This is a genomic window from Bilophila sp. 4_1_30 (genome assembly GCF_000224655.1).
Lineage (GTDB): Bacteria > Desulfobacterota > Desulfovibrionia > Desulfovibrionales > Desulfovibrionaceae > Bilophila > Bilophila wadsworthia.
The window spans coordinates 8,738-64,064 of the sequence record NZ_JH114234.1; the positions used below are offsets into that span (position 1 = coordinate 8,738).

The 55,327-nt window shown below is 55.7% G+C and carries 58 protein-coding genes and 2 tRNA genes (1 of these 60 only partly in view); 44 read left to right on the forward strand and 16 right to left on the reverse strand.

All coding sequences use genetic code 11. From position 1 onward, the window contains the following. Window positions 1-39: 39 nt before the first annotated feature. The 7 genes from trmD (at window position 40) to HMPREF0178_RS16230 (ending at window position 4,647) form a co-directional block, all read left to right on the forward strand. Window positions 40-1,341 carry a tRNA (guanosine(37)-N1)-methyltransferase TrmD gene (gene trmD, locus HMPREF0178_RS16200; protein WP_039959301.1) on the forward strand — a complete coding sequence of 434 codons (1,302 nt, stop codon included), beginning with the start codon at window positions 40-42 and terminating at the stop codon, window positions 1,339-1,341. A 176-nt stretch (window positions 1,342-1,517) separates the two neighbouring features. Continuing rightward, window positions 1,518-1,865 carry a 50S ribosomal protein L19 gene (rplS, locus tag HMPREF0178_RS16205; RefSeq protein ID WP_005029482.1) on the forward strand — a complete coding sequence of 116 codons (348 nt, stop codon included), beginning with the start codon at window positions 1,518-1,520 and terminating at the stop codon, window positions 1,863-1,865. A gap of 132 nt (window positions 1,866-1,997) precedes the next feature. Then, the gene (locus tag HMPREF0178_RS16210) at window positions 1,998-2,711 is read left to right on the forward strand and encodes a ribonuclease HII (RefSeq protein WP_009368875.1); all 714 of its coding nucleotides are present in this window, start codon (window positions 1,998-2,000) and stop codon (window positions 2,709-2,711) included. Then, complete coding sequence (locus HMPREF0178_RS16215; RefSeq protein WP_009368876.1) at window positions 2,708-3,109, forward strand: YraN family protein; 402 nt, start codon at window positions 2,708-2,710, stop codon at window positions 3,107-3,109. The genes HMPREF0178_RS16210 and HMPREF0178_RS16215 overlap by 4 nt, the downstream gene beginning before the upstream one ends. Then, window positions 3,051-3,884 (forward strand): 16S rRNA (cytidine(1402)-2'-O)-methyltransferase, encoded by an 834-nt coding sequence (gene rsmI / locus HMPREF0178_RS16220; protein WP_009368877.1) that lies wholly within the window; start codon window positions 3,051-3,053, stop codon window positions 3,882-3,884. The genes HMPREF0178_RS16215 and rsmI overlap by 59 nt, the downstream gene beginning before the upstream one ends. 3 nt (window positions 3,885-3,887) lie before the next feature. After that, window positions 3,888-4,349, forward strand: a complete 462-nt coding sequence (smpB, locus tag HMPREF0178_RS16225; protein ID WP_009368878.1) for an SsrA-binding protein SmpB — start codon at window positions 3,888-3,890, stop codon at window positions 4,347-4,349. Window positions 4,350-4,571: 222 nt separating this feature from the next. Further along, window positions 4,572-4,647, forward strand: a tRNA-Ala gene (locus tag HMPREF0178_RS16230). Between the two features lie 88 nt (window positions 4,648-4,735). On the opposite strand, the gene HMPREF0178_RS16235 is transcribed toward HMPREF0178_RS16230, so the two are convergent. Further along, the gene (locus HMPREF0178_RS16235) at window positions 4,736-5,962 is read right to left on the reverse strand and encodes an MFS transporter (protein ID WP_009368879.1); all 1,227 of its coding nucleotides are present in this window, start codon (window positions 5,960-5,962) and stop codon (window positions 4,736-4,738) included. 162 nt (window positions 5,963-6,124) lie between these two features. Between HMPREF0178_RS16235 and HMPREF0178_RS16240 the strand changes: the two genes are divergently transcribed. Beyond that, window positions 6,125-6,583, forward strand: coding sequence for a MarR family winged helix-turn-helix transcriptional regulator (locus HMPREF0178_RS16240; protein WP_009368880.1), 459 nt, complete (start codon window positions 6,125-6,127; stop codon window positions 6,581-6,583). A 262-nt stretch (window positions 6,584-6,845) separates the two neighbouring features. On the opposite strand, the gene HMPREF0178_RS16245 is transcribed toward HMPREF0178_RS16240, so the two are convergent. Together HMPREF0178_RS16245 and HMPREF0178_RS22125 are read right to left on the reverse strand one after the other, a co-directional pair. Continuing rightward, a complete protein-coding gene (locus tag HMPREF0178_RS16245; RefSeq protein ID WP_009368881.1) occupies window positions 6,846-9,320 on the reverse strand; it encodes a diguanylate cyclase in 2,475 nt (824 codons plus the stop codon). 259 nt (window positions 9,321-9,579) lie between these two features. Further along, the gene (locus tag HMPREF0178_RS22125) at window positions 9,580-9,750 is read right to left on the reverse strand and encodes a hypothetical protein (protein ID WP_009368882.1); all 171 of its coding nucleotides are present in this window, start codon (window positions 9,748-9,750) and stop codon (window positions 9,580-9,582) included. A gap of 234 nt (window positions 9,751-9,984) precedes the next feature. Between HMPREF0178_RS22125 and HMPREF0178_RS16250 the strand changes: the two genes are divergently transcribed. Continuing rightward, complete coding sequence (locus HMPREF0178_RS16250; protein ID WP_009368883.1) at window positions 9,985-10,434, forward strand: universal stress protein; 450 nt, start codon at window positions 9,985-9,987, stop codon at window positions 10,432-10,434. Window positions 10,435-10,495: 61 nt separating this feature from the next. Here the strand turns inward: HMPREF0178_RS16250 and HMPREF0178_RS16255 are convergent, their stop codons facing one another. Continuing rightward, window positions 10,496-11,245: a potassium channel family protein gene (locus HMPREF0178_RS16255; protein ID WP_009368884.1), complete on the reverse strand. Its 750-nt coding sequence runs from the start codon at window positions 11,243-11,245 to the stop codon at window positions 10,496-10,498. Window positions 11,246-11,627: 382 nt separating this feature from the next. Between HMPREF0178_RS16255 and HMPREF0178_RS16260 the strand changes: the two genes are divergently transcribed. The 15 genes from HMPREF0178_RS16260 (at window position 11,628) to HMPREF0178_RS16330 (ending at window position 27,247) form a co-directional block, all read left to right on the forward strand. After that, window positions 11,628-14,252 (forward strand): diguanylate cyclase domain-containing protein, encoded by a 2,625-nt coding sequence (locus HMPREF0178_RS16260; protein WP_232281310.1) that lies wholly within the window; start codon window positions 11,628-11,630, stop codon window positions 14,250-14,252. A gap of 133 nt (window positions 14,253-14,385) precedes the next feature. Further along, window positions 14,386-14,805, forward strand: a complete 420-nt coding sequence (locus HMPREF0178_RS16265; RefSeq protein WP_009368886.1) for a PaaI family thioesterase — start codon at window positions 14,386-14,388, stop codon at window positions 14,803-14,805. Window positions 14,806-14,868: 63 nt separating this feature from the next. After that, entirely contained in the window at window positions 14,869-15,342 is a 474-nt protein-coding gene (locus HMPREF0178_RS16270) for an NfeD family protein (protein WP_009368887.1), read from the forward strand. A 24-nt stretch (window positions 15,343-15,366) separates the two neighbouring features. After that, complete coding sequence (locus HMPREF0178_RS16275; protein WP_005029508.1) at window positions 15,367-16,299, forward strand: SPFH domain-containing protein; 933 nt, start codon at window positions 15,367-15,369, stop codon at window positions 16,297-16,299. 225 nt (window positions 16,300-16,524) lie between these two features. Continuing rightward, entirely contained in the window at window positions 16,525-17,196 is a 672-nt protein-coding gene (gene ric / locus HMPREF0178_RS16280) for an iron-sulfur cluster repair di-iron protein (RefSeq protein ID WP_009368888.1), read from the forward strand. A gap of 217 nt (window positions 17,197-17,413) precedes the next feature. Then, window positions 17,414-17,500: transfer RNA gene (locus HMPREF0178_RS16285), tRNA-Leu, on the forward strand. Window positions 17,501-18,098: 598 nt separating this feature from the next. After that, the gene (locus HMPREF0178_RS16290) at window positions 18,099-19,295 is read left to right on the forward strand and encodes a helix-turn-helix domain-containing protein (RefSeq protein WP_009368889.1); all 1,197 of its coding nucleotides are present in this window, start codon (window positions 18,099-18,101) and stop codon (window positions 19,293-19,295) included. 22 nt (window positions 19,296-19,317) lie between these two features. After that, the gene (locus HMPREF0178_RS16295) at window positions 19,318-20,373 is read left to right on the forward strand and encodes a DotH/IcmK family type IV secretion protein (RefSeq protein ID WP_009368890.1); all 1,056 of its coding nucleotides are present in this window, start codon (window positions 19,318-19,320) and stop codon (window positions 20,371-20,373) included. Continuing rightward, window positions 20,370-21,473 (forward strand): DotG/IcmE/VirB10 family protein, encoded by a 1,104-nt coding sequence (locus HMPREF0178_RS16300; RefSeq protein WP_009368891.1) that lies wholly within the window; start codon window positions 20,370-20,372, stop codon window positions 21,471-21,473. The genes HMPREF0178_RS16295 and HMPREF0178_RS16300 overlap by 4 nt, the downstream gene beginning before the upstream one ends. A 5-nt stretch (window positions 21,474-21,478) precedes the next feature. Beyond that, window positions 21,479-21,985 carry a hypothetical protein gene (locus HMPREF0178_RS16305; protein ID WP_009368892.1) on the forward strand — a complete coding sequence of 169 codons (507 nt, stop codon included), beginning with the start codon at window positions 21,479-21,481 and terminating at the stop codon, window positions 21,983-21,985. Window positions 21,986-22,053: 68 nt separating this feature from the next. Beyond that, on the forward strand, window positions 22,054-22,452 hold the full coding sequence (locus HMPREF0178_RS16310) for a hypothetical protein (RefSeq protein ID WP_009368893.1): 399 nt from the start codon (window positions 22,054-22,056) through the stop codon (window positions 22,450-22,452). A gap of 9 nt (window positions 22,453-22,461) precedes the next feature. Beyond that, window positions 22,462-23,211, forward strand: coding sequence for a DotI/IcmL/TraM family protein (locus HMPREF0178_RS16315; protein ID WP_009368894.1), 750 nt, complete (start codon window positions 22,462-22,464; stop codon window positions 23,209-23,211). Next, the gene (locus tag HMPREF0178_RS16320; RefSeq protein ID WP_009368895.1) at window positions 23,211-25,646 is read left to right on the forward strand and encodes a hypothetical protein; all 2,436 of its coding nucleotides are present in this window, start codon (window positions 23,211-23,213) and stop codon (window positions 25,644-25,646) included. The genes HMPREF0178_RS16315 and HMPREF0178_RS16320 overlap by 1 nt, the downstream gene beginning before the upstream one ends. A 53-nt stretch (window positions 25,647-25,699) precedes the next feature. Then, on the forward strand, window positions 25,700-26,971 hold the full coding sequence (locus HMPREF0178_RS16325; RefSeq protein WP_369737572.1) for a tyrosine-type recombinase/integrase: 1,272 nt from the start codon (window positions 25,700-25,702) through the stop codon (window positions 26,969-26,971). A gap of 42 nt (window positions 26,972-27,013) precedes the next feature. Continuing rightward, window positions 27,014-27,247, forward strand: a complete 234-nt coding sequence (locus HMPREF0178_RS16330) for an AlpA family transcriptional regulator (protein ID WP_009368897.1) — start codon at window positions 27,014-27,016, stop codon at window positions 27,245-27,247. 353 nt (window positions 27,248-27,600) lie between these two features. Here HMPREF0178_RS16330 and HMPREF0178_RS16340 read toward each other — a convergent pair whose 3' ends face one another. Continuing rightward, window positions 27,601-28,053, reverse strand: coding sequence for a hypothetical protein (locus HMPREF0178_RS16340; protein ID WP_029434644.1), 453 nt, complete (start codon window positions 28,051-28,053; stop codon window positions 27,601-27,603). Window positions 28,054-28,345: 292 nt separating this feature from the next. Here HMPREF0178_RS16340 and HMPREF0178_RS16345 point away from each other — a divergent pair, with 292 nt between their 5' ends. After that, entirely contained in the window at window positions 28,346-28,669 is a 324-nt protein-coding gene (locus HMPREF0178_RS16345; protein ID WP_009368899.1) for a hypothetical protein, read from the forward strand. Beyond that, window positions 28,669-30,321, forward strand: coding sequence for a relaxase/mobilization nuclease domain-containing protein (locus tag HMPREF0178_RS16350; protein WP_009368900.1), 1,653 nt, complete (start codon window positions 28,669-28,671; stop codon window positions 30,319-30,321). The genes HMPREF0178_RS16345 and HMPREF0178_RS16350 overlap by 1 nt, the downstream gene beginning before the upstream one ends. 79 nt (window positions 30,322-30,400) lie before the next feature. Here the strand turns inward: HMPREF0178_RS16350 and msrA are convergent, their stop codons facing one another. From msrA to HMPREF0178_RS21160, 6 genes are all read right to left on the reverse strand, one after another. Beyond that, a complete protein-coding gene (msrA, locus tag HMPREF0178_RS16355) occupies window positions 30,401-31,441 on the reverse strand; it encodes a peptide-methionine (S)-S-oxide reductase MsrA (RefSeq protein ID WP_009368901.1) in 1,041 nt (346 codons plus the stop codon). A 4-nt stretch (window positions 31,442-31,445) separates the two neighbouring features. After that, the gene (locus tag HMPREF0178_RS21155; protein WP_009368902.1) at window positions 31,446-32,582 is read right to left on the reverse strand and encodes a cytochrome c biogenesis protein/redoxin; all 1,137 of its coding nucleotides are present in this window, start codon (window positions 32,580-32,582) and stop codon (window positions 31,446-31,448) included. A 35-nt stretch (window positions 32,583-32,617) separates the two neighbouring features. Then, window positions 32,618-33,946 carry a HAMP domain-containing sensor histidine kinase gene (locus HMPREF0178_RS16365; RefSeq protein ID WP_009368903.1) on the reverse strand — a complete coding sequence of 443 codons (1,329 nt, stop codon included), beginning with the start codon at window positions 33,944-33,946 and terminating at the stop codon, window positions 32,618-32,620. Then, window positions 33,939-34,613: a response regulator transcription factor gene (locus HMPREF0178_RS16370; RefSeq protein ID WP_009368904.1), complete on the reverse strand. Its 675-nt coding sequence runs from the start codon at window positions 34,611-34,613 to the stop codon at window positions 33,939-33,941. The genes HMPREF0178_RS16365 and HMPREF0178_RS16370 overlap by 8 nt, the downstream gene beginning before the upstream one ends. 164 nt (window positions 34,614-34,777) lie before the next feature. Next, window positions 34,778-35,041 carry a hypothetical protein gene (locus HMPREF0178_RS16375; RefSeq protein ID WP_009368905.1) on the reverse strand — a complete coding sequence of 88 codons (264 nt, stop codon included), beginning with the start codon at window positions 35,039-35,041 and terminating at the stop codon, window positions 34,778-34,780. A gap of 197 nt (window positions 35,042-35,238) precedes the next feature. Continuing rightward, window positions 35,239-35,892: an IS1595 family transposase gene (locus tag HMPREF0178_RS21160; RefSeq protein ID WP_081847458.1), complete on the reverse strand. Its 654-nt coding sequence runs from the start codon at window positions 35,890-35,892 to the stop codon at window positions 35,239-35,241. 150 nt (window positions 35,893-36,042) lie between these two features. Between HMPREF0178_RS21160 and HMPREF0178_RS16385 the strand changes: the two genes are divergently transcribed. The 5 genes from HMPREF0178_RS16385 (at window position 36,043) to HMPREF0178_RS21635 (ending at window position 41,622) form a co-directional block, all read left to right on the forward strand. Further along, window positions 36,043-36,960: an IS481 family transposase gene (locus HMPREF0178_RS16385; RefSeq protein ID WP_009368907.1), complete on the forward strand. Its 918-nt coding sequence runs from the start codon at window positions 36,043-36,045 to the stop codon at window positions 36,958-36,960. A gap of 445 nt (window positions 36,961-37,405) precedes the next feature. Further along, a complete protein-coding gene (locus tag HMPREF0178_RS16390; RefSeq protein WP_009368908.1) occupies window positions 37,406-37,954 on the forward strand; it encodes a hypothetical protein in 549 nt (182 codons plus the stop codon). Beyond that, window positions 37,935-39,062 carry a hypothetical protein gene (locus tag HMPREF0178_RS16395; protein WP_157134962.1) on the forward strand — a complete coding sequence of 376 codons (1,128 nt, stop codon included), beginning with the start codon at window positions 37,935-37,937 and terminating at the stop codon, window positions 39,060-39,062. Before HMPREF0178_RS16390 ends, HMPREF0178_RS16395 begins: the two co-directional genes overlap by 20 nt. Window positions 39,063-39,111: 49 nt before the next feature. Next, window positions 39,112-41,169 (forward strand): DotA/TraY family protein, encoded by a 2,058-nt coding sequence (locus tag HMPREF0178_RS16400; protein ID WP_009368910.1) that lies wholly within the window; start codon window positions 39,112-39,114, stop codon window positions 41,167-41,169. 3 nt (window positions 41,170-41,172) lie between these two features. Next, on the forward strand, window positions 41,173-41,622 hold the full coding sequence (locus tag HMPREF0178_RS21635; RefSeq protein WP_009368911.1) for a hypothetical protein: 450 nt from the start codon (window positions 41,173-41,175) through the stop codon (window positions 41,620-41,622). Here the strand turns inward: HMPREF0178_RS21635 and HMPREF0178_RS16410 are convergent. Beyond that, on the reverse strand, window positions 41,581-41,895 hold the full coding sequence (locus HMPREF0178_RS16410; RefSeq protein WP_009368912.1) for a hypothetical protein: 315 nt from the start codon (window positions 41,893-41,895) through the stop codon (window positions 41,581-41,583). The genes HMPREF0178_RS21635 and HMPREF0178_RS16410 overlap by 42 nt on opposite strands. Further along, on the reverse strand, window positions 41,885-42,667 hold the full coding sequence (locus HMPREF0178_RS16415) for a ParA family protein (protein WP_009368913.1): 783 nt from the start codon (window positions 42,665-42,667) through the stop codon (window positions 41,885-41,887). Before HMPREF0178_RS16415 ends, HMPREF0178_RS16410 begins: the two co-directional genes overlap by 11 nt. A 126-nt stretch (window positions 42,668-42,793) precedes the next feature. On the opposite strand from HMPREF0178_RS16415, the gene HMPREF0178_RS16420 reads away from it, so the two are divergent. From HMPREF0178_RS16420 to HMPREF0178_RS16470, 11 genes are all read left to right on the forward strand, one after another. Continuing rightward, window positions 42,794-43,264, forward strand: coding sequence for a DotD/TraH family lipoprotein (locus tag HMPREF0178_RS16420; RefSeq protein ID WP_009368914.1), 471 nt, complete (start codon window positions 42,794-42,796; stop codon window positions 43,262-43,264). Between the two features lie 47 nt (window positions 43,265-43,311). Further along, on the forward strand, window positions 43,312-44,205 hold the full coding sequence (locus HMPREF0178_RS16425) for a type IV secretory system conjugative DNA transfer family protein (RefSeq protein WP_198135005.1): 894 nt from the start codon (window positions 43,312-43,314) through the stop codon (window positions 44,203-44,205). 3 nt (window positions 44,206-44,208) lie between these two features. After that, window positions 44,209-45,381 carry a type IV pilus twitching motility protein PilT gene (locus HMPREF0178_RS16430; RefSeq protein WP_009368916.1) on the forward strand — a complete coding sequence of 391 codons (1,173 nt, stop codon included), beginning with the start codon at window positions 44,209-44,211 and terminating at the stop codon, window positions 45,379-45,381. Beyond that, a complete protein-coding gene (gene icmT / locus HMPREF0178_RS16435) occupies window positions 45,353-45,631 on the forward strand; it encodes an IcmT/TraK family protein (RefSeq protein ID WP_009368917.1) in 279 nt (92 codons plus the stop codon). Before HMPREF0178_RS16430 ends, icmT begins: the two co-directional genes overlap by 29 nt. Window positions 45,632-45,692: 61 nt before the next feature. Next, window positions 45,693-45,905, forward strand: coding sequence for a hypothetical protein (locus HMPREF0178_RS16440; protein WP_009368918.1), 213 nt, complete (start codon window positions 45,693-45,695; stop codon window positions 45,903-45,905). Next, complete coding sequence (locus HMPREF0178_RS16445; protein WP_009368919.1) at window positions 45,902-47,314, forward strand: zincin-like metallopeptidase domain-containing protein; 1,413 nt, start codon at window positions 45,902-45,904, stop codon at window positions 47,312-47,314. The genes HMPREF0178_RS16440 and HMPREF0178_RS16445 overlap by 4 nt, the downstream gene beginning before the upstream one ends. A 2-nt stretch (window positions 47,315-47,316) precedes the next feature. Further along, entirely contained in the window at window positions 47,317-49,338 is a 2,022-nt protein-coding gene (topA, locus tag HMPREF0178_RS16450; RefSeq protein ID WP_009368920.1) for a type I DNA topoisomerase, read from the forward strand. After that, a complete protein-coding gene (locus HMPREF0178_RS16455) occupies window positions 49,335-49,751 on the forward strand; it encodes a hypothetical protein (protein ID WP_009368921.1) in 417 nt (138 codons plus the stop codon). Before topA ends, HMPREF0178_RS16455 begins: the two co-directional genes overlap by 4 nt. After that, complete coding sequence (locus HMPREF0178_RS16460) at window positions 49,748-50,332, forward strand: lytic transglycosylase domain-containing protein (protein WP_157134963.1); 585 nt, start codon at window positions 49,748-49,750, stop codon at window positions 50,330-50,332. Before HMPREF0178_RS16455 ends, HMPREF0178_RS16460 begins: the two co-directional genes overlap by 4 nt. Next, a complete protein-coding gene (locus HMPREF0178_RS16465; protein ID WP_009368923.1) occupies window positions 50,329-51,624 on the forward strand; it encodes a hypothetical protein in 1,296 nt (431 codons plus the stop codon). Before HMPREF0178_RS16460 ends, HMPREF0178_RS16465 begins: the two co-directional genes overlap by 4 nt. A gap of 8 nt (window positions 51,625-51,632) precedes the next feature. Beyond that, window positions 51,633-53,411, forward strand: a complete 1,779-nt coding sequence (locus HMPREF0178_RS16470; RefSeq protein ID WP_009368924.1) for a type IV secretory system conjugative DNA transfer family protein — start codon at window positions 51,633-51,635, stop codon at window positions 53,409-53,411. 3 nt (window positions 53,412-53,414) lie between these two features. Here the strand turns inward: HMPREF0178_RS16470 and HMPREF0178_RS16475 are convergent, their stop codons facing one another. The 3 genes from HMPREF0178_RS16475 to HMPREF0178_RS16485 are packed head-to-tail and all read right to left on the reverse strand — an operon-like array spanning window position 53,415 to window position 54,275. Then, window positions 53,415-53,672 carry a helix-turn-helix transcriptional regulator gene (locus HMPREF0178_RS16475; protein ID WP_009368925.1) on the reverse strand — a complete coding sequence of 86 codons (258 nt, stop codon included), beginning with the start codon at window positions 53,670-53,672 and terminating at the stop codon, window positions 53,415-53,417. A gap of 13 nt (window positions 53,673-53,685) precedes the next feature. Further along, a complete protein-coding gene (locus HMPREF0178_RS16480) occupies window positions 53,686-54,018 on the reverse strand; it encodes a type II toxin-antitoxin system PemK/MazF family toxin (RefSeq protein ID WP_009368926.1) in 333 nt (110 codons plus the stop codon). Then, window positions 54,018-54,275: an antitoxin gene (locus HMPREF0178_RS16485; RefSeq protein WP_009368927.1), complete on the reverse strand. Its 258-nt coding sequence runs from the start codon at window positions 54,273-54,275 to the stop codon at window positions 54,018-54,020. The genes HMPREF0178_RS16480 and HMPREF0178_RS16485 overlap by 1 nt, the downstream gene beginning before the upstream one ends. Window positions 54,276-54,346: 71 nt before the next feature. Between HMPREF0178_RS16485 and HMPREF0178_RS21640 the strand changes: the two genes are divergently transcribed. Next, window positions 54,347-55,108 carry a hypothetical protein gene (locus HMPREF0178_RS21640; RefSeq protein ID WP_009368928.1) on the forward strand — a complete coding sequence of 254 codons (762 nt, stop codon included), beginning with the start codon at window positions 54,347-54,349 and terminating at the stop codon, window positions 55,106-55,108. 83 nt (window positions 55,109-55,191) lie between these two features. Continuing rightward, window positions 55,192-55,327 carry the 5' portion of an AbrB/MazE/SpoVT family DNA-binding domain-containing protein gene (locus HMPREF0178_RS16495; RefSeq protein WP_009368929.1) on the forward strand. The gene runs 62 nt beyond the window's last position, so 136 of the gene's 198 nt are visible here — the first part of the coding sequence; the start codon lies at window positions 55,192-55,194; the stop codon falls past the right edge of the window.

Here is a 55,327-nt window from a genome sequence, read left to right on the forward strand (position 1 = left end):
TCTCCCCCCTTCCCCAATCTGTATCTCCACACGACAACTATGAGAATCAACATACTGACTCTGTTTCCTGAATGGTTTGAGTCCCCGCTGGATACGGCGCTGCTCGGCAAGGCGCGTGAGGCGGGGCTTGTCGAATTCGATATCCTGAACCCCCGCGACAGGACGGAAGACCGCCACCATATTGTGGATGACCGTCCTTACGGCGGCGGGCCCGGCATGGTCATGATGCTGGAACCGCTGGTAAAGACCTTGCGGGAACTGGAAACGGAGAGGGGCGGAGCGGGGCGGATCATCATGCTCGCCGCCGCCGGTAAGCCGCTCACGCAGTCGCTGGCCCGCGAACTGGCGCGGGAAGAGACGTTGACGCTGGTGTGCGGCCGGTATGAAGGCATCGACGCCCGGCTCATGGACATTCTGCCGGTCGAGCAGGTCAGCGTGGGCGAGGCCGTGCTCAACGGGGGGGAGGCCGCCGCCATGATGCTGGTGGAGGCCGCGACCCGGCTCATCCCCGGTTTCATGGGGAAAGAGGAATCCGGCGACGACGAAAGTTTTTCGGCGGGTTTGCTGGAGTATCCGCACTTCACGCGGCCCGAGGTCTTTGAGGATGTGCCCGTGCCGGATGTGCTGCGTTCGGGCGATCATGGCCGTATTGCCAAGTGGCGGCGCGAGCAGTCGCTGCGGACGACGCTGCGGGTCCGGCCCGACATGCTGGACGGGGCGCCGCTGACGTCGGATGATATGGAGTACCTGCGGGAAACGGTGGAGGCCGCTGGACGGCTCCGCCTTGGCCGCAACCTCCATTGTGCGCTGGTGCATTATCCCGTTTTCCTTGGTGATCGCAAAACCGGCGCAACCTCTTTGACAAACCTCGACGTTCACGATATAGCACGGTGTTCTCGCACATATGGACTGGGGAGTTTCACGGTTGTAACCCCCTTGAAGGATCAGCAGACCATTCTGGAAACGCTGGTCCGCCATTGGACGGAAGGGCCCGGCGGCGTCTCCAATCCGGATCGCGCCGAAGCGTTCAGCCTCGTCCGTATGGCTTCCGATGTGCAGGGAGCCATTGATCTTGTGGAAGCACGCACGGGACAGCGCCCGGTTCTGCTGGGAACCAGCGCGCGGGACAACGGCGTCATGACGCCTCAGGCTGTGCGGGATCTGCTTGTGGACCGTCCGGTTCTGCTCCTTTTCGGGACAGGGCACGGGATGGCCCCGGAGATTCTGGATGTCTGCGACGGCGTACTGAGGCCGCTGCGGTGGATGGATGCGTACAACCATCTCCCGGTGCGTGGGGCGGTCGCTATCACCCTTGATCGGGTGCTCGGCGACTGCTGTTAGAGCCTCTTCACGGCCGCGCCTTTGCGGTACGGTGCAATGCTCTGTGTTGATACCTCCCCCGGCGACGGGGTGAGAGAGCGCAAGCGACAGCCCGTTTCGGGAGTCACCGACAAACGAAGCGACATAACTTCAGGTTGCCCGTCAGACGGGGCAACGACTTCTTTGAGGAGAAGGACATGACCATCATCGAAAAGATCGAACGCGAACAGATGCGCCTTGATATTCCCGCTTTCAAGCCCGGCGACGCCGTGAAAGTGCACTTCCGTATCGTCGAAGGTGAAAAGGAACGTATCCAGGTGTTCCAGGGCAACGTGATCCGTATGCACCGCGGCACCGTGGGCGCTACCGTGACCGTTCGCAAGGTCTCCGACGGCGTGGGCGTGGAACGTATCTTCCCCCTGCACTCCCCCTTCATCGACCACATCGAGCTGGTGACCGAAGGTTCCGTGCGCCGCAGCCGTCTGTACTACCTCCGCGATCTCAAGGGTAAGGCTGCCCGTATCAAGCCCAAGAAGCGCTACTAGTTCCCCATCAGGGAAGAGGGGAGTTTTCCCCGCAGTGAGGCGTTTCCCGCCCGGCGACGGGTGTTCTGGAAAAAGGGATCTTTCCTGCAAAGATCCCTTTTTCCCTTTTTCGTCTTTTGTTACGGAGAGTGTATGGCTGGCCGCAAAAAATCCGTATCCGTGCAGGAAGAGCTGCTTCTGTGCCCTTCCGCGAAGCCGGGCGACTGGTTCCCCGGCATACCCGTTTCGGCGGTTGCCGGGATCGATGAAGCCGGGCGGGGCTGCCTTGCCGGTCCCGTGGTTGCGGCGGCGGTGATTTTGCCCGAAGGCGCGGTTATTCCCGGCCTTGCGGACTCCAAGGTGTTGTCGCCTACCCGCCGGGACGGTCTGGCCGCCGAGATCGGGGCCGTGGCGCTGGCTTGGGGGCTTGGCGTCGTCTGGCCTCCCGAAATCGATCGCATCAATATTTTGCAGGCGACGCTCAAGGCCATGTGCCACGCCGCCAGCGTGTTGAAAGTCCGGCCCAAAGGGTTGCTCATCGACGGCAACCAGACGATCCCCGAGCCGCTGTTCCGGCAGCGTGCGGCGTGCTGGCCATCGTCCCCGCGCCAGAAATCCATTGTGGACGGCGACGCGCTGGTCCCGGTCATTTCAGCGGCGTCCATCATCGCCAAGACGTTCCGGGACATGCTTATGGACAAGCTCGACAACCGCTATCCCGGCTATGGTTTCGCCAAGCATAAGGGCTACGGTTCCAAAGAGCATTTTGCCGCTTTGCGTGAGCTTGGGCCGTGCCCCATGCACAGGAAGACGTTCCGGGGCGTTTTGCCCGAACAGCAGACGGCGCGACAGGGTTCGCTTTTGTGACCTTGCGGCAGGAAAAAGGGCGCGCCGGAGAGGATGCCGCCGCGGACTGGCTGGAAAAGGCCGGGATGCAGATACTCGCTCGCAATTGGCGCAGCGGTTCGTATGAACTGGATCTTGTCTGCCGGGACGGGGACGAACTGGTTTTCGTCGAAGTCCGTCTGCGCGGCAAGGGGAGCCTTGCTTCGCCCGAGGCGAGTATGACGCCCGCCAAATGCCGCAACGTGGTCAAAGCCGCCCGAGCCTACTTGTCCGCAAGCGGGGAATGGGATGTTCCCTGCCGATTCGATCTTGTCTGCGTCCGTGACGCGGGCGCAACCTTCGAACTGGATTATTACCGCCATGTCTTTGACATCTCCGAAATTATGGGTAGTGGCGACGCCGCTTGGCAACCCTGGTGATCTTTCTCCCCGTGCGCGGGAAGTGCTGGAAGGCGCGGATATGGTCCTTGCGGAAGATACCCGCCGGGCGGGGCTGCTGTGCCAGCGCTGTGGGGTGAAAGCCAAGCGGTTCATGAGCTTTCATGACCATAACGAAGAGAGCAAGCTGGACGAAGTGCTGGGCCTGTTGAACGAAGGCCGGACGCTTGCGCTTATTTCCGACGCCGGGCTGCCGTTGGTGGCCGACCCCGGCTACCGGCTGGTACGGGCCTGCCGCGCGGCGGGGATTCCCGTATCGGTGGTTCCGGGGCCGAGTGCGCCCGTGACGGCGCTCGCCGGGAGCGGCATCGCGCCGCAGCCGTTCGCGTTTTTGGGGTTCCTCCCCCGCAGCCGCTCGGATCAGGAAAAGACGCTGGCGCCCTTTGCCAATCTGGCATTGACGCTTATCTTCTTTGAACGTAAGGACCGATTGAGCGAAACGCTCTCTGCGGCCCATGCCGTGCTCGGTCCGCGGGAACTTTGTATTGCCCGCGAACTGACTAAAACGCATGAGGAATACCTTCTCGGGCGGTTGGAGGACGGCGTCCCGGCGGGCGTTGAGTTGCTTGGCGAGATCACGGTGGTGGTCGGACCGGCGGAGGCCGGAGGCGTGACGGACAGGGAAGAGGTGCTTCGCCTCATCGCCGAGGAGCGGGAACTGGGCGGTTCGCCCCGGGACGTTGCGCGCCGGGTGCAGACCCGGACGGCCGGATGGACGGTCAAGAGCATTTACGCGCTGCTGTCCGCAAGGAGGTAAGCTATGAGCGCCAAGAAATCGGGCGGCCCCCTTATTGGGGACAACCGTAAAGCCCGTCATATTTATGAATATTTGGAAACCATCGAAGCGGGTATTTCCCTGACCGGGCCCGAGGTGAAAAGCCTTCGTGCCGGGCAGGTGAACTTCACGGACAGCTATGTGGAGTTCAGGCGCGGCGAAGCGTGGCTGATCGGCCTGCACATTGCCCCGTATACGAATGCCGGGTACGTGGAGCAAAACGCGGACAGGCCCCGCAAGCTGCTGATGCACGCACAGGAAATCGCATCGTTTGCCGCGAAAGTGGAGCAGAAGGGCCTGACCATCGTTCCGGCGAAGCTGTATCTCAAACACGGGAAGATCAAGGTGGAGTTGGCTCTTGGACGGGGCCGCAAGCTGCATGATCACCGCGTGGAGCTGAAGCGCCGTGCCGAGACCCGGGATATGCAGCGTGAATTGCGCGGATAACGGCGCCATCGGGAAGTATGACGGGAAGGGACGCTTTCGGAGCGCTTCGTCAGCCGTGTTCCCTTTGGGATGTTCACGGGATGGAGGGCATACGATGGAGGCGGCGTTTGGGAAAGCCCCGCTCATTTCTCGCAAAGGGAAAAATACGGATGCCCTGGGCCGTTTTGCTTGACAGCGTGAGGGCGATCCCGTATAGAGATTCCCGTTGCTACGGCGACCTTTGGGGATGTAGCTCAGCTGGGAGAGCGCAGCGTTCGCATCGCTGAGGCCAGGGGTTCAATCCCCCTCATCTCCACCAGATTTTTGTCTCTAGTAGACGCAAAAGTCTCAAACCGATTGGTTTGAGACTTTTTGTTTATGCTCTATACTCGTTGTAGGAAGTTTCGCTACTTCATCTCGTACATATGCTTTCCATGCAGGATGTAGTAGATAACCAGCGCACAGAGCACCGTGCCGGACAAAGCGAGATACATGCCGTTGTAGCCGACGATCGGCACAAGGAAGCCGAAGAGATAGGGGCCGAGCCCTATGCCGAAGTCAAAGAAGATGAAGAACGTTGTAGTCGCTTGGGCAAAGCGGGAACGCGAAACCAGAGAGAGCGATACGGCTTGCCCTACCGACTGGAAGTTGCCGAAGCCCACGCCGAGGATGAAGCCGGAAAGGAGCAGCATCCAGCCGTGTTCCGCATAGGCCAGTAGAACGAGGGACAGTGCCGTCAAGAGAAAGATGGGGAAAAAGATGACGTTTTCGCCGCGGGTGTCGTACAGCCTCCCCGTTATGGGGCGGGTGGCCAGAGCCGCCAGGGCGTACAGCAGGAAGAACAGGCTTGCGGGGCCGGAAAGGCCCCTTTCGGCTGCGAACGAGGTCATGAAGGCTTGCACGCATCCGTAACCCAGGCAGGTTACCAGCGCTACGAAGGAAAAACGCACCACGCGCGGATCGATATAGCTGTTGAGGCTGAAGAGCGGACGATGGCGTCGCTGCATTGCCGGAAGCGTTCCCAATCCGAAAAAGATGGCGAGGCAGCCCAGCGCGATGCCGACGTTGATCCGCATCAGGGTCGCATACGCCATATGGCCGCTCAGGGTAATGCCGAGGAACGGCCCCAAAGCCAGCGCCAGCGCCGTGCTCATGCTGAACAGGCTGATGCCGAAGCCATGATGCTGCTGTGGGACCACATAGGCCACGATGGTCCCGGTAGCCGTACCGATAATCCCGACGCCGATACCGGCCAGAAGCCTCTGGATGAACAGCAGCGGCAGGGAATCCGCCAGAAAGAAGCTTGCTATGCTGGCCGTATACAGCAGCAGCCCGGCGCACAGGATGCTCCGGCAGCCGAAAAACGACAGAAGGTTGCCCGTGACGAAACGCCCGGCCAGGCATCCGATGACCATGATGCCCGCGGTGAAGCCCGCTGTGCTCAAGCTCACGGCGTAGGCTTGCCTCGCATACGTGGTGCTGGTGACGAATATCAGGTAATAGGCCGTCATGACCAGCAGATTGATCAGAGTTACCACATTGAAGTTACGGTTGCATATCTCCCTCAGCGTTTCCCTCGTTCCCCGTTTTGACGCGTTTTCCGTCCGGTTGCGGCGGATGCGGCGATTCGGCATTGCAGGTTTCTCCTCTATGAAAATCGTTGCGTTCGCAACGACTATGTGTTTTCCTTCATACTGTCAAGCGAGGATTCGGAGTCTTTTTTCGCTTCTCGCCAAGGGCGGCGAGGGCTGTTTTGCAGTCCGTGTTACCGGATGCATAAGATCAACAGGGAGGGAATGTTGGAACTGACTTGCAAATGGATCACTTTGGCCAATCGGTACTATTACATGTATCTCAGCAAGGCGCTCGCTCCGTATGGCATCAACACGAGCCAGTATCTTTTCATTGTCGTGCTGTGCAAGGAGCCGGGCATTACGCAGGACAAGCTGCCGGAGCGGATCGGCATCAACAAGAGCAACGTGACGCGCGGGTTGGCGCAATTGGAACAGGCGGGCTTTATCCGGCGTGAAACCAACCCGCAAGACAAACGTACGACCACTGTTTATCCGACGCAGCGGGCCCGTGATATCTATCCGCAGATCATGCGGCTGATTTCGGAGTGGGACTCCGCCGCCACCAGATTGTTTTCCGATGAAGAGAAGCGGGCTCTTCAGGTCCTGCTGCAGCGCCTGACGGATTCCGCTAAAACATTCGGCAAGGAAGCCGGGGCATCGCCCTGTGATGGGGAGGAGTAGGTCTGAAAAAGGCTTCGGAGCTTTTCCTTTTTTCTCAGGCTCGTGTGTGTGGGGAAGTCATTTCTTCCGGCACACAGCTACTCCCGCTTTTTGGGGCTCCTTGCGGGAAGCCTGATGCGTGTGTTTTTGCACCGTCTGTGGACTCACACTGGTTGCTTTCTGTGAATGCAAGCCGATCGTGCACAGGCAAAGGCCCCTTTCCGTTGTCGAACGGGAAGGGGGCTTTGCCTGTTTATGGATATTCCGGAGTACGGTGGTCATGCTAGGCGTCGTTTTGTGGCCCTTGGGGCATGGGAGGCATCCCTTTGCCACCCGAGGGCAGCGCCTTTGTTTCCGTTTTGGGTACTTCCCCATACACGGCGAAGTGCCCGCGCCCGGTGTTTTTGATCTGGTACAACGCGGCGTCGGCCTTGGCGAACAGTTCGGCGTAGGTCTTGCCGTCACGCGGGAACAGGCTGATGCCGATGCTTGCCGAGATGACATAATCCTGCCCGAGGGTGACATGGGCCAGTTCGACGGAGAGCCGCCTGCATTTGGCTTTGAGGGTTTCGAGCCCATCGGAAAGGGAAATGTCCTTGGCGAGCACGACGAATTCATCCCCGCCCGTGCGCCCGACGATGTCCGTGGCGCGGAACGTCGCGCTCAGGGTAGACGCCACCGCCTTGATCACCGAGTCCCCGAACAAGTGCCCGAACGTATCGTTTGCGTATTTGAACTTGTCGAGATCCACAACGATGAGCGCGTGTTTTCTCCCCTCCTGCAACTCAAGGGAAACAAGGTGTTCCGTAGTGATCTTGTTGTAGATCTGCGTGAGCAGATCCGTGCTTGCTTCGTGGCGGAGGCGGTCTTCCTCGAGCTTCTGGTGGTGGATGTTCGTGAGCTGCCCGATGAGTTTGATGGCGCGCCCGGTTTCGTCACGGATGCTGCGGAAGCGGATCGAGTACCACTGATAGCCTTCTTTCGGCTGAAGCAGGCGGAGGGTGAGGGCGTAGGAATCGACCCCCTGTTCAATGCGGCGATAGGCCTCCTGAAGCGTTTTCGCATCCTCGGGCAGGAGCATGTTGAGCAGGTTGTCCTGATGCCGCCTGTAATTAGGGATGACCCGGGGTTTATGGAAAATGGTTTCGTAGCGTTCTGAGCACGTCATCTCGTCGGTGTCGTAGTCGTATTCGAAGATGATGTCGTTGGTCAGCTCCGCGACGATGCGGTTCCGCTGCTGTTCCAGCTCCAAAGCCCGCATGGTGTTTTTCTGCTTGCTGACGTCCACGAACACGCCCTGAAATACGGGCACGCCGTCGCGGTGCCCCACGAGGCTGGCTTGGAGATAGATCCAGACGACACCGCCGTCCCTGCGCAGGATGCGGTATTCGGTATGCACCGGGATGTTGCTTGCGAGGCTGGAACGGAACGCGCCGAGCAGGTGTGCCCGGTCGTCGGGGTGCACCACAAGCAGGGCTTCGTCGTGCACGTCCTGCTCATATTCCGCGTGGCTTCTCCCGGCAAGCGCGTAAAAACCGGCGTTTGCCCAGAGCACACGGAGGCTGTCCGTGAGTTCGAGCCGCGCCACCCCGCCTCTGACGCCGTTGATGACGGCTTCAAGCTCCTGCGAGGTTTCAGTCGCCCGGGCGCTGGCCTCTTCGGCCTCCCGTGCCCGTTCTTCCGCCATGCTGAAGCTTGCCTTGAGCCGCTGGACCATCGTGTTGAGGGCGCGGGCCAGCTTGCCGAGTTCATCCTCGCGCCGGATGTTTAGGGAACGATCGAGATCGCCCGAGGCTACGCGCTCGGCGAACTCCACCCCCTCTTGAAGGACACCGGTGACTTTACGCAGGATGAGGTAGATGAGCAGTGTGACGAGCAGCAGCGCGCCCGCGCAGCTCAGGATGATATCGCTGCGGAGGCTGCGTACCCCGGCGAGCATGGCTTCCTTGGATGCTGCGGCCACAATGATCCACCCGTTGGGCAGGGCCGTATAGGCGCTGTACATGATCTGCCCCTGCGGGTTCCTGTATTCCAGAAACCGATCTTTGTCCGCGGTGGCTTCCTTGATGAAGCGCTGTTCGGAGACATTGGCGGCGAACATCTTGTTACGGTCCCTGTGCATGATGACCGAGCCGCCCGGCGTGCAGACGAAAACGTACCCCATGCCGTTGAGGGTGACGGGATCGACGATAAGGCGCGTGAGGTGCTCCATGTTGATCGCGCCGACGAGCACGCCGGATACTTTGCCCCTGTCATAGATAGGGGTGGAGATGATGAACGCCTTTTCCTGCGTATAAGGAAGGACAAACGGCCCGTCGAGGGTTTGTGCGCCTTGCAATGCCTTTTGGAAATAGGGGGAGGTTTTCCGGCTGGTGGAGTTCTCGCCCGGATTGACGCTGGCGATCACGGTCCCCCTGCTATTGAGGACGGCCAGACCGTCGATGCTTGGGAAGTCGAACACGGCCCGCCGCAAATGACGGGTAAGGAGCTTGCTCCGTTCGCCCTCGGGGGATTCATCAGGGTTGCGGAGCAGCTCGATGATGGCGATGCGATCCGCCACTGTGAGCAAATGCTGGCGGGTGAGGTTCATGACGGTGGTGAGTTCGCGCCCCACGGCGTCGAGCGTGGAAATTTCAAGGATGCGGGTAGCCTCGGCCACAGAATCCCGGGCGTCGCTGTATGCCTTCCACCCGATGAAGGACGTGGCGAGCGTCACAATGACGCTGATGGGAATGATCATGCGCGCGATAAGTGACATCGTATCTTTCTCGTGTTCAAAACCAGTAGGGGGGAGGAGCCCTGAAGGGCGAAGAGGTGATTCGAGAGATGATACGCGGGGAAAAGGAAATGTAAACTATAATCCGGGCGGAAGCCTGCGGGGGCAAGGGGGGCCGCCGGAGCGGAGCGGCTAGGGGCGGAGAGGCCGTTTTGCTGAAAGGCGGTGTCCGGGCACCGGGATCGCCCCGCAGGGGAGCGGGTGAAACGAAAGCCCCGAAAGCCGGGCTTTCGGGGCGAACCTATCTGCGCGTCTTGCGCCAGCCGTCAAAGCGTTCCTGAAATATTTTTGAATCTTGCCTGGTCCGTGTGGATACCATCCAGAGGAAGACGCAGATTGTGAGGGCCACAAGGCCCACAAGGGCGAGCAGGATGTATACGATAACCGTCAGAATGGCAAAAATCGTTTCCATAGGGTTGCCTCCATGTCCAATCTTAGCAGAGAACGGCTCCGCGTCAAAGAGGACCCAAGGGTACGGGCGGGGAAGGCGTAAGGGGGAAGATTCCGGACATGCAGCCGACGGGATGGGGGACGGCCCGCCATACTGCGGCGTGCCCCAACATCCTTGACTTTAGCGTGTTCAGAGCTATTGTGAAGACAGAAGGAAAAGGCGTTTCCTAATCACTTCATTACGGAGGCATCATCTATGGAAGTGAAGAAGGTTCTCTGTGCGGTGGACTTGGAAGACACGATTGCCCCTTCCGTTGAATATGCGAAGATGATGGCGTCCATGACCGGGGCCTCCATTCTGGTTGCCTATGTCATCCCGGCTCACACGCCGTATGAGGATGTGTATCTTTCCGTCAACAACCAGCCGAATGAAGTGAACAATCCCAACGAAACCATCCAGAAGTCCATGAACGCCCTCTTGGCGGAACAGTTCGCCGGGATGGATGCCACGGGAGTCATTCTTGTGGGGCGGCCTTCCGAAGAGCTGGTAAAGCTGGCTGAAGAGAAGGGAGCCAGCCTCATCGTCATGGGCACGCACGGGCGGGCGGGGTTTGACCGTCTGCTGTTCGGGTCCGTCGCCCATGAAGTGGTGCGGGCCGCGCCATGCCCGGTGATGACCGTCCGGCCCCCCATGCCGAAGAAGTAAGCGATAAGGGTGCCCTTCCGATTGGGGAAGGGCGCTTTTTTTACGCCCTGAGCCCATCCGGTCAATCGCCCTCCCCGGAAGGAGGCGACTCTTGGAGTCTTGCCTGGGCGTTTCCGGAAAGGCGGGCTTTTTCCTCCCGCTTCAGTGTACGGTTTTCCGCGAATTGATTGACGATCATGGCGACGATGACCAGTGAGTACATGTACGCGATCAAGGCCACGAGGATGGTGGCGTTCTTGGCGACCCATGTATGGGGCGTGATGTCCCCGTAGCCGATGGTCAGGATGGTCACGTAGCTGAAATAGAACAGATCACGGAAACCCTGCCCGCCGGGCGTGAGCCCGGAAAACGAGCCCGGTTGATGGAACTCCACGGCGACGAAGACGAAAAAACCGCAGTACCCGATGAGGAGCAGGCCGCACAGCGCCGCGAGCACGCTTTCCCGGTCCACCAGCGGGGCCGTGTAGATCTGCCGGAAGAGTTCGAGCGTCACCCACCCGAAGAACACGACATAGGCGAATACAAGATACTCGCGCAGATTCAGGGGCGTGAAGCTGTCCAGCAGGCGCCCGACGATGAGCAGGCCGCCGAGGAAGATCAACAGGGTCAAGAGGTATCCCCTCCGCCGGATATCGAAGAGGGAGATCCCCGCGATGAGCTGGATCGGCAGGTAGATGGTCTGCGCGATGCCGTCGTAGATGTCTTCGGGGAAGAAGATGTTGACGACGATCGTGCACAGGAGTGAAGCGAAGAGAAGGTCGAAACGATACTTGTAGGCTTCCGATCGGATGTGGTGCGGATGCTCGGGCATGGGCGGCGATCCCTCGTTGGAGGATTGAGCGGGTGCGCTTCCGTTCTTAGGAGAAAAATGCGCGGCGGTATAGGGGAATATCCGGAGATCCGCCGTGAAAATGAAGCAGGTATAAAAGAGGTTGCGGCGCGGCCTGATTTGAACGTGATGAAAAGGGGAAAGGGGGTGTCCATAACCCCGGGGGCATGGCGGCGTTCCTTCGGTGGCCGGAGGCCCGGGGAGGCGGAAAAAGCTGAAAAGTATGGCGGGAGCATTTGCGAAATGCCGACTGGACAGATATGCTCCCATGCGCCTGAGCGCGCCGGGGAGAGGCGCTTTCCTTGGCGCTGTGGGGATGTGCACGGGCGGTTCCGGGGGGAGATTCGCCAGACAACGGAGGGGAATGGTGAGAGCGGTCCGCACGTTTCGGGGGAGAAACGTCTACGTTTTGTGTCTCCTTGGCATTTTTGCGCTTTCGGTTCTGGTCGCGCTCTCCTTCCTGGAGTTCAGGAGCGAAAACCGGGAACGTATCCAGGCCGTCAACAACGCCTATCTTGAAGAGATTGCCCGCCAGTCCAATCTCCGTATCTCCATCAGGATGAATGCCGCCATTGCCTATACGGTCATGTTCGCGGAACTTTTTTCATCGGTAGAGCGTCTGACCGGGCCGGATGCCGCGGCTTTGCTGCAAAACATGGCGGGCCATTACGACTTCCACGATGTCCGCGTGTTCACGCCCGATGGGAATGGCCGCGATTTGGAAGGTTCCGTCCGTGTGGAGCCCGGCGAGCCGTGGTTCCAGGACGTGCTGCGCGGCAATCACGACGTGCGTTTCATCCGTAACGCGCATGGCCCGGACAATCTGCTCTTTTATTCGCCCGTCATCAGGGGCGGGGAGATCGTCGGCGCGGTAGCCGGCGTGTATGATATGGCCATCCTCTCCCGGATCATGGATCTGAGCTACTTTCACGAGCGCGGCTACAGCAATATCCTGACGTCCAGCGGCGAGTCGGTCACGACCTCGCGCCACACGTCGAACATCATCGGCGGCAGTGAAAACGGGCTGGAAGCGTTTGAAGCCAACGCCGTAATGCTGGACGGCTATACCTTTGAAGGGCACAGGACGATGCTCCGTGACGGGACGTCGGGTTTCATCCGGTTCTCCGTGGGCGGATACGGGCGCACGGCCTATATCACGCCGCTGGGCATCAACGACTGGCGCCTTGTGACCATCGTGCCCGACGCCGTCACCGAGGACATCTGCGATCCGATCAACCGGGGCGCGTTGTCGTTCTCCATCAAACTTTTCCTTGCTTTTGTGATGAGCGCCATGCTCATCAGCTTCATCATCTTCCGTACCCGGCGGGAGGTGGAGGGTGTGAATCAGGAAAGGGACTCGATGGCCGACATTTCACCGGGCGGCATCGTAAAGTGTACGCGCGATGATTTCCGGATGCTCTATATCAATCAGGGATGCCTGGAGCTTGCGGGCTATTCGCGGGAAGAGCTGGAAGACAGGTTCCAAAATGTGTTTCTCGGGGTCGTATACCCTGAAGACCGGGATCGGCTTACCGCTCTGATGCGGGAATGCGGTTCGGAGCCGCTGCAATGCGAATACCGCATCGTGACGCGTTCCGGCGAAGTGCGGTGGATTCTGCACCGTATGCGCCTTGCGGCGGAGCAGCGCGGCGCGGCGTGCCTCTATTGCAGCATGACCGACATCACGGACGCCAAGGAAGCGGAGTTGAAGCTCCGCATGAGCAACGAGCGTTTCCTGATCGCCATTTCCCATACCGACGACACGCTGTTTGAATATGTATACGCCACGGGGCGGATCATGCGCATAGCCGGGAAGGGGGCCTCCCTGACTGAGACGTCGCTATACGAAGCGATGGATGAGATTGGCATGGACGAAGAGAGCAGGAAGGCCATGGAGGGCGTCCTGGAGACATTGCGGTCCGGGGAAGCCTCGGCCTCCGTGGTGATGCGCTCCGGAAACGGCTGCAGCCGATGGTTCCGCGTCACGCTGACCAATCTTTTCGATGACGAGGGCCGCCCATACTCCGCGCTCGGCACGCAGGAAGACATTACCGAACTGAAGGAAGCCGAGCTTCGTTTTGCCCGGGAGGAGCGGTACCGGGAGGCCATGCTGTCCAAGACGATAGCGTCTTATACCGTGAACCTGACGCGGGACAGGCTGCTGTCCCGGTACGCGGATGGTGAAGAGCTGGGCGTGGAAGAGCCGGACGCGTCAGCCGCCGCACGGTTCCGCAAGGCTGTGGAGGTGTCCGTACATCCTGAAGATCAGCAGGGCGTCCTGCGTTTCTATGCCACGGAATCCCTGTTGCAGCTGTACGCGGCGGGGCAGGGGGAAACGTCGCTGGAATACCGCACGCTGCGCGGCGACACCTGCATCTGGGTGTCCGCCTCCGTTAATCTGTTGAAAGATCCGGCCTCCGGGGATCTGCTGGCTTTTGGTTACCTGACGGACATCACGGAACGGCGGCAGCGCGAGGCTGAATTGGTCTATAAGTCGGAGCGGGACTTCCTGACGAAGCTGTATAACCGGTCTGCTGTGGAAAAACGGTTTTCCGAGTATGCGGCCTCGGCCTCTGGGGACGGATTGCTTGCCTTCTTCAGCATGGATTTGGACGGGTTCAAGAATGTCAACGATACGCTGGGCCATCTTGAGGGCGACACGCTGCTGCAATTGGTCGCGCGGGAACTGGAGTCGTGTTTCCGTGAGGGCGACATTGTGGGCCGCTTGGGCGGGGATGAGTTCATTGCGCTCATGCATGGCGTCTCAACCCGGGAAATCATTGAGCGCAAGGCTGAGGAACTGTGTGCGCGCATCCGGTCCATCCGCATGGCGCACCCCCGTTACAGCGGGGTTTCGGTAAGCATCGGCGTGGCCATTGCCCCGGAACACGGGGGTTCGTTCGAAGAGCTGTATGCCAAGGCTGATGTCGCCTTGTACCACGCGAAGCAGGGCGGGCGGGATCGCTTCGTCATATACGGCGGGGAATAAGGCCCGGATTCCGCAAAGAAGGCGGGCACGGGCTGTTGACAGGAGTGCCGTGAGCATGGAAAATCGGTTGTCTGATGGATGCCGCCGTCCGAGGGCTGGCGGAGCCGAATGATTTGTATTGCCGGGAGACAGGATGTTGACGCTGGAAGAGATTCGTGCACATTTTCGACGGCATGACCCCGTGTCCTCCTCGTTGGGGATTGAGGTGCTGGACGTGGGAAGGGAGTACAGCCTCGTCGAGATGCCGCCGCATGGATGCCAGCTCAACGGCATGGGAGCGGTGCACGACGGAGCCGTTTTCGTTCTGGCGGATGTGGCGTTTGCGGCGCTTTCCAATGCGAACGGCCTGTACTGCACGAATGCCCAGACCTCCATTTCGTTTGTGCGTTCCGGCCGTGTGGGGCCCCTGCGTGGGGAAGCGCGTGTGCTCCGTTCGGGAAAGCTGCTTTCCACATATGAGGTCCGGGTAACCGATGCCGAAGGGAGTCTTGTGGCCGTGGCGACCATAACAGGCTATGGCGTCGGCGCGCGGCTTCCTCTGGGGGATGCATAGCGTTTGCGGGTTCCGCATCGGGTGTTCCGTTGCGGGGTGTACTCAAAGAAGGAGGAGGGCGCCGTGTCTGTCGCCGCCATGTGGTTTATTCTGGGCATAATCTTGCTGGCCGTGGAGCTGGTGTCTCCCGTGTTCGTGCTGTTCTTTTTCGGCCTTGGCGCGTGGGCGGCGGGGGTGACGGCGCTGTTCGTGGATGATCTGGCCATTGAAGTGGTCGTCTTCGGAGCCTCGTCCGTTGTGTTTCTCCTTTCGCTGCGTCGGTTGTTTGTCCGCAGCTTTCGCGGAAAGACGCAGATTTCATCGGATGCCGCGTCCGTGGGGCTGCCGAATCTGCACGCCGGGAAAATGGGGACGGTAACCCGGCCCATTCCGGTAAACGGGGTAGGGGAGATTTCGGTGGGCGGCAGTTTTTGGCGCGCGGTGTCCCCGGAAGCGCAGCCGGAGGGGGCGCAGGTGCGTGTCTTGGGGCATATCCCCGATGACGAACTGACGCTTGAAGTGGTTTCCGGTGGCGAAAACTCCCAGAAACCTGCGTAGCTATTCAAACATGGAGAGCATAATATGCTTGATTTGATCGGTTCTTCGTTGACGGTTTTCGTTTTCTTGGCGTTGCTGGTTATTTTCGTCCTGTTCAAGACGGCGCTTGTCGTGCCGAACCAGCAGGCGGTGGTGGTCGAGCGGCTCGGCAAGTTCCACGCCGTTCTGTTCGCGGGCTTTCACATCCTCATCCCCTTCATTGACGCCGTGGCCTACCGCCGCTCCCTGAAAGAAGACGTCCTGGACGTGCCCAAACAGACCTGCATCACGAAAGACAACGTGAGCGTGGACATCGACGGCGTGCTTTACCTTCAGGTGGTGAACCCCGAGAAATCCGCCTACGGCATCAGCGATTACATGTTCGGTTCCGTGCAGCTTGCCCAGACGGCTTTGCGTTCCGCCATCGGCAAGCTGGAATTGGACAGGACTTTTGAGGAGCGCAGCACCATCAATCAGGAAGTCATCTCCGCGCTGGACGCAGCCACCGCGCCGTGGGGCATTAAGGTGCTGCGGTACGAGATCCGTGACATCACGCCGCCTTCAGGGGTCATGCAGGCGATGGAAAAGCAGATGCGCGCCGAACGTGAAAAGCGCGCGCTCATCGCACAGTCCGAGGGCGAGATGCAGGCCCGGATCAATATGGCGGAAGGCGCTAAGGCCGCCGCCATAGCCGAATCCGAAGGCAAGTTGCAGGCGATGAAAAATCAGGCCGAAGGCGACGCCGTACTGATCCGGGCGGTTGCGCAGGCCACCGCCGACGGCCTTGCCACCGTCGCCGACCAGATGGAAAAGCCGGGCGGTACGCAGGCGGCGAACCTGCGCGTTGCGGAAAACTATCTGGAACAGTTCGGCAAGCTCGCCAAGGAGGGCAACACCATGATCCTGCCCACGGATCTGGCGAACATTTCCGGCCTCGTCAGCAGCCTCACTTCGGTGATCAAGCAAGCCAAGGCGTAAGAAAGAAATCACGAACAGGGCGGCTTCGGCCGCTCTTTTCGTGCTGGCTCCGGGGGAGCGGCGGATCGTAGGTGCGGGCGAGGCTTCGCGGGGCTCACCGGGCCTGCATGATGGAGCCGTGAGCCCGGAACGGCGGTATTGTTTTGATTATAGCTCCTTATACTAAAAGGTTTTTCCCGTGCCTCATGCTACGGTTCTCCCATACCAAAGCATTGGAGGCTTATTATGCAGAATAAATGGCATGAACACTCCGTTGGCAACATCGTGGTGAATTTCCCTCTGTCTTCCGCCATATTCCGTGCTGCGGGCATCGACTACTGTTGCGGCGGTGGGCGTCTGCTCGGCGAAGTCATCAAGGAACAGCGCCTTGTCGACAGCAACATTTATAAAGCGCTGGATGAGCTTGCCGCCCGCACGGAAAAGCCCGCTGAGCCTTTTTCCGAAATGAGCGCCGAACGGCTCGTGGAGTTTATCCTGACGAAGCACCACAGCTATCTGTGGGGAGCGCTTCCGGAAGCGCATGAACTGATTGTGAACGTGCTCAAGGCTCACGGAAGGCGCCATCCCGAGCTGTACGACGTGTATAAACTGTTTGGACAGTTGTCGCATGAGATGGAACCGCACCTGATCCGTGAAGAAACGGAACTCTTCCCGGCCATCGCCAACAGTGAGGCGAAGGAACATTGCCAAGCGCTGGTGTATATCCTGGAAGAGGAGCACGAAGCCGCGGGGACTCTGCTCAAAAAGCTCCGCCATGCCACAAACGACTACAGCGTCCCCTGCGACGGATGCGATACCTTCCGTGAACTGTACAAGAAACTTACTGAAATCGAAGAAGATACCTTGCAGCACTACCATCTTGAAAACAACATCCTCTTCAAGAAAATTCTTGCGTAGTCCGTTGGAATCGTAAGAGGTTTACTCCTGTGGCGGACAGCCCGCCCGTCCTGTGTCTTCGCCGTGGCTCAGAGGATGGCGTCTCCGGTTACGGGGTGGCGCTGAACCGAAGTCGGGCGGGAAAACGGAAGGAAGAGTGGTTTTCGCTGAAATTTCTTCCGAAAGGGCGTTTTTTTGCTTGCCAGCTCTGAATGTTTTGGGTATACCTCCCTTCCATGCCGAAGTGGTGGAATTGGTAGACACGCTAGGTTCAGGGTCTAGTGGGGGTTTCCCCGTGGGAGTTCAACTCTCCCCTTCGGCACCATAAGAAAATCAACGGGTTAGAAGGAATATTCTTTCTTCTTGCCCGTTTTTTGTTTTCCTCGGCGGCCATTCTCCCCCACTATGCCCCCACCTTTGGGAAATTACCCAAAAAATTTTGCCTTTCCGCGTGGCAGTCTTCCCGCTTGCTGCGGGGTAAGTCCTCCACGCATATCGCATTTCTTATTGGAAAGCTCCTCATGGGCGTTCTCACCGAACGTCTGCGGGGAGCTTTTCTCTTTTCTCAGCATCCTCCCTCCTCATTTTTCGTTTCCTCCAAAAAAATCCGCCCCCCTCCCGTGTTGCTGCACGGAAGAAGGGCGGGATGCCGGATGCCCGGCGTCGTGGGTGGTTCCCACGATATTCTTCAAAAGACCGAGCCAGCCGCTCGATCAAAAAACCTCAAACAAAGGAAACGTCTTGAGGAAATAAAGGCCCCAAAAAGGCGAAAAGCCAATACGTTGGCGCGTATCGGCTTATCAGCAGAGTGGAATCTCTCAAAAAGATAGTGGGATTACGCTAATCCGAAAGGATTCTCCTTGTCAAGCACATAGAGTCTGTTTGCTTCGTCTTTTCTCCGGCCTGCATAGGGAGTTCACACCATGCAGACATTCACACCACGAGGCAAGATTCACGGCCCCATTTTACCGCAATTTGTACTGGAAACTTCACTCAGCTTTGGAGCCAAGATTATGTACGCCCTATTGTGCAACTACGCCTCGGAAAAAGACCATTGCTGGCCATCTCAGACCACGCTGGCCGCAAGGCTTTCGTGCAGTGTGAGCAGCGTTAAAAAATATCTGGCCGAATTGGTGGGGAGTAATCTCGTCCATGTGCGGCGGGAGCAGTACCGTTCCTCTGTATATTATATGTTGGAACCGGCCCATCTGAAGGGGAACAGTTCAGAGGATGCGATGCCTGACGTTCGGGCGGCAAAATGTGGCTGTCACCAGTCAAACTCTGCCTGCTCACAGCCAAAGTCTGGCTACATAAATACTCTTAACAAACAAAGAGAAATACAAAATCCCCCCTTACCCCCCGTGCATCCTGCCGCATCGGACGCTGCGGCCCCGCCTCGGTCTTTTGTGTCGGGGGTGAAAAATTTGCCTGACTTTGAAAAGGCATGGGAACTTTATCCCAAAAAAGAGGCGAAGGGGCTTGCCCGTACTGCATGGCTGCGTCTTCAACGGGAAGGTCTGTTGCCACCTGTAGCGCAGATAGAAAGTGCCATCCGACATTTCATGGGCACGGAAAGCTGGCAACGAGAGCAAGGCCGCTTTGTGCCGCAGATGAGCAACTGGCTCAAGGGGCAACGCTGGCAGGATGATGCCGTGACGGCGGCCATTCAAGAGACAGAACACAGAAAATCCGCAGTCAATGCTGTTCAGGTCACGATGCGAAAGGAAGATGCCGCCAATGCCGCACGAGCCAGAGAGCGCGAAGCTCTCAGGCCACGCTTTGAAGCCTTTGCGGAAAAATTCCAACTTTCTGCTGATCATAGACTGAGGCCAATGGCCTTTGGGCTGTGGATGCACCTGCACACAACGCATCGTGCTCCCACACCTGCGGACGTACCCGCCGACAATCAGCTTGGTATTGCTGAATTTCTCCAGGAGTTCAAACGGCGTGGCGAAGAAACAAGGTGGCGTATGTCGGCTGTGTTGAAGCAGACTGCCTTGCTCACTTCGGGGGCTTTCAGTCCGTCACGCATACGTGCGCCACGCCGCTGTGATGATCTGGGGCAGCTTTCCGCACCTTCACGACAACCAGCCTTGCTGGCTTTTAACAAAGCCATTTGACGTTCAACACGAGGAATTTCCAGTGAAACACCTGTACTTACTTTGTCTGTTTTCAGCGCTGCTCGCACTGCTGTGCGGAAGTGTGGCAACGGCTACCGAGCAACCACCAACACCGGTGAAGCCTTCAGGGACAGGACAGCAGGGCATTGTGCTGGGACAGCCTGCTACCCAGCAAGCATCATCTTCGCCCGCTTCTCCTGAAGCGGCAAGAACAGCCGCGCCCCAGACTACATCGGCCTCCCAAAAGCAGCCAGATGCGCAGGCGTTGTTTCAGGAAAGTCTGCGGCAGATGATGCCGCTGGACGACAGCCAGATTCAACAATACCGCGAATGGTCGGATCAGCGTGAGCGGGCTTTGCTGCCGGTGTCTCCTTCGCTCAATTCGCGTACCGTGCGCGTATCTTTAGAGCCGGGTAAAACCCCGATCAAGGTATTCACCACGGCCAATATTGCCACTTCGCTGCTTATTCATGATTCCACAGGGCAGCCCTGGCCCATTACCTCCGTCACCAACGGCGGCCCCGCGTTCTTTCAGGTTTTACGGCCAGAACTGCCGGACGGCAATTTGCTGAACATCATGCCCACGCAGGGCTATGGCACAACAACTCTCGTTGTCACACTGGAAAAGCAGGATATTCCTCTGGTTATTCGGCTGGAATCGGATTCCGTGCGCGGGCCGGAACGTAAGGCAGACGCATTGGTGCTTTTTCAGATTGCCCAGCACGGGCCGCGCGCAAAGATTCCCCTTGTTCAGGATACCAAAGAAACAGTGAGCAGCTCCATGCTGGCCTTTCTGGATCATGTGCCGCCTGCCGGGGCCACGCGCGTGAAGGTGGAACCCAAAACTGACAAAGTACACGTCTGGAAATTGGGAGATCTGCACTATATCCGCACCAATCACACACTGATATGGCCTGCATGGACGGCAGCGGTCAATGGCGCGGGCGGCATGAAGTGCTACGAAGTGCCAGTCACCTCCCGAATCATGATTTCTCAGGCAGGCTCCATGCAAACTCTTGTGCTGTCAGATGTGATCAAAACGGGCAGCGCAGGAATGCGTGGTGAGGTGAAGCCATGAGCATCACCAGCACTGAAAAAAAGCGCCGTTTCATTATGTTTGCCCTTCTGGGGGTAGCGGTACTTGCGGTGCTTGTGGTCGGCTCCATGATGTTGTTTGCCCCGAAAAAGCCCCCTGTGACCACCAATATCGCGTCCACCCGTTCTGATGCCATCAAGGGACAGGCTGGCGGCGAAGGCTCAGACGAATACAACAAAAAACTGGAAGCACACGACCAGCAAAAGGCCAATGCGGCGCTTGCCGTGGGGGAAAGCTTCATCCCCACGCCTGTAGGCGGCAAAAGCCCCGTGGTCACACGCAAGCAAGACACACCCCCGCCCCCGCCTACGGTTGCGCCTCCCCGTGTCGCGCCTGTGCAGACGCCGCGCACAGACAACACCTTGCTCAAGCGCATGATGGAAGACCTTGCGACCTTGGACGCCAGACTTGCCAGTGTGTCTGTGGGAGAAGGCAAGATTGTGTTCGTCAGTGATTTTTCCAAGGACGAACCTCCGGCAACTCCGGCAGCGGTAACGACCAGCGCGAATGTGCCTTCAACGCCTGCGGTGGCCTTAAAACCCGGCGATTTGCTCTACGCCGTCATCGACACCGGCGTGAATTCGGATGTGCCGTCTGCTGTCATGGGGACAGTGGCGTCTGGTGCGTTCAAAAATGGCCGTCTGCTGGGGAAATTTCAGCGTTTTGAAGAGCGGCTGGTGTTGTCCTTTTCCAGAATCATTCTGCCTGATGGCTCAAATGTGCAGATTGAAGGTTATGCGGTTGATCCCGCCACCTCCGAAGCTTCGGTGGCTTCGTCAGTCAATACGCATTTCTTCAGCCGATGGGGCGGCCTGATTGCCACCGCATTTCTGGAGGGACTTTCCAGCGCCAAAAAATACAGTGGCTCACAAAGCACGATTTATGGCGGCTACAACGGCCAGAGCACAGATCAAATGGTGTGGAATACCTACAGCCCAGAGGATCAGGCTTGGATTGCTGCTGGGAAGGTCGGGGAAAAATTGGGGGGCATTTTTGAAAAAAACTTTGATCGCCCTCCCACCGTATACCTTGAAAGCGGAACAGCCATTGGCGTTCTCATTTTGAATATCAAAGACAGGTAATCAGCATGGAAAACTATGTCGCAAACGTCATTCCGCATTTGCAGCAATGGTGGCCTGTGGTCATGGTGCTGGCCTATGTCATCGGCATAGGGCTGGCGATGGTGTCACTCGCGCAAAGCATCAGCCACAAGCACCGCTTTTCCCGCTCCACCGCAGTGTGGACGTTATGGGCCGCCGTGCTTCTGCTGAATCTGCCTGCGCTCATGGATTCTTTATCCATGACTGTTTTCAGCCAGACCTCAGAACAGACTTTGAGTTATTCACCGCCGTCTTCACCTGGCGCTGTCTACATCCAGTTAGCGGTGTACGCCATTGCCACCGTGGGCATTATCGGCATCATCAGAGGGCTGTGTCTGCTTCGGGATACACCGCAGCAGGCCATGAATTTCAGCCGCAGCATTGTGCATCTTTTTGGGGGAATCATTGCCGTCAATCTTGTCACCTTCCTGCGCGGCATTGGAGCCACACTAGGAGGTGACGTGCAGACGACCATAGCCAAGATACTTGGTTAAATTTGCTCATCTTTTAGGGGCTGCCGCTGTCGAAGATTGCGGACAAGACAAACCGTATGGAGGTTTTTATGAATAGCCAAATTTCTTTGAATGATATTTCCCCTGCGCGCATCACGGTGGCTGGTCTGGCTGCCGCCGCGGTATGGCTTCTTGCGCCGGAACTGGCCCAAGCGGCTATCACCTTTGGCGACATAGGACAAAATGTGGCCGACAGCGCCAAGGGCGTGGCCAAGGGCATCACCGTGGGCGGTTTTGCCGCTGGATCTGGCATGGGCGTGTGGGGCTGCATTGACATGTACAAAGCCAGTAAAAGCCAAACCGGCCAGTCGGGGAACTATGCACCCGGCATCGCTAAAGTCGTCATTGGGGCGTTGGCTCTGGGCATCGGGGAATTCCTCGGCTCCGGCTCGGCCACGCTGTTCGGTTCTGATCAGACCACTGGTCTTGATGAGCTTGGGCTGCGCTAAGGAACTGTCATGAATTTTTTCAAAAGGAAAAAGCCGTTGCCGGATGTGGCGGAGATGCCCTTGAACGCGGAAGAAAGACCAGCAGCCGAAGTCACGGAAAGCTCGGCATCTACTCCAGAGCCAATCCCAGCTCTTGCGTATAGCGCCGAGAATGTGCTTGGCGGGCTTGGCTGGTATCGTTCGCAGTACCAAAGAGCCATGAAGCTGGCTCTGGTGCTGGTGCTGGCGTTGTGCGTGAGCGCGGCGGTCAATGTGCTGCTCATCGTGAAGCAGCCCACACCGCGCTACTTTGCAGCCACGCCAGATCTGCGACTCGCGCCGCTTGTTCCCTTGGACAAGCCTCTGCTGACACAACAGGGCCTTTTGAACTGGGTGACGGAAACCATTTGCAATGCTGTATCTCTGGATTTTCTGGAATGGCGGGAAAAACTCTCCAATACCAGAGAGAATTTTGAGGACGCGGCCTTCAAATCCTTTCTGGCCTCACTGGAATCCTCCGGCATTCTGGACATGATTCAGGAAAAACGCCTGTCCGTGTCCGCCGTGGTCACACGCGCCCCTGTCATTAGCGCATCCGGCCTTGTGGGGGGAAAATCCACATGGAAAGTCGAATTTCCGCTCGTGGTTTCCTACGAATCCAGCCAAGGGGTGGAAAGCACACAGCGTCTCATGGCTACGGTGTTAGTTTGCCGTGCTTCCACAGCCATCACGCCGCGCGGCGTGGTCATCCAGCAAGTTGTGCTCAAGCGAGGTGAGTAATGTTAGACACCCTCGTACACGGCATTGATCGCGGAATCCGCTCTCTGTCCGAAATTTTCTATGGGCCGGTGGGTTCCTATTGCAAATTGGAAACTGTGGACAGAGATGCACTGGTAGCGGATGACGGCAGCCTTATCACGGTCTTACGTCTTGAAGGGGCGCTCAAGCAGGTGGGCTTGGACGAACATCACGCCATTATGAAGGGGCTGACGGAAAAACTGCAAGCCACGCTTTCGCGCCCCGGCCACTGCATTCAGGTGGTGTTTGAATACGATCCCGAAGCCAGTGAAGGGCGTATTCGTGAAATATTGGAACCATCGCGCCGGACGGCTGCAAACCTTGGGCTGCACATCGGCCCTTTATTAGAAAATTGGGGACAGGCTTTGCAACGCTATTGCGCCATCGAAACCTGCTGGCTGGTGCTGTGGACGCGGCCCACTGTGCTGGCTGAAAGTCTGCGCAAAACAGCACTCAAAGAACGCATGGCTTCCATGAGCAAAGCCCCAGTGCAGCCGGGCTGCCAGCAAATTTCTGCTGCCGTGACGGCACTGCATGACGCGCATAGCGGTTTTTTGACCGGTGTCATGGATGCCTTCCGTCAGGTTGATCTGCTGGTCTATCCGCTGACGCCCCATGAAGCTCTGCGTGATATTCGCCTGTGCATTGACCCGGCGTTCACCAGTCGGGAGTGGCAAGCACGGATTCCTGGCGACCCGCTTCCCTTACGTTTCCCCGACCCTACCGCAGCGACTTCTGAACAGTTGCACAACGTCATTTACCCTGATTTCAAGTCTCAGCTGTGGCCGCGTGAAGGACATATGGTTTCTCGCAACGCCATTCAGGTGGGGGATAGGGTCTTCGGCCCGCTGATTATGACCATGATGCCCCAGACGCCCAAGCCCTTTCAGGAATTTTTTCGGGTGCTGTCACGGCGGCAGGAACGCATCCCATACAGGGTGTCCTTTTTGTTGGAGCCGGGCGGACTGCACATGGGCATCAAGCCATTATTGTCAGCCATTCTCGCGTTCTCCAATTCCGATAATAAACGCTTTAATAATGCGGTGGACGGCCTGCGGGCGCTGGACTTGGCAGGGGTATGCTGCATCCGCTTTCGTATTACCTTCTGCACATGGGCTTCTTGCCAAACCACACCGCTGCCACAAGCGCACGGTATTTTGCGGCAGCGCATGGCGGAACTCACCAAGGCCATTCAGGGCTGGGGAACCACGGACGTGACCGAAGCCGTGGGCGATCCCCTGCTGGGGCTTTCCTCCACTGTTCCGGCGCTCATGCCCGCCAGTCCAGCCCCCATGACGGCGGCTCCGCTGGATGATGCGCTGGGCATGTTGCCGCAGCGCTCGGCTTCCCCGTGGAAAGACGGCTCGCTTCTTTTGCGTACCCAAGATGGCAAGCTCATTCCCTTCGCACCCAATTCATCGGAACAGGCGGCTTGGATTGACCTTGGCGTTGCCCCAATGGGCGGCGGCAAGTCCGTGTTTCTCAATGCCTTAAATTTCGCCTTTGTAATGCAAGCCGGATTTTCCCGCCTGCCGTGGGTGTCCATCATTGACGTGGGGCCGTCCAGCTCCGGCCTGATCACCCTGCTCAAAGAGAATCTGCCGGACGACAAAAAGCATCTGGCCGCGTATCACCGACTTCGCATGACCAAGGAGCATTCCATCAATCCCTTCGATACGCCCTTGGGCTGCCGCTATCCGCTTCCAGCGCACAAGGATTTTTTGAAAAACCTACTGTCCTTGCTGGCGACACCAGTCAAGGAAAAAGCCCCGCCTGACAGTGTTCCCAACATTATGATGCGGGCCATTGACTGCGCCTATGAGGAGCTTGCCCCCGGCAACAAGGCCAAGCCCTACCGCCCCAATATTTTACCGGAACTCCATCAACTGCTGCTTCAAGAAAATGTGCCTTTAGACGACCTGACAACATGGTGGGAAGTGGTGGATGCGTTATTTGAGCGCGGCTACATTCATGAAGCCATTCAGGCACAACGCTATGCCGTACCTGTGCTGGCGGACATCGCGACACAAATCGCGCTGAATCAGGGCATCCTCTACGGGTATGACAAAGACATACGCGAAAAGGCCAGAACGGCCCTCGTGGATGCGTCTGAAGCCTATGTGGTGCTGAAAGAACCGACACGCTTTGACTTGGGGGATGCGCAAATCGTCAGCCTTGACCTTGATGAAGTGGCCACACGCGGCGGGGAAATTCAGGACAGGCAATCAGCCATCATGTACATGCTTGCCCGCCATGTGCTCGGCAGCCGTTTTTTCCTCATGCCCGCTGATGTGGAGCTGATGCCTCAAGCATATCAAGCATACCACGCTGAACGTATTGAAGCCATTCGGGAAGACCCCAAGCGGCTTTGCTACGAAGAGGACTATCGCAGAAAAATATCATCCGTTTTGATATAAAACATATTGATAATACAAGATAAATTTGAAAATTTGGATATACATGGATTTTCTTGGACGCATGGACATACCCCATTTTTGGGGGTAGCGTATGGGGTAAATCAATCTCAACACGGAGGATTACCCCAATGGCATTGACCGATACAGCCCTCAGAGCCGTAAAGCCCGGCGACAAGGCGCAAAAGTTGTTCGACGGCAAGGGACTTTTCATGCTCGTGTCCCCCAACGGCACAAAAGCATGGCGGTTCAAATACCAGTTTCACGGCAGGGAAAAACTCATTTCCCTTGGCCTGTACCCCACCGTCAGCCTGAAGGACGCCAGAGAACGCGCCGAACAGGCCCGCAAGACGCTTGAAAGCGGTATTGACCCGTCAGAACAGCGTAAACAGGAAAAAGTCGCCTACCAGAACACTTTTGAACTGGTTGCTATGGAATGGTATGAGCAACAGCGCGACAAATGGAGCGAAGCATACACCAAGACCAACCTTTGCCGCATGAAGCGCAATCTCTTCCCGGCCATAGGCTCAAAACCCGTCAACACAATTTCCGCGCCGGAAGTATTGGCGATACTCCGAAAAATCGAAGCGCGGGGAACGAGGGACATAGCGCATTGTGTGCGTACAATCTGTTCGTGCGTTTTCCGCTACGCCATTGCTACCGGCCGCGCCGAGCGCGACCCGGCGGCGGATCTGAAAGGCGCGCTTGCCCCGCGCATACGCCGAAACCTGCCTTCGCAGACCACGCCGGAAGCCGTGGGCAATTTGCTGATTGCCCTGGACAACTACCCCGGAACTCTTGTTGTGCGGAGCGCCTTGCAACTTATGGCGCTCACGTTTTGCCGCACCGGCGAACTGCGCAACGCCGAATGGCGGGAAATTGATTTTGATGACGCTTTGTGGCGCATTCCGGCGGAACGCATGAAAATGTCCCGCGACCACCTGATACCCCTGAGCCGCCAGTCCATAGCGATACTGCGGAGAATGCAAAACTACTCCGGCAATGACGTTTATGTATTCCCCAACTACAAAACAGAAAAGCGGAGCATGAGCAAATCAGCCCTGCTTGGGGCAATACGGCGCATCGGCTTTGACACTGATGAAATGTGCCCGCACGGCTTCAGGTCTATGGCCTCCACCATGCTTAACGAGCTTGGCTATAACGCTGACTGGATAGAACGCCAGCTTGCGCACGTTCCAAGAAACATCATTCGCGGCATATACAACCGCGCCGAATATCTGCCTGAACGGCGGAAGATGATGCAGGAATGGGCCGACTACCTTGATGAATTACGCGAAAAAACGCGCAACAGTCTTGGTGGTGTATGAAAACAATTTTTGAAACAACACCCACAACCAACGGAGGAAAGTATGTCACAAACCATAAACGAAGACGCGCTTTTGCGAATCTCGCAAGTGCTGGAGCTTATACCCATAAGCAGAAGCGCATGGTGGCAAGGTTGCAAAAGCGGCAAGTACCCAAAGCCGATAAAAATCGGCCCCAAAACAACGGTCTGGAAAGCCTCGGACATTGCCAAAACGCTCAGGGAACTGACGGGGGAACAACAAAAAGCGGAGGAGAAAAAGGACGAAAAGCAGAAATGAAAATTGCCCCTGTTTTCGCCCGTCACGCCCGCAACTGTGCCGGAAGCGGCGGCTCTGTCAAGGCAACCCGCTATGCGGGCGGGCTTTGCCCGGCCTTGACATTCGCCGCCGTGCTTCCGGCGTTTCCGCTTCGCGGGCGACGGGACGAAAAAACGCTCCGCAGGGGGCTTCCGAACAAAAAAACTCCACACAAGCAAAAGGCAGAAAGGCCGAAAGGCCGAAAGGCAAAATACGCTCACGCCTTTTCTGAAACCGCTTTTACCCTTCACAGTTAAAAATAACTGCACTTTTTCCCGCCGGGCAGGTCAGTAGTCACGGCAGTATCAGCCTGAGCCGTGACCATGCTTTCCGGTTCAGGCTTGCCCGGAATTTCCGGCATATCCCCGACCGTTTGCGCCGCTTCCACCCTCGCCTTGCCCAAGCAGAGCTTTCATGCGCGAGAGCGGAGCCGATATGCCCGCTTTGGCGAGAGTGTCCCTGATTTCATTCAGGCTGTAACCTTGCTCCACGGCCTTGCGAATATCCGCCGCCAGAAACTCCACCGTTTCCGCTCTGGTCTTTCCGGCGTTTTTCACCGCCAGCCCCCGCAATGATTTTTGCGCGGCCTGAATCTGTTCCATTGTGTAGCGTTGCGCTTTTCCCATTGCCTTATCTCCTGTTGCGAAACTGATTTTTGCGAACAGACATATCATAATTGCGACTTTATTTTCAAGTACCAAGGGCAAGACGGCATTGTACAGTAATGCACAGAAAAGACTGTAGCGCACAAATATGCACAGTAACTTTTTTATGAAGTGAAAAATCATGTTTCATCATACAGAAAATGGCTATTGTACTCAAAAGAATAATACCGTCCATTTGCCTTTTTTGCTTGCACATAAAGAAAAATCTCATATATGTTCCAAACAAAATTCAGCGGAAAGCGTCATGCGCTGATTACTGGATTGAATGGAGGTTGTTTTGCATAACGATTGCGGTTTTTCTTCACAAGTTGGTAGCTGTCTGACGACAGCCACACACCTTGCCAAAGGCTGCGCCTCTGGACTCCACAGCGCATTCGGCGCTTCGCTTCTCACGCGCTGAAAAGGCAGGAAAGGCATGAAAGCAAAAGACAAGACCCTCGCGCGTTTTCAGTGCCGCCGGACGCTCAGGCTTACCGGCGAGGAGGACGCGCGTTTGAGCGGACAGGCGGCAATCGCCGGAATCTCCGTTTCCGAATACATGCGCCGCCTGTTCTTTGGGGGCAGACCGCTTGTCGCCAAGACGGACGGCCAGACCATCCGGGAGTTGCGGCGACTTGGCGGCTTGCTCAAATACAATTTTGAAGCGGTCAGGGAAAAAGGCGGGAGGAATGAGCTTGCGGAATTGAGCGCGACCCTGAACGCCATACGGGCGGTCATTGAGAGATTGAGCGAAAGATAATGATCCTGAAAAAGCTGAAGCGCACCAATTTTGAGAAGCCCAAGGCGACCATGATAGCCGCCCTGGTGGACTACATCTTTGCCGAAAAGGACGAATACGGCAACGACAAGCTGATGTATTCAGGAGCGTTGAACTTCATCACAGGGACTTTGGCGGCGCAAAAAAATGAAATGATTGCTCTTGCCGAGGAATCCGTACAAAGCAAAATGCCGATTGCCCACTGGGTTATGTCCTGGCAGGAAAACGAACTGCCGAGCCATGAACAGATTGACGAGGCCGCGCATATTTTTCTTGAACGCATGGGTTTACAGGAACATCAGGCGTTTTACACCCTGCACGGGAACACCGGCAATTATCATGTGCATATCGCCGTCAACCGGACAAACCCCTACACCATGAAAACGGTTCAGCCGCACCGGGGTTTTGACATTGAGGAAGGCCACAGGATAGCGGCCCTCATAACCCACAAGCAGGGCTGGGCAAGTCAGGAAAAAGCCCGTTATCGCGTCAACGAAAAAGGCGAGATAGTGCGCAATATAAAGCAGATACCGTTTCTTGAAATGCCGCAAACCGTCAAGCCCACGGCCAAGGCCGAAGACTTTGAAAACGCTACCGGCGAAAAATCGGCCATGCGTATCGCCCAGGAGCGCGGCCACAAAATCATCAAGACTGCCGGAAGCTGGAAAGAACTGCATGAAAAACTGGCGGCGGTCGGCTTGCGCTTTGAAAAGAAAGGGTCAGGCGCAATCGTGTTTGTGGGTGAAACAGCCGTCAAAGCCTCGTCCATAGACCGCAATTTCGGCTTGTCCAGGCTCTGCAAACGGCTTGGCGAGTATAAAGCCGGAGTGTACCCGCCGGAAGCGGAGGACATGCCGAAAATTGAGCCGGAGCCGGTCAGCGAAGTTTTCATCGAGCAATGGCGGGAGTACCGGCAGGCTCGCGCCGATGAAGCGGAGCGCCGGAGAAGCGGCAGGAAGCGCGTTGCCGCCGACAGGCGGCGAATACGGGAGCGACAGCGGGAACAGCGGCGAAAGAGCCTTGCCGCCCTCGCGCCGCACGGCCTCCCCATGCTGAACATTGCCCGGCATTTTCTCAAGGAGCAACAGCGGGAAGAAAGGGAACGGCTACGGGAAGAAACGCCCAAGCCCACGCCGCTGGGCAGCTTCAAATATTGGCTTGGGCGGAAAAGCAACCGCCTTGCCAATCTCTGGCGCTTCAGGAAGCGCATAAGGCCGGATATGGAAGTCAGAAAATTCGAGTTTCCCAAAATCGGCAGTCTGGCCGCGCCGTACCGCGCCTGTCTGGAAATTCTGCAAAAGGAAAATCCCGGAGCTATCGACGCTTCCCGCATGGACAGCCTGCTTGCCCTGCACATGCGCCTTGCCGGATACACCCCGCAGGAAACCGCCAATGAAATGTACAGGCAGGCCCGTCCGCTCCGGCGGGAGAAAGAAAACCGCGACTGGATAGACTATGCCCGGCGCATGGTCTGGTACGCCTTTGGCGCACCCGGAGATATTGACCTTGCGGCGGCCAAGCCCACAAAAGAACTCATACAGACGTTTCAGAGGGAAGCGGAGCGGATTGAAGCCGAGCGGCAGAAACCCAAGCCGCCGGAAGAACAGCCGCAATACCGTATGAGAATGCGCTGAAACACGGAGAGCGCCCTCAAACAAGGCGCTCTCCGTGTTTTATCTAAAGCCGGTAGGCTGGCTTCAGACACTAAGACCATCACTTCACGGCGCTTTTCAAATCTCCGTACCCCTCTTTGTCCATGTCGTCATAGTGGATGAACCGTATCGCCAGACTGTTGATGCAATAGCGCAAACCGCCACGGTCTTTCGGGCCGTCGTCGAAGACATGGCCGAGATGCGAGTCGCCGACCCGGCTGCGTACTTCGGTGCGCAGCATACCGAAACTTCTGTCTTTGTGCTCGGTGACCACCACCGGCGAGATGGGCTTGGTGAAGCTGGGCCAGCCGCAGCGGGAGTAAAACTTGTCGGCGGAAGAAAATAGGGGCTCGCCGGTTACCACGTCAACATATATGCCCGGCTCTTCATTATCCAAATACCGGCCTGAAAAGGCCCGTTCAGTGCCGTTTTTCTGGGTTACATTGTATTGTTCCGGGCTGAGCAGCTTTTTCAGCTCTTCGGCCGGCGGCTTAGAGTAGTTGCTTGCGTCCAGCGAGTCTCTGTCGCTTGCAGGAATATCTTTGAGACTGTCAAAGCTGATATGGCAATAGCCGCCTGGGTTCTTTTTCAGGTAATCCTGATGGTATTCCTCGGCCGGATAGTAATTTTTCAGGGGTAGAAGCTCCACAGCCAGAGGCTGCGAATATTTGCCCTGTATCTCTTTCCAGACCTTTTCCAGAACCGGCTTGTCGGCTTCATCGGCGTAATACAGGCCGGTTCGGTACTGGCTGCCCAGGTCGTTGCCCTGCTTGTTCACACTGATGGGGTTGATGATCTTGAAAAACTGCTTGGTCAATGTTTCCAGGCTTACTTTGGCCGGGTCGTAGCTGACGTGCACGGCCTCGGCATAGCCGGTTTTTCCCGAGCAGACTTCCCTGTAAGTTGGTTTTTCAGTATTCCCGTTGGCGTAGCCGGAGGTGACGTCAAGCACACCCGGAATACGCGAAAAATATTCTTCCACACCCCAGAAACAGCCACCTGCGAAATAGGCATCTTTTAGGGGTTCAGTTGCTTGGGCGCTTACGCCAAAAAAGCCTGAGCCGAGTATGACCGCAGCCAGCATGAGTATATTTTTTTTCATAATATCACCTCTCTTGCGCGCCGAGGTTTGAAAGTTCCTTAATGACGCGCTCGTTGGATTCGTCTCCGACGCTTTGTTTGAACAGCCTGCCGTCCTTTCCCAGATAGACGAAAGTAGGGTAGGCTCTGATTCCGAATTCCTTGGTTAAAGCGCCGTTCTCATCGAAATAAATCGGGAAAGACAGGCCCTGCGCCTTGGCCCAGGCAGTGAAATCATCCTTGCCTACCTCGCCGTTCAGGCCGGGAGCGACCACGGAGATAACGGCTATATCTTCTGAGCCGGCATACTCGGCGGATAATGCCGCAAAATCCTCGAGACCGGCCAAGCAGAGCGGGCACCAGGTAGCCCAGAACTTTATACACACAGCCTTGCCCCGGAAATCGTCCAGGCTGGCCGGGGCGGCGTTAAGGGCCTGCATGCGGGCGGGATGCCTTTCAGAGTTTGAGACTGGCTCATTCTGCCCGGCCCTCAGCAACGTGATTTGCCCCCAAATCATCCAGCAACCCATAAGGATGATCAGGATACCCCCGGCAATTTTTATTTTGGGAAAATGCGGATATATGCCTTTGATGCGCCCAAACAGACTCCTTGAGCCAAGGGCCAGCACGGCAAAGGGCAGGCTCAGGCCGAAAGCATAGACCAAAAGCAGCCCGCCACCGGTAAGGGCGCTGCCTTGCTGTGAGGAAATGCCGAGCACTGCCCCCAGCACCGGCCCTACGCAGGGCGTCCAGCCGAAAGAGAAAAGAAAGCCGAGGGCAAACGCGCCGATCAAACCTTTGCGTGGATTGAAAGCCACATCCAGCTTTTTTTCCCGTTCAAGCAGGGGGATGCTGATCAATCCGGTCTGATGCAGTCCGAAGGCGATGATTATTGCACCGCAAGCCATAAAGAACCATCTGTTGCTTATGAGCCCGCCCAAAGCTCCGGCTCCGAAACCAAGAATGAAAAAGGAAGCGGCCAGGCCCGCAACAAAGGCAAACGCTTTAAAAAGGCTGGTGTTGTCTTGCTCCTGTGCGGAGTTAACGCCTCCGGAAAGATAGCCGAAATACACCGGCAAGATCGGAAGCACGCATGGCGAGAAGAAAGATAGAAGGCCAGCGGCAAACACCGTGGCTACAAATCCCATTGTGAGCATTTCCATAATATTACTCTATTGCATGACCACGCGCGGCCTCGTTACATGATTATTCTGACCGTGGTTCCTCGGCCTTTATGGCTCTCAATGTCGAGCGCCCAGCCGTGTTTGTCCACGATGAGCTTGGCGATATAAAGGCCAACGCCCTTGCTGTTTACCGCCTTGAAAGCCTGACTGGAACGGTTGATGATATTCTTTGCCGTTTCTTCATCCATGCCCTCGCCACTGTCAGTTATTTCGATTACGACGTTCCGGCCCTCGCGTTTGAGGCTTAGGCTGGCCCCGCCAGCCTGTGTGTACTTGATGGAGTTGGAAAGCAGGTTAATCAGCACCTGGGCCAGACGTACCGAGTCTGCCTCGATAATCACGTCCGGCTCAATATTGTAGATAAAATCCAGTTTTTTTTGCGCGAAGCCGCCCTCGTGGCCGATGGCGACCCTGTGGGCCAGATCGGAAACGTTTACCTGGGTAATGTTCAGATCAAAGGCGTCGTTTTCGTAAATCAGGCGGTCTTCAAGCTCGTTAAGCAACTCGCCGGTGCGGGCAACTTCGGCGCGCATTGCCTCAAGCCGTTCCCTGTCCGCCTCGTAGATGCCGTCGAGCATGGCTTCAAGCTGGCTAAGCAAAATTTGCAGTGGCGTGCGCAGTTCGTGCGAAAGGCTGACGATTAGCTCCTGCCGGAATTTTTCCTGGTTAAGCAGCGATTCGCCAAGGGCGTTGATGGAATCCGCGATCTCGTGCATTTCGGCCACATTGCCCTTGATGGCTATACGGGTTTGCAAGTGCCCGGTCGAAATATCCTTGGCCGCCACGGCAATTTGCCGGATTGGCTTGGAGAGCCGGTAAAAGAACAGCATGGAGATGGCCGCGCCCACCACGCTGATGCAGATTATTGAAAGCACCACCAGCCAAATGCCGCCGCCCCGGAATGCATCGGCTTCGGGTGAACTGATGTGGTTGCTGAAATAGCCGGCCGTAAGTTCGCCAACTGTTTTGCCGTCAACCGTTATGGGCAGCCTGACCCGCGTGTACTTGTGGTTGGGGTTGGCGCAACAGCGCTCCACGCCTTTTTCACTGGTGTAAACAGTGTTTCCGGCCAGGTCGGTTATGGTAAAATAATCGCCGGAGAGTTTGGCTGCGGCCCCGGTCTCGCTGCCGTCATAGCCGTTCCAACTACCATACATCTTGTAGTGCATGGCCACCTGCATGACCAGCATGTGCTGGGTCTCTTCATGCACCTTGTCCACGTAATAGGAAAAGAAGCGGTCGATGATATGTAGGCCGAAAAAGATGAATACAACCACGGTGATGCCCGTTATCACCACAAAATAGGCCGTGAAGAGTCTGCGGAATGGCTTGTTTTTACGCATGGCGCTCCACCCCCAGGCTGTAGCCCTGGCCGTGAACGGTTTTGATAATCTCCGGCTTTTTTGGGTCGTCTTCAAGCTTCTGGCGTAGGTGCGCAATATGCACATCCACAATACGATCCATGGCATCCGGCGAATCGATGTATTCCACCAGTTTGTCGCGGCTGACCACGGCTTTGCTGTTGCTGGCAAGGCAGAGCAACACCTTGTATTCATTGGGGGTCAGCTTGATTTCCGTCTCGTTTTTGCTGACCGTATGTTTATCCATGTAGATTGCAATGTTTTTGCCCAAGTGGATGACGTTCTCCATCGGGCGACAGCGTTTGAGCACGGCCTTTACCCGGGCCACCAGCTCACGCGGGCTGAAAGGCTTGGCCAGGTAGTCGTCGGCCCCAGAGGCGAAACCGTTGATTCTGGATTGCTCGCTACGTTTCGAGGTGAGCATGATTACAGGCGTGTTGTAGAGGCCGACCACGTGTGCGCAAAGGTCTTCACCCTGGCCGTCGGGCAGCATCAGGTCGAGTACGATGAGGTCGATATCGGAACTGACGAGTTTCAAGGCCTCGGCGATGGTCGCGGCGTGGAGCACCGCGTAGCCCTCGCGGCGAAGGTAGTCCATCACGGTTTGGGCGATTTTCAGTTCGTCTTCCACTACCAAAATATTGTACATAAACACCTGCTGTTCAGCGTAGTAGGGAGTTCTCCACAGCTTTCGCCAAACTTAGCTTCTAGGCGTCGGAGGCACAATGGAGAATTTGGCCTCCGGCTCCCCTGTTTTAACGGTGGAAAGCGGGGCCAAGGCAAAGGCCCCGCTCACCACCGGCAGCTTGGGAGCTACATTTTTTTCTTCATGCTGTCGCCTTTCATCACACCCTTGTCGTCTTTCATGCCCTTATCTTTCATCATCCCGTCCTTTTTCATGCCGTCGTCCATCATCTTATGGTCTTTCCCCATGGCGCCGTCTTTTTTCATGCCATTGTCCATCATGGTCTTGTCGCTTTTCATGTCGCCGGACTTGGCTTCCATGGCGATGGCCTGGCTTAAGGACAGTGAGCAGATAATGGCCGTAATGCTGAGAATGGAAAGAAGCTTTTTCATAATACCCTCCAGGTATGTAAAAATGAACACTCAAGCGTGTTGCCTGCTGGGACCGGCTACATTCAGCGGGTTGCCAGCCGTCTTGAGCTCAGATTTACAGGAGAGTTGTTAAGAAATTATTTAGGAATAAATATTTTTTGATTATGCCTGTCCAGCTTGAAAATTTTTTTCAATTTTAGGGGCTGTCCTAGTTAAGACTAATGTTTTGCTTGTTTTACCCAATAAGTTAGCTGAGTTAGGAGCTGTTTATGATTGCCTCCATTGAAACGCCATTCGCATTCCTTGAGGAACCAGTAAAAGTGTTCAGGCTTGATACCGTTAAAGCGACGCAAGTGCCTTTTGGCCTGATTCCAAAAATTTTCTATTCCATTGATATGATTATGCTGTTCCGCAAACTTCTGGGAATGATTGATGCGATGATGATGGAATCCGTTGATATCCAGGGCATTGTAAGCTGAAAATGTATCCGTATAGACTATACTGTCGGGTTCCACCTGTTCTTTGATGATGGGGAGAAGTGTTTCAGTGCGGGCATCAGGAATGATTGCCGTGTAAACTCTGCCGTTTCTCTTCAGTAAACCAAAAACAGCTATTTTTCCGGCAGCTCCCCGTCCTCTTTTACCTTTTCTTACACCTCCAAAGTAACTTTCATCGGCTTCTATTTCACCGGACAGTCGATAACTGGGGAGATGCGAAGCAATGAGACGTCGCAAACGCATGAAATAGGATGTGGCTGTGTTACGGTTTACTCCTGCCATTTCTCCGGCAGCCCTTGCCGTGGCACCAGCCACAAAAAATTTTATGAGTTCGGCCTGTTGCCGATAATTTAGTCTGCTGCGTCTTTCATACATGGTCTTATCCTAGCTCTTTTTTCTTAGCTAGGACAGCCCCCAATTTTATTATGTTCAAACCTAGATGTAATGTTCCAATAGGTTGTTCACCCTGCCTCAAGCCGGTAAAGCTGGAGTTGACAGACAACAGTAAACCGAGCCGAGGACAGGGTGAACAGCCATAAGAATGCCAAATTGACTGCACGCGGTCGAGAGGAAATGATCCGGCGGATGAGCGAAAAGCCCGCAGCCGCAGTTGCGGCGGGTTTTGGTGTAAGCCTGCGTACCGCCAGAAAGTGGATGAGCCGCTACAGGCAGGGAGGCTTTGAGAATCTTGCGGACAGAAGTTCTCGCCCGAAGCGATGCCGGGGCACACTGACGGAACAAGATTTTGGTTCCATTTTGGCTTTGCGCAAAGAGCGCCTGACTGGTGATGAAATTGCGTTACGTCTTGGCCTTTGCCGCAGCAGCGTGTTCCGGGCCTTGCGTAAACTCGGCTGCTCCCGGATTTCATCTTTGGAGGAAAAAGCGCCCATCCAGCGTTACCAGTGGGAAAAGCCCGGGCAAATGCTGCATCTGGATATCAAGCGACTGGGCAAGATTGACGGCGTTGGCCACAAGAAAGCAGGAACACGGCAAGTCCGTCGCCGCCACCCAGGCTGGGAATACTTACACGTCTGCGTGGATGATGCGTCCAGGGCAGCGTATACAGCGGTGCTCCCGGATGAGACCGCGGAATCAGCGATAGAGTTTTTATGGTTTGCGGTAGCTTGGTATAGCGCCCACGGCATAAAAGTGGAACGAGTACTGACGGATAATGGAGCGTGTTATAAATCCCAAAAATTCCGGGATGCGTGCCGGGAGTTTGGCATAAAGCATAAACGGACCCGACCTTACCGGCCTCAAACCAATGGCAAGGCGGAACGCTTTATCAGGACGGCCTTGAAAGAGTGGGCATACGCACACACGTATACCCACTCAGAGAAAAGAACAGCGAACTTGCCGGTCTGGACGCATCGCTACAACTTTGTGCGTCCGCATACGGCTCTTGGCAGAAAACCTCCAGCCTCAAGGCTGAACGGAGGGTGAACAACGTGTTGACACTCTACACCTAGAGCTTGTCCGGGCAAACCCTAAAATGTCCACTCAAAGCTAAAATTTTTAGGGGTATAAAATTTATTTTTCTAAATATGCCGTATAAATTAAGAGAGTTAAATAGGTAATTTAAATCCCGTCTCCGCATTTTGAAATTATGAGCATTAGCTGTGCTTCTCCGATGTGCTTATCAAAAAATGCCTTAAAATGGAATACGTTTACCCCGCTTTTTCGTCCCACTCCAGTTGCCCAATTTTTCCGAGTCCCGCTCCCTTCTGTCTAATCCCGTCCGCAAACGTCCTCAGCTATCCCGAATTTTTTGGGGTAACTGGCAGGGTAAATTTTTTTCAAAAAAATTTTTATTAAATTATATCAAGTAGATATTTGCCAAAAAAGACTGAGCTATGACGAGGCGCACCGCGTCACTGGGAACACCTCGGTGGCCGGACAGCTTTTAGCGGACATGACCACGATGGCACGGGAATCGCGCAAATGGAACCTGTCCATCGGACTTTACACGCAATCTATTGATGACATTCCCAAAATCATCATCGAATTGGCCACCACCATTCTCATTCTGGGGGCGGGGACGGAACAGAGCATTGAGGACATGACCGAGCGTTTCGGCCTCAATGGCGCGTGCAGTTATGCCTTGGCGCACTTGGGCAAGCCCGGCCCTGCTGGTTCCAATTTGGTGGGCATATTCCGCACCGGCGCGGGGAAGTCGCAACTGGTGCTCAGTTTGACCATAGGCGGGCAAGCTCTGTGGGCTTTTTCCACCACCACAGAAGATGTGACCATCCGTAACAGTCTTTACAAGCGCATGGAACCTTCCGAAGCCTTGCGGCGGCTGGCCATTCGTTTTCCCGGCGGTTCAGCCAAATCGGAAGTGGAACGACGCCGTATGCGCGTTACCGATCAGAGCGCCGCTGATGACGTGCTGGTCAACGTGCTCCATGAAATCGTTCATGAAATTGAAGCCATGTGAGGGGATGATGAAGAAACTTTTTCTACTCACCATGCTCATAGCCCTTCCGTCTCAAGCCTTGGGGGCGGGGTGCGGCTGCGGTTCCATTCAGGCCATGATCACAAGCGCGAAGATGGAAACCATTCAGACCGTCAACGCCAGCACAGCAGCGGAAGCGGCGTCCATTCGCTCGGAAATTCTTGTGGCTGCGCAAAACATTATCGGCACTATCAAATCGGAAAGCGCCACTATTGTGCGGGCCATTATCAGCCTGAAAGAAAGCAATGCCGCCATGCTCAAAGGACAGGCCGTGGCAGGTCAGGCTACTCGAAGCGAAGATATGTACGGCAAGGCCGCGCAACCAGCCGGACTCTGCGGAGCTGCTTCGCTGGGGGCCGGGGTGCAGCTTGGGGCGCAGGCTTCGCAGCAAGTGCATCAAACCATGCGTGGCAAGCAGCTGGAATACTCCAACAAAACCGATGCGCGGCCCGTGGAATATCTGGAGCGCCTGCTGCAAGACGAACATCCCTCTGAACAGGAAATGGCAGACGCGCTTTTTCCCCTGCAAGAAACCCTCACCGAAGAACAGGTGGCGCAAGCGCATGAAACCATCAAATCGCTCGCCAATCCCCGTCCTTTGCCGGTGGTGACTGAAGCGCAAAAAGCCAGCCCTTCCGGCCAGACCTATGCGGCAGCACGAACAGTGCATGAAGGGCGTCTGGCTATGGCAATGGAAAGCCTCAACAGCCATGTAGTGTACCACGCGCCTTCACTACCAGAGGATGTGGCGGGCTGGGCGCAGAACCAATGGAAGGAAGCAGGCGGAAGCGGAACGCCCCCCGGCATTGTGGACGGCAAAATGTCTGAAGCCGGTTTGTTTAAACTTTTAAGCCAAATGCGCATAGGCAATCCCAACTGGTTCAATCAGGTGACGACAGCCACAGAAGCAGGACTGTTGCGGGAAATGACGGTCATGCAGGCCATCCAGATTGAGCTTACTCGCAAAAATAATGAGCTGCTTGACCGGCTCGGCGTTGTCGTTTCCTTGGATTTTCTCACCAGAATGGAAGGAGCCACCGGCAAGGAATTGTCCGACCTGTACACGCGCATGGTTGGCGCACAGCAATAGATAAATATAAAAATATATTTATATAAAAATATAATGAAAGGATAGATATATGGCCTCTTCACCTGAAATACCAGCCACTTCTGAAGTCTTGCTCAAGAGTGACGCCAGCAAACAATTTCTGGATGCTTTGCTCGGGCAGGGCTGGGATTCGTGGGGACAGGGGCTTGGGGGATCGCAGGCTGCGGAGCTGATGTTGGAAATGTTCAGCGCCTTCAACCTGGTGGCACTGGCCATCATTTCAGCCTTGTTCATCTGGGTGCTGGCCGTTTCTGTGGCTGGCACGGCGCATGAGGGAACGCCTTTCGGGAAAAAGTACAGTTCCCTGTGGATGCCTTTGCGTTTTGTGGGGGCAATGGGCGCAATGGCTCCCATATTCAAAGGGTTGAGCCTCTTTCAGGTAGCCATTCTGGCCTGCATCGGATTTTCCATCAACCTTGGTAATTTTGTCTGGTCGCTCGGCACGGATTACTTCGTGGAGCACGGCGGGCAGATTACCGTGCAGGCTCCAGATCAGAATGTCACCCAGTATGCGGCCATTGCCAATGGCGCTCTGGAATCGCTTACCTTGCAATATTATTTGAACGAGCGGCGTGGCCTTGGCATTTCACCTGGGGGAACATGGGACTACAGCGGCAACTGGATCAGGTCTGGCGGCGAATACCGTTTTTCCTTCAACGGCAACACTGGTTCCATCATGGTGGAATGTGTGGATGAATCGGACGCACTGTGCCGAGGGAAGGTCAATGCTGTAGGCACGGCCATTTCTTCACTGTCCTCGGTGGCCAGCCAGCTTGCCAACCCCGACACGCCCGCTGATTCCATTGCCCCCCTGGCCCTGCACAATGCGGCAAATAACATCAACGCCACTATTCTTGCATCGCTGCAAAGCTATGCCAAACAAGGGCAACTCAAGGGCAAACTGCAAAATTTTCAGGATATTTCCGATCAGTATGGCTGGTTTATTGCCGGTTCTTCGTATTGGTCAATCTCATGGATCAATCAGGAAGTGCGCGAAGCCATGTATTCCGGCATTTCCTATGCTCCCAGAGAGTATACTGGCTCTGAAATGCTGGCCATGACCTATGGCCTGCACGATTACGAGGCCATGCAGGAGCGCGTGGCCAACTATATAAAAACCGCCTATACCACGCGACGTGGTGTTTCTGACACAACGGCCAATCCCGCTGTGACTGATGAAGGGCGGGCCTTTGGGGAAATAGGCAACTGGCTGCGAGCTACGCTGAATGGGCTGGTCAGCGCCAACATTCTGCCCATCGCGGTGGAAAAGCTCTCCACCAATGATCCCATCATGGCCATATCCAATATCGGGGATTACTTCATCGGCACAGCCTGGGGGCTGGCGGCAGCGCTTGGCGCGGTGGACGTGGCGCATTCTCTGGGCAAGGCCATTCCCCTTGTCGGCAATGCCGTTCCCAATCTTGATAAATACATATCTTTCGTATTGTTTTCTGTCTTTTTGCCGCTGCTGCTCTACGGGCTGGCTTTAGCCTATTACCTGCCCGCCATTCCTTTCATACGCTGGATTTCTGCACTTGCCGGATGGGCCATCCTCATTGTGGAAGCCTTGGTGGCCGCGCCCGTCTGGTTGTGCGCTCATGCGCTGCCTGAAGGGGAAGGGGCAGCCGGACAGCACGGCAAACGCGGCTATCTGCTCTTGCTTGGCATCGTCATTCGTCCGCCGCTGATGGTGGCCGGCTTTTTTGCCGCCGTGATTCTGCTCAATGTCCTTGGCCGCGTGATCGGCACGGGCTTTGAGCTGTTCATTGCCGGAACCTCACAAACCAAGGTCGTCGGCATCACCGGCACAATCTCCATGCTCATCATTTTGGGCATCGTGGTCATCATGATGGCCAACAAATTCTTTTCGCTCATTCACTATCTGCCGGAACATGTGACCAACTGGATTGGCCAGCAATTCCATTCTTTGGGAGAAAAGGAAGATCAGAGCGGGGTCAAGGGCGTGTTCGTGGGTTCCACCAGCACGGTATCTTCAGGAGCAGAGGGAGCAAAAGGGCTACGTCAAACCGTCTTGAACAGCTCCAGTAACCAGGACAGCACGCTCACAGAACAGAATTTCAGGAGTTAAGCCATGTTCGAGAATTTCAGAAAATCCATGCGGGCGCGAATAGCCCCCACCGGCGATCATATTTCGGAACTGCGGCAAGACCTGAATGCCCGCCTGCAAGACTTTCGAGCGCAACGCACTCCAGCAGAGCAGGCACGGCTGGAACAGGATTTTGCCCAAGTGCTTCACGCCTGGGGCATCGAAAATACGACAGCCATTCCTGCGGTTGTGCGGGAATTGCGCCTGCGTATGCTGATTTTTTCCCTGCCCGTGGCGCTCTGCCTCGTGCTGGCCTTGTTCACGCCGTGGCCTGCGGTTTGGCTGCCCGTGGCCCTGATCGCCCCGCCATGCCTTTTGGGGGGTATCATCACGCGCTGGCGCATTTCCATACTCACACGGCAACAGTACCAGCCCTTTATGCGGTGGCTATGCTCATGCTTCGGATTCGTTTCCCAATCCCAGATAGGCTCGTAAGGCGGCTTCAATGACGGCAATTTCCTTCATATCATTCTGCACGGCAAAGAGCTTCATCGCCTTGGCAAGATCACGGTCAAGAAGAAAGTATTTGCCCACACGATTTTCCTTACCTTTGCCTGGCATCTTGCCCGTTGCAGTATCCGCTGCTGCCGGGGCTGGTTTTGCTTCGGGTTTCAGCTCCGGCGCTGGCGCACCGAACACGCTGTCGAGCAAATCTTCCTTTTCTTCCACGGTTGCAATCTGTCCAAGGCCGCCTTTTTTACGAGTCATATCGAGCCTCCAATCTGGTGAGAACTTCGCTGCCGAGCGCGGCATAATCCTGCGCTCCGTAGGATTTAGGATCATAGGAGAAAATGCTTTGCCCGTGGCTTGGCGCTTCGGCCAGCGTCACATTATCGCGGATGACCGTCTGCATGAGGTCGGCGCTGTGTTTTTGGGCCAACACGCCGAGCACATCACGACACAGACGCTTCCTGCGATCCACAAAGGTCGGAACGATACCAAGCACCGTCAAATGCGGATTCAATCTGCGGCGCACCCGCGCCATGTCGTCCTGCATGAGGGCAAGCCCTTCAAGGGAATGAAACTCCGTCTGCACAGGAATAAGCACAGCATCCGCCGCCGCATAGGTATTGATAGCCAGCAAATCCAGCGCGGGCGGACTGTCGATGAGCGCGACATCAAACATGCCCTGCACCTGTTCCAGTGCCTCTTTCAACAGCAATTCCTTGCCGATCTCTTGGGCAAAGACTTCCGGCATAGCTGCAAGCTGTCGATTGGCCGGGGCAAGCAGCACACAGCCCTTTTCTTCGCCGCGTTCCACCGGCACAGCAATATCCTGCCAAGCAGCCTTGGCCCGCAAGACATCCAGAATGCTGTTGCCGTCATTTTTTACACCCCAAGCACGGGTCAAGTTGGCTTGGGCATCCATATCCACAGCCAGCACCTTTTTGCCATGAGCGGCCAGAGCGGCTGCCAAATTTTGGGCGCTGGTGGTTTTGCCCACGCCCCCCTTCTTGTTGGCAATGACGATAGTGCGCATGAGAACCTCCAAAGGAATCAGTGCGATATGGCGTTGCTATAGCAATATATAAATATATTTTCAATACAAAAATATATTTATATAAAAATATACCTCTATAACAATAAACAAAAAGGAGTGCGGCTCATGCAGCGATCTGCCTTTATTTTAAGCCTTTTACTCTTGGCTGGGTGCGCGCAAAAAAACAGCGACCAGAGTGTGACCAGCCCTGCCGATTTTGTGGCAGTCACGCTTGGTCAGGCGGCGGAAAACGCCCACAGCGAACTGGCCATGCTGGCGAAACTGCGGGGGCAAGGCTTACAGCCTTTGCTCTTACCCGCTGACCCTGCGCTCAATCAGCCGGTATCCATTGCATGGACTGGCCCTGCCGAGGGAGCGCTCAAAGAGGTGTGCCTCAGCGTGGGTTACCGCTATCAAGAACTCGGCAGCCCTTCACCGCAAGCGCTCATGGTGGTGGTTCGCGGACTGAATCGCCCTGCGCATATGCTTCTGGAAGATATTGCCTGGCAGGTGCAGCCCCAAGCCGTGCTGCGCGTTGACCCCATTGGCCGCGTTATCACTCTGGCCAGAACAAGCAAGGCAGGGGGGCAGTCATGATGCACTGTCTGCTTTTACCCTGTTCGCTGTTGCTGTGCCTGAGCCTCATGGGTTGTGCCGCCACCAATGAGGAAAATCTGCCCCCCGTGCCCATGCCGCCGCAGATCACAGCAACCGATCTGCCGAAACAGTCTGCCCCGTCACCTGCACAGCCGCAGGGACAAACCATCACGATCAGCACGCCGCCCGATCTTACGGCGTCACCGCGCCAACACGAGCCAGAAGAGCTGGCTGTGCTTCTGGAAATGAAGGGTACAGCAATCAACGACACGGCTGTCAATCTCATGCGCCCCTCGGCTATCCGCGAGGCCGCGCAGCTCGTCACGTTTCAAACGGCCATAGCCTGGCGCTACAAACAGCTTGTGGCGTCCACCGAAGCGCACAGTGCCATCATGGACACAGCGTTCAACTTTGATCCCTTGCTCATGACGCAAGGAGATGCCCTGATTTTGCCGCCCGTGCTCACGCGGGCCGGGGCTTCTCTGCGCATCGAATCTGGGGAAACAGCCACAGCCGCGCAAACCTCCTATGAATTACTGGCTCCGGCCCGTTATGTCTCCGTGGCTCCCACATGGCGCGAATTTCTTATGGCAGACACCTTTCCCGAACCGGAAAAGCCCAATCAAGCAGTGATGCCGAAAAACGACAAAGAACGGCGCATCTGGCGAGAGGCTGTGCGTGAAGCCTGGGCGCAGGGCGTTGCAGAAGCGGATCAGCTTTACGCAGACAACGTCTCACGCATGGTGCGCCAGTATCGCGGTGTCATGCTCTACCATTTACTCACGGCGCAGCACCTTCTGAGCAAGGTCAACACGGCGTCCGCTGAAATAGGCACAAAAACCACGGACGGCGGCAATAAATTGCACATAGGGCAAAAGGTGTACCGCATTACAACGCCTTCCGCCTTTCTCCCCCAAGCTCAACGCAGCAGAAGGAAGTAAGCCATGACGGACGCATCTTTGCCCCTGTTTCCGCACGAGCCGTTATTACGGTGGGAGTATGCTGATATTGATGCTTTGCTGCTGTGGGCTACGCAAGCAGGCATGTCAGATTTGTGCCTCTGTTCTGGAAGTCCTGCATGGATGCGCCTGCACGGTGAATGGCGGGCTGTGTCTCAGCGGCCTATTTCGGCGGAGGAATTATTGCTGGTGCTGGAACGCCTGACCAAAAACAATTCTGTGTCGGCCATGATCAAGTCCGGCCAGAGCGACTATGATTTTGCCTATCAGATTGAAGAATCTCGCGGGGTACGCCGCCGGTATCGCGGTAATGCTACGCCGGTGGCCGATGGCTATTCCACAGGGGTGAAGATTGTTTTTCGCGCCTTGCCTGCCATGCCGCCTCTTCTTGAAGATTTGCAGGTGGAATCTGGCATTCTGGAACATGCCATTCCCGCCAACGGGCTGGTACTCGTCACCGGCGTCATGGGTTCAGGCAAAAGTACGCTGTTGGCCGCCATCCTGCGGCACATCATCGAGCACGGTGGCCGCAATGTCATCACCTACGAAGCGCCCATCGAATTTGATTACACGACCATCCCCAATGCGGGCGGCCCTGTTTCACAAAGTGCCATCCCCGATCATTTGCAATCATTTTTGAAAGCCACACGCAACTCCACCCGTGCCGCCCCGGACGTGGTGCTCATTGGTGAAAGCCGCGACCCGGAAACGCTGCGCGGCATGATTGAAAGCGCGGAAATCGGCGTGGCTGCATATTCCACCGTGCATACCCGCTCTGTTCCCGAAACACTCTCGCGCATCATTAATGTCTTCCCCGTGGAAGAACGTCTTCAGGTTTCGGCAACGCTGCTTTCCTGCCTGCGCCTTGTGGTGTCACAACGGCTTTTGCCTCTGCCGGACGGCAAAGGACGCACAGCATTACGCGAATATCTGGCCTTTACCCCGCAGATTCGGGAAATCCTGCTGGAAACTCCGCCAGAACGGATGATCAGCGCGTGTGAGCATTTGCTTGGCCAGCACGGACAGCGCATTCAGGACGCAGCAGAACGCGCTTTTGCCGAAGGAAGGATTGCCAAGGACAACTATCTGGCCATCTTGGCGGAACGGAAAAGATATCACGGGGAAGCCAATGAATCACAATCTGCTTTGGCGGGATAGCGCCCTTACGCCTAAAATTTTTATTCTGGATGCCCGCGCTGTTTTTCCGTTGGGGCTGTGGCTGTTCCATTGGGCGTGGTGGACGGCCTGTGTGGCTATGGCCGGAATTGTCCTTCTCTTCCTCGTGCAGCGCACGGGCATGACCCCGCTGGCCTGCTTTCGTGCTGTGCGCGTGGCCTTCATGGGCAGGCGGCGGGAAACAAAACAGCATGAAGTTCACTGGCGGCAACGCTGCCGCTGGGACGCATGAATTTGCTATATAAATATATTTTTCTCTGAACTATATAAAAATATTATTCTATGGAAATTATATGAACACTAAAAAACGAAATAAATACGGCATGTTCGATATTTCTCTCCACACACAGGAGAAGGAGGTCATCACACTTTCACGGAACGATATTGAACGGCAGTTGGACGCCGGAGCTTTCTTCATGAGCCATGAAGAAGCCCTTGAGGCCGGTTTGATCAGTCCCTATGGCGAGCCGGATACCGTAATTGTGGCTGTGCAGGAGGACGTATGAGTCAGGAACGGCCTGCGGAAAAGAAGAACCGCTTTCAGATCAGCCGTGAGGTGCAGGAGGATTTCGTCAACAGTGTGGCGGAAAATATGCTGGCTTTGGCGGAAACCGCAGGCAAATGGCAAAAACCGTGGGCGGCTGACACAGCTGCGGGAATGTGCCTTGGAGGGATGCCCTTTTGTGCCGCTACAGGCCGTGAATATGGCGGGGCCAACTTAGTCAAACTCATACTGACCGGCATCATCAAGGGCTACCAAGACGACAGGTGGGTAACATTCAAGCAGCTGCAACAAATTCAGGCCGCGCACCCTGAACAGGATATCAAAGTGAAAAAGGGGGCCAAAGGCGTGAAACTTCTGCGGCCCGAAGAAATTGCCTTCATCGTCAGAGAAGACGGCCCATGGGAATACCTCACGAATAAACAGCTCAAGGACATTGCCGCGCAGAGGGAACAGGGGCAGGAGACACCCGATGTGCAACACATGATGCTGTTCTATCCTTTTACCGTCTTTAACGCCGCACAAATAGAAGGCTTTCCGCCCAAAGAGCAACAGGCCCACATCATGACCGCTGTGGAGCGCAATGATTTCGTGGAACGCTTCATCGCCTGCACAGGTATTCCCGTGGAGCATCACACTGGAGACGCCTACTACGAGGCCAAGGCCGATGTGGTAAAAATGCCGTTTCCCGAACGCTTCATCAGTTCAGAAGAATACTATGCCACCAAGCTCCACGAAACGTATCATGCCACAGGTCATAAGGAGCGGGAGCATCGCAAAGACAATAAGGGGGAAACGCTCAAAAATTACGCCCTTGAAGAAATGCGGGCGGAAATGTTCTCCATGCTGGCAGGAGCGCGGTTCAATCTGCCCATGCCGGAAAGCAATTCCGCCGCGTACATCGCCCACTGGAATCAGAAGTTTTCTGGAGGGGATGCGAAGGCCGTATTTCAGGCGGCAGCAGAAGCGGCCAAGGTGCTGACAACCATGAATCACTTTGCCCTGGGTGAACAACCCAAGGCGGCATGGTTTCCTCTGCGGGAAACATGGACGGAACTCATGGCTATGCAGGTGCAACGCGATGCCGCCACCGGCGTTTATTTGCAGCAGTCTGCCGAGATTGCCGCCCGAAGCACTGATGCACATCTGCCCCGGCCCGTGTCTTCCTCTTTTGCCGAATCGGTCACAGCCTTTACCGAGGCCAATGATGCCGTGCTGAAAGCCCGCATCATCCTTCAAAACCCTGATTTACTCACTATGGCGCTCAAACAGGACAGCGAAGCGTCTCGATCTTTAGCAGATTTGTGCGCCGCGCTTTCGCAGAGCCTCAGTATGGGACTGGACGAAAAACAAGGAAAACCCGTACCGCAATCCCCCCAAACCGCTGCCCCCGTTGCCCGCATGAGGATATAACGATGAATCTGCTCATTTTGGAATCACCTGGGAAAGTGAAAAAAGTGCAAAGTTACCTTGGAAACGATTGGAAGGTCGTTGCCTCGGTGGGACATGTACGAGATTTGCCGGAACGGGAGATTGGCGTTGCCTTGCCTGACTTTACCCCCACTTATACGCCCACGGAGCGTGGCAAAGATGTGCTCAAGCGATTGAAAGGGTTAGTGGCTGCGGCTTCTGCCGTTTATTTGGCTACCGACCCTGACCGTGAGGGTGAGGCCATTGCCTGGCATTTGACCGATGCACTGGGGTTGAACAAACCCAAACGTGTCACCTACGGAGAAATTACCGCTGCCGCAGTGCAGGCCGCCATCAAGGCCCCGCGTTCCTTGGATATGGATTTAGTCGCAGCACAGGAAGCACGGCGAGTTCTGGATCGTTTCTGCGGCTATCTGGTCAGCGGGCCATTGTCCCGTGCCGCGGGCATACGTCTTTCTGCCGGTCGTGTGCAGAGCCCGGCTGTGCGTCTGGTGGTGGAACGCGAACGGCATATCAAAAATTTTGTGAGCGTGACTCATTATGGTGCGGAGTTGGCGTTCACCGAGGGCTGGAGCGCAACGTGGCTCACCAAGCCTTGGTTGGAAGATGGGCAGGAGTACCTGTTGGACAAAACTTTGGCCGAAACAGCCGCCGCGCTGCGTTCGGTCTCCGTGCGTGAATGCAAGGAATCTGAAAGCCGTACAGCCCCTCCTGCGCCTTTTACCACGTCCAGCCTGCAACAAGCAGCTTCCAATGCGCTCAAGTACACGCCTAAACAAACCATGCAGCTGGCACAAAAGCTCTATGAAGGCGGTCACATAACGTATATGCGCACGGATTCACCCAATTTATCGGAAGAAGCGATCAGCAGCATTCGCGCATTTTGTACAGCGCAAGGCTGGCCGCTGGTGGAAAAGCCGCGCACTTGGAAATCCAAAGAAGGCGCTCAGGAAGCGCACGAGGCTGTGCGCCCCACACATATCGAGGTGGAGGACGCAGGGGAAACGACGGATGAGCAAGCCTTGTATCATCTCATACGCTTGCGGACGTTGGCTTCACAGCTGGCAGATGCGGTGTATGACGTGCGCACAGTTCGCTTATCTGCGGAGTTGCACGGTAAAGAAGCCACTTTTGAGGCCAAAGGACGTGTGCTGCGTGAACTTGGCTGGAAGATACTCACAACGACCGATGCGGCTATGCAGGATGAAGAGGCCGACACGGACGCTCCAGAAAATCCTGTTCCCATGCTGACCGAAGGACAAAGCCTCGAAGCCTCCGGCGGCAAGCTCCTGACCAAAAAGACCAAACCACCCACCCGTTTTTCCGAAGCCAGTCTGGTGCGTGAACTGGAAAACAGGGGCATCGGGCGTCCGGCCACTTTCGCCGCCATTGTGGACACTATCCTCAAGCGTGAATACGTCCGCGTTGAAAAGCGTTTTCTCGTGTCCACGCCGCTGGGTGAACAGGTGGTGGATTTGCTCACCGGAGCCTTCTCTTTCCTTGATTTCGAGTTCACCAAGACAATGGAAGCCTCTCTGGACGCCATTGCCGAGGGCAAAGCCGCGTATAAAGAAGTGATGACCAAGGCCCATGCCCAGCTTATGCGCGAAGTGAGCACCTTCACTGCCAAGTATCCAGGGCAGGAACGCACAGCCCCCGAACCCACGGATTTTGCTTGCAAGGTCTGCGGCAAGCCACTTGTTCACATGAAGGGGCAGCGCCGGGATGGCTCCGGTGAATATGATTTCTTCGCCTGCTCTGACCGTGCTTGCAATACCAGCTATCCCAATGCGGATGGCAGACCAGGCGAACCCCGCAAGAAAGCCCCTGTCTCCAAGTTTATATGTAAATCCTGCGGTAAGCCGCTGGTGCGCCGCGAAAGTGCCAAAGGTGCGTTCTTTGGATGCTCCGGCTATCCAAACTGCAAGCAGCTTTACCAGATAACCGAAGACGGCAAACCTGATTTTCCAGCCTCAAGCAAAACCAAGAAAAGGGGGAAGCAGTGAGAATATTCTTTGTGATGCTTTTACTCGTGCTGTCTGCTGTGCCTGTTTTCGCGGGTTCGTGCAGTGATACTCAGAGCGCTGCCAGCACGGCCATTAAGGAGCGCAACGCTGCGGTGAAGGAAATCCACAACACGGCCATGCCTGATCCAGAAGAGGATCGGGGGGCGCTCTCCAGTTGCCTGGGCAGTGTGGCCAGCATTGGAGACGCCTTCTCCCTCGGCGTAAGTCTGCCGAGCATGGAGCAAATCATTTCAGGCATGTGCAATCGAGTGGATTCTGAAATTCAGAGCAAGATAAACGAAGCCTTGAGCGAAACACGTTCCTCCATTGGCGGCATTGGGCAGAATAATCCATTTCAGGTTTCCGGCAGCAGTAGTGGTATTGTGAGCGGAATTATTGGAAAAATTAAGTGAGCACAGGATATAAATATATGTTCCATAGAAAAATATATTTATATATTGCTATGATATTTTGCCCTATTGTACTGGCAGGCTTGACCGCTCTGGCCCTTCCCTCGGTGGCCATAGCGGCTGTTCGAGATAGAATTACCATGCCGGAGACACGCCCACTTTCTTGGGAGTGCGTTGTAGACGCGGCAGCCCAATACAATCTGCCGCTGGCGGCAATGGTGGGCATTCTGGCTACTGAAGGAGGCAAAACAGGCGAGGCTTTGAGCAATACCAACGGCACATGGGATATGGGGCCGTTTCAGATCAATACCTGCCACGTCAACGAACTGCTTCAGGCAGGTATGGCCCCTGAAATTATTTTGCAGGACGGCTGCGCCAATGCGTATGCGGCTGCCTTTATTCTACGCAAAGAATACGACCGTAGCCGTAATATCTGGGATGCCGTGGGCGCGTACCATTCCCGAACCCCACATCTTCATGCGGCATACCTCGGACGGGTCAAAAACCATCTGGTCAAGCTCTCGCGCACTGGATTGGCAAGCTTGCTCTCCCGCTGCGCAGCAACCGGCGGAGATGAACAATGAACGGGCAAAAGGAAGATTCCGGCAACGCTTTCTTCATTCTAGTTTGCCTCATGATTGCCGTGCTGTTCGTGCTGCCCGCGTGGTATGCCTCCAGAGCTGGATACATTAACGGTACTCTGTTGGAACTGGCAAAAACGCAAATCGCCGCGTTCGCAGTCTTCTCCGATGAAGCCCAGCAAGCCTTGGGCTTGATGGCACAGGCTGACCCCGCCGCGCTTTCCTGGGAGCAGATGACGAACGTCCTGCGTTACAGCGGCAAGTGGATACGCTGGCCCTATGCCGTGGTTTTGGTGGCGCTGGGGGTGGCAGCTATTTTCATGGAACGGACGGCTGGACTTATCAGACACCTGAACATGGACAGCTTGCTTGCGCATAATGCGGAATCTTTTGCTTGCCTGCGGCCCGTTGTAGGGCGTGGCAAATATCTTCTTTCGCGAGAATCTTACGACAACGGCCCTTGGCGTATTGCCCGCACTCCGGTGCAGTTTGCTGTGGAGCATGGCCTGCTGCTGGACAAGGACGGACAAGTATTCACTGCGGAGCAAGTTTTGCGGCGCGGTCTGCCCCATGCTGATCTTCCGGCATATGGCCATGCGTATTTGGACGAAGAGCAATCCGCTATCGTGCTGCAAGAACAGCTTGGCAAGAAATTCGGTGGGTTTGACGCGATGAGTCAGGAACGCAAAGTGCTGGCCAGCGCTTTTCTGGCCTATGCCGCTGGTGACAAGCACGCCTGTATGAATCTGCTGGATGCCATGTCTGCCTCCTATACCGAAAATGAGAAACAGGCTCCGGCCTGTCCTGTACTGGAAAATGCGACATTTCAAAAGCAGATGGAAAACCTGTGGAATACCCACAAAACACTGCTGGATGAGCCTATTCTCAAGCGTCATGCGGTCTTTGAGCTTCCTCTCTTCATGGCCATGCTCACGCTGGCCAGACGCAAGGGAGTTCTGGCTTCTTCGCAATTTTTATGGCTGCGGCCTTTGGATCGTCCTCTTTGGTACGCGCTGAACCAATGCGGGGGCCGAGCGGCTTGGGCTGAGGGCTTTGCCGCATGGGCACAATACGCGGCGGAAGAAAAAGCCGGTACTTCATTCCCCGAAGCTCGCACTGCCCATGCCGTGCAGCGCCTCAAGGATACACTGGCCGCGCAAGGTTGGTTTACGAAAATGCCCAAACTTTTTGAACCAACAGGGCTTCATTTAGACAAAGACGTGGTTTTCGCGGCGGCAGAAGAAAACAGCGAATATGATGCCAATAACGATTTGAATTTATTGCAAGAGTATTGAGGTGAACTATGACAGCACGAAAAGTCCGTGGTCTGGAAGACAGAGAAGCCCAAGAGCGTAAAGCGCTGCTGCGAGATGTGCGCTCTCCCGTGCATCAACTGCTGGACGCGCTCAAAAATGGCACAGTGCAGACCTGCTGCGTGTTCGGGGCGGGGGTGTGTCTATTGGCTTTTCCTACGGCTGCTACGCCATTCTTTGGGCTTGGGGTCTTCTTTTTTCTGCTGCGCTGCCTTTGTGTGAGAAATGAACGTCTTCCTTTTCGTATGCCACTTGGTTTATCTGGCACGGATAAAGGCGATCCCTTGCCCGGTCGGCGGGGCTTTGCAAAACCGGAGGGCATTTTTTTCCTCGGCAACCGCTTGCAAGACGGCAAGGAACTCTGGCTCAAGGCCAAGGATGTGCTCACCCACACGCTGCTTTTCGGAACCACCGGCTCCGGCAAAACGGAAACATTGGTGTCACTCTCCTACAATGCTTTGGCCACCGGCAGTGGTTTATTTTACATTGACCCCAAGTCGTCCCCAAAATTATCCATGCAAATGTGGCAATTAGCCCGTTTTTTAGGCCGAGACGATGATTTTCGTGTGCTCAATTACGGCACGTCCGGCAAACCCAAGGGCAAATCACCGCGCCGTCTGTCCAATACCAACAATCCTTTCACCTTCGGCAGCGCAGAATCACTCACGCAATTACTTGTGTCGCTTATGTCCGCATCAGATGGTAATAACAGCATTTTTGCTGATAAAGCGCAGGCGCTCATTACTGGTGTCATGTATGCCTTGGTGGATTTGCGGGACAAGGGCTTTCTCAAACTTTCCACCTCTGTGATTCGTGACGTATTGGCGCTGGAAAAATGTGTGGAATTAGCCCTGCATCCAGAGCTGGACGCGGAGTCCAGAGCGTCCATCAAGGCGGCCCTGGCCACATCCGGCTGGATTGCCGGACGTGAACTGAAAGATCAGCCACAGTCCTTTGCGGAACAATACGGCTATGCCCAATCATATTTCGGCAAGGCGTTATCGAGCCTGACAGATACCTACAGTCATATTTATGGAGCAGAAGATGGTGAAGTGGACTTTGCAGACGCCATCATGCAGCGGCGTATTCTTTTGGTGCTCCTGCCTTCGCTGGAAAAATCTCCGGCAGAGTTGGCAAGCCTTGGCAAAATCAGCCTGTCGGCTATTCGCAATGCCTGCGCTGTGGGCCTTGGCGCACAGATAGAAGGTGACGTTGCAGACGTGCTGGAAGCCCTGCCCACAAATGCCATCGGCATCGGCCCTTATCTGTGCATTGTGGATGAGTACGCGGCCATTGTGACACCAGGCTTTGAAGTGGTGCTGACCCAGGGCCGAGGGCTGGGCATTGCGGCTATCGTGGCCAGTCAGGATTACGCGGGCATTCTGGAGGCCGATAAAAAGGGTGCACAGCAGATGGTGGCCAATACCAGCATTAAAATTTTCATGAAAATGCAGGACGCGGAAAAGACATGGGAGCTAATACGCGGACAGGCCGGACAAGGCACAGTGGTGCGCAGTTCCGGTTTCTCGGTCAATGACAAGTCCGGCTCCACCTACGCTGACACCATGAATACCACCATAGAAAAAGAAGACCGCGTGGAGTTACGCGATCTTCAGGAGCAAATCGAAGGCGAGGCCCATTTCATTTTTTCTGGGCAAGTTGTCCGTGGCGATATGTTTTACGCCAATCCTTCGCTTAAAAAGGCGCAGCTTCGTGTGCCGCAGTTCATTCAGTTAGGACAGGAGGCTGACTATGACACGGCGGCCTGATGCTTACAAAAATACCGTATACGCGATGTCAAAAACCTCTCCCGAGCGCACGGCCATTGCCTTGGATATGGAACGCTTTCCGCTTTCCATGTCGGAAATGCAGTCTTGGGTGGTTCCGAGCTTGTCCGCTAACTCTTGCTGCGTCCATTCCATCTTGCCACGAAAACCACGCAAGACCATTGCCGAGTTGGCGTCAGGAAAAACTTCCTTGGCATTAACGCTAGGCGAGACATCTTCATCAGGCTCCGACAGCATATACATACAGCCTTTTCCCCTATTCAAAGATTGGAGCCAGCTTGGCGAGTACTTCTTCCATGATACTCGCGGGAAGCTGTTCCAGTCTTTTGCCGTGCCGCGCCTTCAAGTCAAGAACACGGGGCTGGTCGCAGCGCACAATGCCCTTTGTCCGTGTGCCGACATCATCAAGCGAAACGGCAAATCCGGCAACACGGGCGAAGTTCCCTCCGCTGGTGATGGGCAGCACCACTGGAAGTTGTGTCACTTGGTTAAAGGCTTCAGGCGACACAATCAAAACAGGGCGTGTCCCCTGCTGTTCATGGCCTGCGGTGGGATCAAGGGAGACAAGATAGATCTCTCCACGCTGCATCAGATCAGCTCCTTGCCCACAGGAGCCGCGCTTGTCCACGCATCGTCAGCCTCCGGTAAGGGGGCGCTGGCATCGCATTGTGTCAAAAGTTCCTGCAAGGAATACTTCTTCTTAGGTTCCGGGCTGACAATCAGGCGTCCGCTTTCTACCATCAGGCTTACAGAAGAGCCTGATTGCAGCTGCACCATGTCCAAAATGGCGGGAGGCACGGCCAGCATGACCGAGCCGCCTACTCTGCGCAAATTACTCGTGTACATTGTCTATCTCCATAAGTTTAATTTTTATATAACTCTTTCTCGCAAAATAGCAAGTCCTTTGGAGGCGTCACATGTTCGCATGGCGTAGTGCTTTTTTCATGGCAGCAATGCTGCTTTCGCTAACTGCGCCCTGTCTTGCCTATGCCGGAACCCCTCTCTCGGAGCGTGTGGCTGTGGAGGCCGGAGTACGGGCCGAAGTGAACAAAGATTTGGCCATTCCTGACAAAACCGATGAAGCACTTGCTGACCGGCACTGTCTGGACGGACGGGCAGTAAAGGATGTTCAGGGTGATTTGGTGGAATATTGGGTCAATCTTGAATGCTCCTATTGTGGTATTCGTGAACCATTACAGGCCCAAAGGGAAAACAGCGGTATGTGCATCGTTGTACGGCACTGGCCTTCAAAACAGTACGGTGAATCACTCAAAAAAGCCCTGAGCTATGAAGCGCTGAAACAGTTTTCGCCCAATGCGGCCAATCTTTTTTGGGACAAGGTGCATCCCCAGACCGCTCTGGGCATTCCTGTACCCTATGAAGCATCGCTCATGCTCTCCTTTCAAGAGGCGGCCATCGATCCTGAAGTATTTGGCGAAGCTCTCACCACGAAAGCGGGCAGCATAGTCAACGCGGATATTTTGGCAGGCTTTGGGCGCATCACATCCACCCCCACCTACATCCTGGCCGGTATCCGTTTCCCTGCCTGCGACTTCACAGCTGGCAAACTCCCCACGGCGCTGGGCTTGGCCAAGAAGGCCCGTGCAGGCGATAATGAAGCTATCGAACAAATTATTTCCATCATTACCAATGGCTTACTCAACGAACAATTACTTTGAGTTTTGTTTGCCCCTGTTTTTCACTTGCTTTTTATTGTGTAAGGAATACAAGGAAAGTAAGGAATACAACAAAGGGGTAACACATGAAAATGGAAGTGGCCACCATGACATCCAAGGGGCAAATCACTATCCCCGTGGCTGTCCGTAAACAACTCAATCTGGAACAGGGCGACAAGGTTGTCTTTATTGAAGATGATCACCCCAACGGGGGCGTCCGCA

Bases quoted from the DNA above. Each gene is read 5' to 3' on its own strand.
- HMPREF0178_RS16425 (WP_198135005.1), top strand. From the start codon at position 43,312: ATGGGTTGTGCCGCCACCAATGAGGAAAATCTGCCCCCCGTGCCCATG.
- HMPREF0178_RS16245 (WP_009368881.1), bottom strand. From the start codon at position 9,320: ATGTCACTTATCGCGCGCATGATCATTCCCATCAGCGTCATTGTGACG.
- HMPREF0178_RS21155 (WP_009368902.1), bottom strand. From the start codon at position 32,582: ATGGAAATGCTCACAATGGGATTTGTAGCCACGGTGTTTGCCGCTGGC.
- HMPREF0178_RS16310 (WP_009368893.1), top strand. From the start codon at position 22,054: ATGAATAGCCAAATTTCTTTGAATGATATTTCCCCTGCGCGCATCACG.
- smpB (WP_009368878.1), top strand. From the start codon at position 3,888: ATGAGCGCCAAGAAATCGGGCGGCCCCCTTATTGGGGACAACCGTAAA.
- HMPREF0178_RS16370 (WP_009368904.1), bottom strand. From the start codon at position 34,613: ATGTACAATATTTTGGTAGTGGAAGACGAACTGAAAATCGCCCAAACC.
- HMPREF0178_RS16250 (WP_009368883.1), top strand. From the start codon at position 9,985: ATGGAAGTGAAGAAGGTTCTCTGTGCGGTGGACTTGGAAGACACGATT.
- HMPREF0178_RS16315 (WP_009368894.1), top strand. From the start codon at position 22,462: ATGAATTTTTTCAAAAGGAAAAAGCCGTTGCCGGATGTGGCGGAGATG.
- ric (WP_009368888.1), top strand. From the start codon at position 16,525: ATGCAGAATAAATGGCATGAACACTCCGTTGGCAACATCGTGGTGAAT.
- HMPREF0178_RS16320 (WP_009368895.1), top strand. From the start codon at position 23,211: ATGTTAGACACCCTCGTACACGGCATTGATCGCGGAATCCGCTCTCTG.
- HMPREF0178_RS16415 (WP_009368913.1), bottom strand. From the start codon at position 42,667: ATGCGCACTATCGTCATTGCCAACAAGAAGGGGGGCGTGGGCAAAACC.
- HMPREF0178_RS16290 (WP_009368889.1), top strand. From the start codon at position 18,099: ATGCAGACATTCACACCACGAGGCAAGATTCACGGCCCCATTTTACCG.
- HMPREF0178_RS16365 (WP_009368903.1), bottom strand. From the start codon at position 33,946: ATGCGTAAAAACAAGCCATTCCGCAGACTCTTCACGGCCTATTTTGTG.
- HMPREF0178_RS16480 (WP_009368926.1), bottom strand. From the start codon at position 54,018: ATGCAGCGTGGAGAGATCTATCTTGTCTCCCTTGATCCCACCGCAGGC.
- HMPREF0178_RS16240 (WP_009368880.1), top strand. From the start codon at position 6,125: ATGTTGGAACTGACTTGCAAATGGATCACTTTGGCCAATCGGTACTAT.
- HMPREF0178_RS16330 (WP_009368897.1), top strand. From the start codon at position 27,014: ATGTCACAAACCATAAACGAAGACGCGCTTTTGCGAATCTCGCAAGTG.
- HMPREF0178_RS16410 (WP_009368912.1), bottom strand. From the start codon at position 41,895: ATGACTCGTAAAAAAGGCGGCCTTGGACAGATTGCAACCGTGGAAGAA.
- HMPREF0178_RS16375 (WP_009368905.1), bottom strand. From the start codon at position 35,041: ATGAAAAAGCTTCTTTCCATTCTCAGCATTACGGCCATTATCTGCTCA.
- HMPREF0178_RS22125 (WP_009368882.1), bottom strand. From the start codon at position 9,750: ATGGAAACGATTTTTGCCATTCTGACGGTTATCGTATACATCCTGCTC.
- HMPREF0178_RS16350 (WP_009368900.1), top strand. From the start codon at position 28,669: ATGATCCTGAAAAAGCTGAAGCGCACCAATTTTGAGAAGCCCAAGGCG.
- HMPREF0178_RS16470 (WP_009368924.1), top strand. From the start codon at position 51,633: ATGACAGCACGAAAAGTCCGTGGTCTGGAAGACAGAGAAGCCCAAGAG.
- HMPREF0178_RS16300 (WP_009368891.1), top strand. From the start codon at position 20,370: ATGAGCATCACCAGCACTGAAAAAAAGCGCCGTTTCATTATGTTTGCC.
- HMPREF0178_RS16420 (WP_009368914.1), top strand. From the start codon at position 42,794: ATGCAGCGATCTGCCTTTATTTTAAGCCTTTTACTCTTGGCTGGGTGC.
- rplS (WP_005029482.1), top strand. From the start codon at position 1,518: ATGACCATCATCGAAAAGATCGAACGCGAACAGATGCGCCTTGATATT.
- rsmI (WP_009368877.1), top strand. From the start codon at position 3,051: ATGTCTTTGACATCTCCGAAATTATGGGTAGTGGCGACGCCGCTTGGC.
- HMPREF0178_RS16345 (WP_009368899.1), top strand. From the start codon at position 28,346: ATGAAAGCAAAAGACAAGACCCTCGCGCGTTTTCAGTGCCGCCGGACG.
- HMPREF0178_RS21640 (WP_009368928.1), top strand. From the start codon at position 54,347: ATGTTCGCATGGCGTAGTGCTTTTTTCATGGCAGCAATGCTGCTTTCG.
- HMPREF0178_RS21160 (WP_081847458.1), bottom strand. From the start codon at position 35,892: ATGTATGAAAGACGCAGCAGACTAAATTATCGGCAACAGGCCGAACTC.
- HMPREF0178_RS16395 (WP_157134962.1), top strand. From the start codon at position 37,935: ATGAAATTGAAGCCATGTGAGGGGATGATGAAGAAACTTTTTCTACTC.
- HMPREF0178_RS16400 (WP_009368910.1), top strand. From the start codon at position 39,112: ATGGCCTCTTCACCTGAAATACCAGCCACTTCTGAAGTCTTGCTCAAG.
- HMPREF0178_RS16475 (WP_009368925.1), bottom strand. From the start codon at position 53,672: ATGTATATGCTGTCGGAGCCTGATGAAGATGTCTCGCCTAGCGTTAAT.
- HMPREF0178_RS16210 (WP_009368875.1), top strand. From the start codon at position 1,998: ATGGCTGGCCGCAAAAAATCCGTATCCGTGCAGGAAGAGCTGCTTCTG.
- HMPREF0178_RS16255 (WP_009368884.1), bottom strand. From the start codon at position 11,245: ATGCCCGAGCATCCGCACCACATCCGATCGGAAGCCTACAAGTATCGT.
- HMPREF0178_RS16440 (WP_009368918.1), top strand. From the start codon at position 45,693: ATGAACACTAAAAAACGAAATAAATACGGCATGTTCGATATTTCTCTC.
- HMPREF0178_RS16275 (WP_005029508.1), top strand. From the start codon at position 15,367: ATGCTTGATTTGATCGGTTCTTCGTTGACGGTTTTCGTTTTCTTGGCG.
- HMPREF0178_RS16465 (WP_009368923.1), top strand. From the start codon at position 50,329: ATGAACGGGCAAAAGGAAGATTCCGGCAACGCTTTCTTCATTCTAGTT.
- topA (WP_009368920.1), top strand. From the start codon at position 47,317: ATGAATCTGCTCATTTTGGAATCACCTGGGAAAGTGAAAAAAGTGCAA.
- HMPREF0178_RS16305 (WP_009368892.1), top strand. From the start codon at position 21,479: ATGGAAAACTATGTCGCAAACGTCATTCCGCATTTGCAGCAATGGTGG.
- msrA (WP_009368901.1), bottom strand. From the start codon at position 31,441: ATGAAAAAAAATATACTCATGCTGGCTGCGGTCATACTCGGCTCAGGC.
- HMPREF0178_RS16485 (WP_009368927.1), bottom strand. From the start codon at position 54,275: ATGTACACGAGTAATTTGCGCAGAGTAGGCGGCTCGGTCATGCTGGCC.
- HMPREF0178_RS16235 (WP_009368879.1), bottom strand. From the start codon at position 5,962: ATGCCGAATCGCCGCATCCGCCGCAACCGGACGGAAAACGCGTCAAAA.
- HMPREF0178_RS16445 (WP_009368919.1), top strand. From the start codon at position 45,902: ATGAGTCAGGAACGGCCTGCGGAAAAGAAGAACCGCTTTCAGATCAGC.
- icmT (WP_009368917.1), top strand. From the start codon at position 45,353: ATGAATCACAATCTGCTTTGGCGGGATAGCGCCCTTACGCCTAAAATT.
- HMPREF0178_RS16430 (WP_009368916.1), top strand. From the start codon at position 44,209: ATGACGGACGCATCTTTGCCCCTGTTTCCGCACGAGCCGTTATTACGG.
- HMPREF0178_RS16260 (WP_232281310.1), top strand. From the start codon at position 11,628: ATGGTGAGAGCGGTCCGCACGTTTCGGGGGAGAAACGTCTACGTTTTG.
- trmD (WP_039959301.1), top strand. From the start codon at position 40: ATGAGAATCAACATACTGACTCTGTTTCCTGAATGGTTTGAGTCCCCG.
- HMPREF0178_RS16265 (WP_009368886.1), top strand. From the start codon at position 14,386: ATGTTGACGCTGGAAGAGATTCGTGCACATTTTCGACGGCATGACCCC.
- HMPREF0178_RS16340 (WP_029434644.1), bottom strand. From the start codon at position 28,053: ATGATTTTTCACTTCATAAAAAAGTTACTGTGCATATTTGTGCGCTAC.
- HMPREF0178_RS21635 (WP_009368911.1), top strand. From the start codon at position 41,173: ATGTTCGAGAATTTCAGAAAATCCATGCGGGCGCGAATAGCCCCCACC.